Source organism: Pelagimonas sp. (genome assembly GCF_058892305.1).
In genome coordinates, this window is sequence record NZ_JBZXVN010000006.1 from 55,474 (window position 1) to 113,011 (window position 57,538).

52 protein-coding genes (2 of these 52 running past the window's edge) are annotated in these 57,538 nt (G+C 55.1%); 17 read left to right on the plus strand and 35 right to left on the minus strand.

The window, feature by feature from the left end; translation table 11 throughout:
* Nucleotides 1–189, plus strand: the 3' end of a protein-coding gene (locus AC5EFR_RS02785; protein WP_493574438.1) for a chemotaxis protein CheD. It extends 345 nt beyond the left edge of the window; the window shows 189 of its 534 coding nt (coding positions 346–534); its start codon lies beyond the left edge, outside the window; its stop codon occupies nt 187–189.
* A gap of 142 nt (nt 190–331) precedes the next feature.
* Entirely contained in the window at nt 332–1,390 is a 1,059-nt protein-coding gene (gene mnmH, locus AC5EFR_RS02790) for a tRNA 2-selenouridine(34) synthase MnmH (RefSeq protein WP_493574439.1), read from the plus strand.
* Here mnmH and selD read toward each other — a convergent pair.
* From selD to AC5EFR_RS02820, 6 genes are all read right to left on the minus strand, one after another.
* Nucleotides 1,372–3,531, minus strand: coding sequence for a selenide, water dikinase SelD (gene selD / locus AC5EFR_RS02795; protein ID WP_493574440.1), 2,160 nt, complete (start codon nt 3,529–3,531; stop codon nt 1,372–1,374). The genes mnmH and selD overlap by 19 nt on opposite strands.
* A 209-nt stretch (nt 3,532–3,740) precedes the next feature.
* Complete coding sequence (locus AC5EFR_RS02800) at nt 3,741–5,207, minus strand: aldehyde dehydrogenase (protein ID WP_493574441.1); 1,467 nt, start codon at nt 5,205–5,207, stop codon at nt 3,741–3,743.
* 9 nt (nt 5,208–5,216) lie between these two features.
* Nucleotides 5,217–6,254: an LLM class flavin-dependent oxidoreductase gene (locus tag AC5EFR_RS02805; RefSeq protein ID WP_493574442.1), complete on the minus strand. Its 1,038-nt coding sequence runs from the start codon at nt 6,252–6,254 to the stop codon at nt 5,217–5,219.
* Between the two features lie 10 nt (nt 6,255–6,264).
* Nucleotides 6,265–7,173 (minus strand): flavin reductase, encoded by a 909-nt coding sequence (locus AC5EFR_RS02810; RefSeq protein ID WP_493574443.1) that lies wholly within the window; start codon nt 7,171–7,173, stop codon nt 6,265–6,267.
* Nucleotides 7,170–7,982, minus strand: coding sequence for an alpha/beta fold hydrolase (locus AC5EFR_RS02815; RefSeq protein WP_493574444.1), 813 nt, complete (start codon nt 7,980–7,982; stop codon nt 7,170–7,172). Before AC5EFR_RS02815 ends, AC5EFR_RS02810 begins: the two co-directional genes overlap by 4 nt.
* Nucleotides 7,954–8,556: an amino acid synthesis family protein gene (locus AC5EFR_RS02820; protein ID WP_493574445.1), complete on the minus strand. Its 603-nt coding sequence runs from the start codon at nt 8,554–8,556 to the stop codon at nt 7,954–7,956. The genes AC5EFR_RS02815 and AC5EFR_RS02820 overlap by 29 nt, the downstream gene beginning before the upstream one ends.
* A 104-nt stretch (nt 8,557–8,660) precedes the next feature.
* On the opposite strand from AC5EFR_RS02820, the gene AC5EFR_RS02825 reads away from it, so the two are divergent.
* Nucleotides 8,661–9,350 (plus strand): GntR family transcriptional regulator, encoded by a 690-nt coding sequence (locus AC5EFR_RS02825; protein ID WP_493574446.1) that lies wholly within the window; start codon nt 8,661–8,663, stop codon nt 9,348–9,350.
* A gap of 2 nt (nt 9,351–9,352) precedes the next feature.
* Nucleotides 9,353–9,661 (plus strand): DUF1330 domain-containing protein, encoded by a 309-nt coding sequence (locus tag AC5EFR_RS02830; protein WP_493574447.1) that lies wholly within the window; start codon nt 9,353–9,355, stop codon nt 9,659–9,661.
* Nucleotides 9,662–9,883: 222 nt separating this feature from the next.
* Here AC5EFR_RS02830 and AC5EFR_RS02835 read toward each other — a convergent pair whose 3' ends face one another.
* The 4 genes from AC5EFR_RS02835 to AC5EFR_RS02850 form a co-directional block, all read right to left on the minus strand.
* Nucleotides 9,884–10,513, minus strand: coding sequence for a nucleoside/nucleotide kinase family protein (locus tag AC5EFR_RS02835; RefSeq protein WP_493574448.1), 630 nt, complete (start codon nt 10,511–10,513; stop codon nt 9,884–9,886).
* A complete protein-coding gene (locus tag AC5EFR_RS02840; protein ID WP_493574449.1) occupies nt 10,510–11,310 on the minus strand; it encodes an ATP-binding cassette domain-containing protein in 801 nt (266 codons plus the stop codon). Before AC5EFR_RS02840 ends, AC5EFR_RS02835 begins: the two co-directional genes overlap by 4 nt.
* Entirely contained in the window at nt 11,286–12,368 is a 1,083-nt protein-coding gene (locus AC5EFR_RS02845; RefSeq protein ID WP_493574450.1) for an ABC transporter permease, read from the minus strand. Before AC5EFR_RS02845 ends, AC5EFR_RS02840 begins: the two co-directional genes overlap by 25 nt.
* 114 nt (nt 12,369–12,482) lie before the next feature.
* On the minus strand, nt 12,483–13,493 hold the full coding sequence (locus AC5EFR_RS02850) for a sugar ABC transporter substrate-binding protein (RefSeq protein WP_493574451.1): 1,011 nt from the start codon (nt 13,491–13,493) through the stop codon (nt 12,483–12,485).
* Between the two features lie 195 nt (nt 13,494–13,688).
* Between AC5EFR_RS02850 and AC5EFR_RS02855 the strand changes: the two genes are divergently transcribed.
* The 3 genes from AC5EFR_RS02855 to bfr all read left to right on the plus strand — a co-directional run bounded on the left by AC5EFR_RS02855 (nt 13,689) and on the right by bfr (nt 16,264).
* Entirely contained in the window at nt 13,689–14,888 is a 1,200-nt protein-coding gene (locus tag AC5EFR_RS02855) for an ROK family transcriptional regulator (RefSeq protein WP_493574496.1), read from the plus strand.
* 291 nt (nt 14,889–15,179) lie between these two features.
* A complete protein-coding gene (locus tag AC5EFR_RS02860; RefSeq protein WP_493574452.1) occupies nt 15,180–15,344 on the plus strand; it encodes a hypothetical protein in 165 nt (54 codons plus the stop codon).
* A 434-nt stretch (nt 15,345–15,778) separates the two neighbouring features.
* The gene (bfr, locus tag AC5EFR_RS02865) at nt 15,779–16,264 is read left to right on the plus strand and encodes a bacterioferritin (protein WP_493574453.1); all 486 of its coding nucleotides are present in this window, start codon (nt 15,779–15,781) and stop codon (nt 16,262–16,264) included.
* Nucleotides 16,265–16,367: 103 nt separating this feature from the next.
* Here the strand turns inward: bfr and AC5EFR_RS02870 are convergent, their stop codons facing one another.
* From AC5EFR_RS02870 to AC5EFR_RS02885, 4 genes are all read right to left on the minus strand, one after another.
* Entirely contained in the window at nt 16,368–18,401 is a 2,034-nt protein-coding gene (locus tag AC5EFR_RS02870; protein WP_493574454.1) for a TonB-dependent receptor, read from the minus strand.
* Nucleotides 18,402–18,645: 244 nt separating this feature from the next.
* Nucleotides 18,646–18,900: a (2Fe-2S)-binding protein gene (locus tag AC5EFR_RS02875; RefSeq protein ID WP_493574455.1), complete on the minus strand. Its 255-nt coding sequence runs from the start codon at nt 18,898–18,900 to the stop codon at nt 18,646–18,648.
* Nucleotides 18,901–18,904: 4 nt separating this feature from the next.
* A complete protein-coding gene (gene hemP / locus AC5EFR_RS02880; protein ID WP_493574497.1) occupies nt 18,905–19,039 on the minus strand; it encodes a hemin uptake protein HemP in 135 nt (44 codons plus the stop codon).
* A gap of 417 nt (nt 19,040–19,456) precedes the next feature.
* A complete protein-coding gene (locus AC5EFR_RS02885) occupies nt 19,457–21,367 on the minus strand; it encodes a hypothetical protein (RefSeq protein ID WP_493574456.1) in 1,911 nt (636 codons plus the stop codon).
* Nucleotides 21,368–21,632: 265 nt separating this feature from the next.
* Between AC5EFR_RS02885 and AC5EFR_RS02890 the strand changes: the two genes are divergently transcribed.
* The 3 genes from AC5EFR_RS02890 to AC5EFR_RS02900 all read left to right on the plus strand — a co-directional run bounded on the left by AC5EFR_RS02890 (nt 21,633) and on the right by AC5EFR_RS02900 (nt 23,923).
* Nucleotides 21,633–22,025: a hypothetical protein gene (locus tag AC5EFR_RS02890; protein WP_493574457.1), complete on the plus strand. Its 393-nt coding sequence runs from the start codon at nt 21,633–21,635 to the stop codon at nt 22,023–22,025.
* Between the two features lie 37 nt (nt 22,026–22,062).
* Nucleotides 22,063–22,980, plus strand: a complete 918-nt coding sequence (locus AC5EFR_RS02895) for a hypothetical protein (protein ID WP_493574458.1) — start codon at nt 22,063–22,065, stop codon at nt 22,978–22,980.
* Between the two features lie 64 nt (nt 22,981–23,044).
* A complete protein-coding gene (locus tag AC5EFR_RS02900; protein ID WP_493574459.1) occupies nt 23,045–23,923 on the plus strand; it encodes a hypothetical protein in 879 nt (292 codons plus the stop codon).
* A 6-nt stretch (nt 23,924–23,929) separates the two neighbouring features.
* Here AC5EFR_RS02900 and AC5EFR_RS02905 read toward each other — a convergent pair whose 3' ends face one another.
* Complete coding sequence (locus AC5EFR_RS02905; RefSeq protein WP_493574460.1) at nt 23,930–25,828, minus strand: MFS domain-containing histidine kinase; 1,899 nt, start codon at nt 25,826–25,828, stop codon at nt 23,930–23,932.
* A gap of 112 nt (nt 25,829–25,940) precedes the next feature.
* Between AC5EFR_RS02905 and AC5EFR_RS02910 the strand changes: the two genes are divergently transcribed.
* The 3 genes from AC5EFR_RS02910 to AC5EFR_RS02920 all read left to right on the plus strand — a co-directional run bounded on the left by AC5EFR_RS02910 (nt 25,941) and on the right by AC5EFR_RS02920 (nt 27,458).
* Nucleotides 25,941–26,597: a response regulator transcription factor gene (locus AC5EFR_RS02910; protein WP_299928692.1), complete on the plus strand. Its 657-nt coding sequence runs from the start codon at nt 25,941–25,943 to the stop codon at nt 26,595–26,597.
* A 91-nt stretch (nt 26,598–26,688) separates the two neighbouring features.
* Nucleotides 26,689–27,138, plus strand: coding sequence for a hypothetical protein (locus AC5EFR_RS02915; RefSeq protein WP_493574461.1), 450 nt, complete (start codon nt 26,689–26,691; stop codon nt 27,136–27,138).
* Between the two features lie 11 nt (nt 27,139–27,149).
* Nucleotides 27,150–27,458: an EF-hand domain-containing protein gene (locus tag AC5EFR_RS02920; RefSeq protein ID WP_493574462.1), complete on the plus strand. Its 309-nt coding sequence runs from the start codon at nt 27,150–27,152 to the stop codon at nt 27,456–27,458.
* 29 nt (nt 27,459–27,487) lie between these two features.
* On the opposite strand, the gene AC5EFR_RS02925 is transcribed toward AC5EFR_RS02920, so the two are convergent.
* The 9 genes from AC5EFR_RS02925 to AC5EFR_RS02965 form a co-directional block, all read right to left on the minus strand.
* Nucleotides 27,488–29,086: a zinc-binding metallopeptidase family protein gene (locus AC5EFR_RS02925; RefSeq protein WP_493574463.1), complete on the minus strand. Its 1,599-nt coding sequence runs from the start codon at nt 29,084–29,086 to the stop codon at nt 27,488–27,490.
* A gap of 292 nt (nt 29,087–29,378) precedes the next feature.
* On the minus strand, nt 29,379–30,809 hold the full coding sequence (locus AC5EFR_RS02930) for an NAD-dependent succinate-semialdehyde dehydrogenase (protein WP_493574464.1): 1,431 nt from the start codon (nt 30,807–30,809) through the stop codon (nt 29,379–29,381).
* Nucleotides 30,810–30,811: 2 nt separating this feature from the next.
* Nucleotides 30,812–31,858 carry a tartrate dehydrogenase gene (locus tag AC5EFR_RS02935; RefSeq protein ID WP_493574465.1) on the minus strand — a complete coding sequence of 349 codons (1,047 nt, stop codon included), beginning with the start codon at nt 31,856–31,858 and terminating at the stop codon, nt 30,812–30,814.
* 21 nt (nt 31,859–31,879) lie between these two features.
* Nucleotides 31,880–33,343, minus strand: coding sequence for an aldehyde dehydrogenase family protein (locus AC5EFR_RS02940; protein ID WP_493574466.1), 1,464 nt, complete (start codon nt 33,341–33,343; stop codon nt 31,880–31,882).
* 92 nt (nt 33,344–33,435) lie between these two features.
* Complete coding sequence (locus AC5EFR_RS02945) at nt 33,436–34,809, minus strand: FAD/NAD(P)-dependent oxidoreductase (protein ID WP_493574467.1); 1,374 nt, start codon at nt 34,807–34,809, stop codon at nt 33,436–33,438.
* Nucleotides 34,806–35,105: a (2Fe-2S)-binding protein gene (locus AC5EFR_RS02950; protein WP_493574468.1), complete on the minus strand. Its 300-nt coding sequence runs from the start codon at nt 35,103–35,105 to the stop codon at nt 34,806–34,808. Before AC5EFR_RS02950 ends, AC5EFR_RS02945 begins: the two co-directional genes overlap by 4 nt.
* The gene (locus AC5EFR_RS02955) at nt 35,102–37,105 is read right to left on the minus strand and encodes a hydantoinase B/oxoprolinase family protein (protein WP_493574469.1); all 2,004 of its coding nucleotides are present in this window, start codon (nt 37,103–37,105) and stop codon (nt 35,102–35,104) included. The genes AC5EFR_RS02950 and AC5EFR_RS02955 overlap by 4 nt, the downstream gene beginning before the upstream one ends.
* Nucleotides 37,098–39,164: a hydantoinase/oxoprolinase family protein gene (locus AC5EFR_RS02960; protein WP_493574470.1), complete on the minus strand. Its 2,067-nt coding sequence runs from the start codon at nt 39,162–39,164 to the stop codon at nt 37,098–37,100. The genes AC5EFR_RS02955 and AC5EFR_RS02960 overlap by 8 nt, the downstream gene beginning before the upstream one ends.
* A 92-nt stretch (nt 39,165–39,256) precedes the next feature.
* Complete coding sequence (locus AC5EFR_RS02965) at nt 39,257–40,153, minus strand: LysR family transcriptional regulator (RefSeq protein WP_493574471.1); 897 nt, start codon at nt 40,151–40,153, stop codon at nt 39,257–39,259.
* Nucleotides 40,154–40,254: 101 nt separating this feature from the next.
* Between AC5EFR_RS02965 and AC5EFR_RS02970 the strand changes: the two genes are divergently transcribed.
* Complete coding sequence (locus AC5EFR_RS02970) at nt 40,255–41,352, plus strand: NAD(P)/FAD-dependent oxidoreductase (protein WP_493574498.1); 1,098 nt, start codon at nt 40,255–40,257, stop codon at nt 41,350–41,352.
* A gap of 2 nt (nt 41,353–41,354) precedes the next feature.
* On the opposite strand, the gene AC5EFR_RS02975 is transcribed toward AC5EFR_RS02970, so the two are convergent.
* A complete protein-coding gene (locus AC5EFR_RS02975; RefSeq protein WP_493574472.1) occupies nt 41,355–42,680 on the minus strand; it encodes an NAD(P)/FAD-dependent oxidoreductase in 1,326 nt (441 codons plus the stop codon).
* Between the two features lie 171 nt (nt 42,681–42,851).
* Between AC5EFR_RS02975 and AC5EFR_RS02980 the strand changes: the two genes are divergently transcribed.
* On the plus strand, nt 42,852–43,358 hold the full coding sequence (locus tag AC5EFR_RS02980) for an Lrp/AsnC family transcriptional regulator (RefSeq protein WP_493574473.1): 507 nt from the start codon (nt 42,852–42,854) through the stop codon (nt 43,356–43,358).
* Here AC5EFR_RS02980 and AC5EFR_RS02985 read toward each other — a convergent pair.
* The 8 genes from AC5EFR_RS02985 to argE all read right to left on the minus strand — a co-directional run bounded on the left by AC5EFR_RS02985 (nt 43,355) and on the right by argE (nt 53,193).
* Entirely contained in the window at nt 43,355–45,016 is a 1,662-nt protein-coding gene (locus AC5EFR_RS02985; protein ID WP_493574474.1) for an ABC transporter ATP-binding protein, read from the minus strand. The two genes, AC5EFR_RS02980 and AC5EFR_RS02985, sit on opposite strands and share 4 nt — an antisense overlap.
* On the minus strand, nt 45,016–45,876 hold the full coding sequence (locus AC5EFR_RS02990) for an ABC transporter permease (protein WP_493574475.1): 861 nt from the start codon (nt 45,874–45,876) through the stop codon (nt 45,016–45,018). Before AC5EFR_RS02990 ends, AC5EFR_RS02985 begins: the two co-directional genes overlap by 1 nt.
* Nucleotides 45,873–46,886 carry an ABC transporter permease gene (locus tag AC5EFR_RS02995; RefSeq protein WP_493574476.1) on the minus strand — a complete coding sequence of 338 codons (1,014 nt, stop codon included), beginning with the start codon at nt 46,884–46,886 and terminating at the stop codon, nt 45,873–45,875. The genes AC5EFR_RS02990 and AC5EFR_RS02995 overlap by 4 nt, the downstream gene beginning before the upstream one ends.
* 32 nt (nt 46,887–46,918) lie before the next feature.
* Nucleotides 46,919–48,529 (minus strand): ABC transporter substrate-binding protein, encoded by a 1,611-nt coding sequence (locus tag AC5EFR_RS03000; RefSeq protein WP_493574477.1) that lies wholly within the window; start codon nt 48,527–48,529, stop codon nt 46,919–46,921.
* 302 nt (nt 48,530–48,831) lie between these two features.
* Complete coding sequence (locus AC5EFR_RS03005) at nt 48,832–49,743, minus strand: 2-hydroxyacid dehydrogenase (RefSeq protein WP_493574478.1); 912 nt, start codon at nt 49,741–49,743, stop codon at nt 48,832–48,834.
* On the minus strand, nt 49,740–51,128 hold the full coding sequence (locus tag AC5EFR_RS03010) for an aspartate aminotransferase family protein (RefSeq protein ID WP_493574479.1): 1,389 nt from the start codon (nt 51,126–51,128) through the stop codon (nt 49,740–49,742). The genes AC5EFR_RS03005 and AC5EFR_RS03010 overlap by 4 nt, the downstream gene beginning before the upstream one ends.
* Before the next feature lie 3 nt (nt 51,129–51,131).
* On the minus strand, nt 51,132–51,950 hold the full coding sequence (locus tag AC5EFR_RS03015) for a GNAT family N-acetyltransferase (protein WP_493574480.1): 819 nt from the start codon (nt 51,948–51,950) through the stop codon (nt 51,132–51,134).
* Between the two features lie 127 nt (nt 51,951–52,077).
* Nucleotides 52,078–53,193 (minus strand): acetylornithine deacetylase, encoded by a 1,116-nt coding sequence (argE, locus tag AC5EFR_RS03020; RefSeq protein WP_493574481.1) that lies wholly within the window; start codon nt 53,191–53,193, stop codon nt 52,078–52,080.
* 208 nt (nt 53,194–53,401) lie between these two features.
* Between argE and AC5EFR_RS03025 the strand changes: the two genes are divergently transcribed.
* Together AC5EFR_RS03025 and AC5EFR_RS03030 are read left to right on the plus strand one after the other, a co-directional pair.
* The gene (locus AC5EFR_RS03025) at nt 53,402–54,067 is read left to right on the plus strand and encodes a haloacid dehalogenase type II (protein WP_493574482.1); all 666 of its coding nucleotides are present in this window, start codon (nt 53,402–53,404) and stop codon (nt 54,065–54,067) included.
* Nucleotides 54,067–55,356, plus strand: coding sequence for an NAD(P)/FAD-dependent oxidoreductase (locus AC5EFR_RS03030; RefSeq protein ID WP_493574483.1), 1,290 nt, complete (start codon nt 54,067–54,069; stop codon nt 55,354–55,356). Before AC5EFR_RS03025 ends, AC5EFR_RS03030 begins: the two co-directional genes overlap by 1 nt.
* A 12-nt stretch (nt 55,357–55,368) precedes the next feature.
* Here AC5EFR_RS03030 and AC5EFR_RS03035 read toward each other — a convergent pair whose 3' ends face one another.
* Nucleotides 55,369–56,316: an N-acetyltransferase gene (locus tag AC5EFR_RS03035; protein WP_493574484.1), complete on the minus strand. Its 948-nt coding sequence runs from the start codon at nt 56,314–56,316 to the stop codon at nt 55,369–55,371.
* Nucleotides 56,317–56,697: 381 nt separating this feature from the next.
* Nucleotides 56,698–57,538 carry the 3' portion of an FGGY-family carbohydrate kinase gene (locus AC5EFR_RS03040; RefSeq protein ID WP_493574485.1) on the minus strand. 530 nt of this gene lie beyond the right edge of the window, so the window shows 841 of its 1,371 coding nt (coding positions 531–1,371); its start codon lies off the right edge, out of view — the gene reads right to left on this strand; its stop codon occupies nt 56,698–56,700.

Sequence of the window (57,538 nt, forward strand, 5' to 3'; positions counted from 1 at the left end):
TTCCTACTAGACGAAGGTATCCCATGTTTGGCGGAAAGCACTGGCGGCACACAAGCTCGGCGTATCCGGTTTTGGCCGACGACAGGCCGGGTAAAGCAACTACTTGTCAGTAGTGATGCAGCCCCTGCCGAGGTACCAAAACCTGTTCCTGTGCCCAAATCAGCCATGGACGACATAACACTGTTTTAAGTTTCCCCATCCCAAAATTTGGGACAAAAAGATTGGTCAGCGCGTTGGTTGCTGGCTGTCAGACACAAGAATTTTAACCTTCTGCATTCTAAGGTGTTCATTTGTACTGTTGATGAATTCATTTGTTCTGTAGAGGACTCCTATGGCTTTTGAACTATCGTCTTTTCAAGCAATTCAAGAACACGGTTTTGATACCGTCATTGATGTACGAAGTCCTGCAGAGTTCGCAGAGGACCATATACCCGGCGCTATTAACTTGCCGGTACTGGACAACGAAGAGCGTGCAGTGGTTGGCACAATTTACAAGCAAGAGAGTCCGTTTAAGGCGCGAAAAATTGGAGCCGCTTTGGTTTTCCGCAATTCGGCTGATCACATTGAGAACAGGCTCTGCCACCACGACGGCGCTTGGAAACCATTGGTTTATTGCTGGCGAGGTGGGAAAAGGTCGGGGTCATTTTCATGGATGCTGCGTGAGATTGGATGGCGCGCGGAACCAGTTGAAGGTGGATATCGCAGCTATAGGCGTCAGGTTACCAAGATGCTCTACGACACGCCCCTTGACTTGAGGTTTGTTCAGTTGGGCGGATACACTGGGTCCGCCAAAACGGAAATTTTGCACCGGCTGGGCGACATTGGGGTGCAGGTTCTTGACCTGGAAGCCACCGCAGAACATCGCGGATCGTTGCTTGGGGCACTGCCTCATGGTCAGCCAGCCCAAAAGCGCTTTGAAAGCAAACTAGTCCAGACTTTGAGTAACTTCGATCCCAATCGTGCCGTCGTCGTCGAAGCCGAGAGCAGCAAAATCGGCAATTTGAACCTACCACCGTCACTCTGGGAAGCTATGAAGAAGGCTCCTTGGTTTGTGGTTCATGCTCCCGTTCACGCGCGGGCCAAATATTTGTCTAAGACCTATCAAGAGGTTCTCGACAATCGCGAAGAATTGAAAGAACGCTTGCAGGCTTTGCGACATTTTCGAGGCCATGCTGTCGTGGATCGTTGGATGCAATTGATTGACAGCGGCGACAACCTAAAGCTGTGCCAAGCCTTGTCGCAAGATCACTATGACCCAGCCTATGACAAATCTATGCGTTCCGTTGCGCCCAAAACTTTGCGACGCTTTGACGTCACGGATCTGTCTGCTGATGCCGTTGATGGCGTGGCACATCAGGTTGCAACTGCACTTCAGAGAATGGCAATTTGACCGGTCTTTTCGGTTGTTCGACCAATAAGTGCTGATCTATAACCCGCTTTTTTCAACGACGCCATAACGGGTTCAGTGTCCCCTTCGACGGCAGCCAAAAGGCCACCGGCGGTCTGTGGATCAAACAAAAGGTCACTTTTAGGTGTCGACGGGATATTCGGCAAAACCCGTTTGTTTTCTGCAAAAAGGGATGAGCGAATTTTCAGTGACGCCAGTTCAATGGCCCCTGGAAACGTCGGAACCGCAGCCAAATTTAACTCTGCCCCAACGTGTGAGGCCTGACAGATATTCATTACATGCCCCGCTAACCCGAAGCCGGTAACGTCGGTGAGGGCTGTCGCGGTCGCTAAAATCTGTGCGGCTTGCGCCTGAGATTGGCACATTTGCTCAAGTGCAAAAGCTACCCAGTCACCCTTAGACAGCCCGGACATTTCTGCAGCCATCAAAACTCCGGATCCGATAGGTTTTGTCAAAATCAATGCTTGGCCAGGCGAGGCACCGGAGATTGTTATTGGTGGGGCCTCACAAAGTCCGGTCACGGTGAAACCAATTGTTAGCTCGCTGCCCTGTGAACTGTGCCCCCCTGCGATGACTGCTCCGGCTTGAGAAAAGACCTGATCCGCGGTGATCATAATCTCATGCAACGACCGAGCCGCCAAATTTGACGACATCCATGGCAAAATTATTGTGGCCGTGGCAACTTGCGGCGTTGCCCCCATCGACCAAATATCACCCAATGCATGATTTGCTGCAATTTTCGTCATTGTAATTGGGTCATGAACAAATGCCCTGAGGTGGTCTGTGCTGATGACCTGATGTTGACCATCTTTGCAAATGACCGCGGCGTCATCTCCCGGAAGGACACAAATGTCTGGCCTGTCTGGTATGGCGCGTTGGCTTAGGGCATGTTTCAAAGCCGATTGGCCAATTTTGGACGCGCAGCCACCACATAATTGGGTATCTCCAAGGTCCGTCTTTAGGCCTGCTGCATGCTCAACAGGGAGCTCGAGTTTGCGAGGAAACGGCAAATTCTGAAACTTGGACATGAATTTTTGGTCAATGTGGTTCTTCCATTTCCAAACAGCTGGCCCCTGAAAAGCCACACCGAACCTGTCGCCGAGCGCCGACTTGTTCCCCAAAGAAATCAATTTCAAATAGTCTTTTTGAGGTCGATAGCGTACCATTTCCCCTGTTTCGGCAAGCGCGGCCCGCAAATTTGTAAACAAAGCATCGGCTTGTCGGACAGCATAAACGCCGGCCTTGGGACGCGGTGTCTCCGACATATGCGCACAATCTCCAACCGCGAAAACCGCCGTGTGTGAGCTTTGCAAAGTTGGTGAAACCTCTATGAAGCCGTCCTTCAATTTAAGGCCGGTGCCGAGTAACCAAGGATGAGGCGTGGCCCCCGCAGCGCCGCACACAAAATCGGCGGGGATGAGCCTTTTATCTTTTAAAACAATCCCCTGCCCCGAAACTTCAGACACTTTTGCGTGTTCTACGAGGTCGATGTTGTACGAAGTCAACTTAGAAATCAGTTTTGCTCGGGCTGTTTGCCGCAAAGAGCCAACGACCGTGTCACTATCTATCAAAGTGACTTTGTAGTCGCGCTGGCGGACGGACATGGCATGAGCAAAGGACAGGGCGATTTCTACGCCAGCGATCCCGCCACCGATAACGGCGATCTTGGCAAAACCTGATTTCTGACAATAATTGTCCCATGCGCTTGCAAAAGCGTCGAGAGGCTTGGCAGGGGTCGCATGTTGCGTAAAACCTTGAAGCGCCGGCATTTCACTTGTTATCCCGACATCAATAGACGCGATGTCAAAGTGAATTTTCAATCCATTCTCAAGTGACACGAACCGTTCCACTTGATCGAGTCCTGACGCCCTTCCTAGGATAACTCTGGCCCCGGCAAATCGGGCCAATTGGATCAAATCAATGTCCAAATCTGATCGCCGGTAGTGACCGGCGAGAAACCCGGGGAGCATTCCCGAGTAAGCCGCCGTAGGGCCCGGGTTTACTAAAGTCACTCTAACGCCCGGTAGCGGATTCATCCCCCATTTTCGCAAGACCAAAGCATGACTATGCCCACCTCCAACCAAAACAAGATCACGGGTGACTGGGAAATCGTTTTTCTGCATTCCGGACTCCTACACAGAGCCAGTTACCATGTCTCAAAAGTTTGGCCTATCACAATCGGATAACAGCTAGGTGTTGGCGCGAAGAACGACGTAGAACCCGTGTTACCTCATGTTGAAAACTGAATACTCGCCCTCTTCGAGACACCCGCGCTTTTCGATTGTGACACCGTCATCGGGTGACCGGTTCACACAGTCATCCAACCTATCATCTATCGCATAACGAATGGGTCCGGAATCGGATCATCGCTTGTACGCAACCATACTGTTTTCACCTTGGTATAATCCAACGCAGCTTGCATCCCGCCCTCACGTCCATGACCGGAAAGACCGTGACCACCAAATGGAGCGATTGGGCTCACGGCGCGATAGGTGTTAACCCAAACGATACCGGCCCGAATCCCACGGATCATGCGGTGTGTGCGGGTCAAATCCTTGGTAAAGACACCAGACGCGAGCCCAAAGGCGGTATCGTTGGCAAGCTGAAGAGCCTCTGCTTCGGTATCGAACCCGAGCACTGACAAGATCGGTCCGAAAAATTCCGACGTGAGGCATGGCGCATCTGGCGCGTCAGAACAATCAATGATTGTTGGCGGAAAATATAGACCATCACGATCAACGGGTGCCCCCCCTGAAAGGAGCGTTGCGCCAGTCGCTTGTGATGCAGCAATAAGATCGACCGCGGTTTTCATTTGGCCCTGGGTACAAAGTGGACCAACCTCTGTTGCCATGTCATCCGGTGGCCCGATGACGACGGCCTCGGCTTTTTCTTTGAGCCGTGCAAGGAAGACGTCTTTGATTTCATTTGAGACAATCAGCCGAGATCCAGCCACACAGCTTTGTCCCGAAGCTGCGAAAACGCCAGAAACCTGAGCGTTGACCGCACTTTCGATATCCGCGTCTTCAAAAACGATGAAGGGTGATTTGCCGCCAAGCTCCAGAGATGTTGACGCAAGGTTTTCCGCCGAATTTCGGACGATATGGCGCGCTGTGTCTGGTCCCCCCGTAAAGGCCACATGGTCAACCTTTGGGTGCGCCGTCAACACAGAACCGCATTCTGCTCCAAACCCTGTGATGACATTCAAAACACCGGGAGGAAAACCGGCCTTGTCGAAAATCCGCGCAAACTCCAACATCGGTGCTGGCGCGTCTTCTGAGGCTTTCAACACCACGGTACAGCCAGCCGCCAGTGCCGGCCCAATCTTGACCGCAGATAGAAAAAGCTGCGAATTCCAGGGGACAATAGCTGCCACAACACCAATCGGTTCACGCCGCAACCATACATCCATATCCGGTTTGTCGATGGGAAGATGCGCGCCCTCAATTTTGTCGGCAAGCCCTGCATAGTAGCGATAGTACTCTGCGACATAGGCAATCTGAGCCGAGGTTTCTCGGATGATTTTGCCGGTATCCCGCGTTTCTATTTCGGCCAAGGCCTGCGCATTCTCTGCAATCAAGTCGGCCAATCCATACAGCAGTTTCCCGCGTGCAGAGGCCGTCATATTGGCCCATGCCGGGTTAAAAAAAGCAGTCTGGGCGGCGGCGACGGCGGCTTCTACGTCATCGACACGCGCCTCCGGCATCAGTGCCCAAACAGCGCCCGTCGCAGGGTCACGACTTTCGAATTGGGCACTGCCATCCGAAAAGCCACCACCGATATATTGCTGAAACTGCTGCATGATCTTTCCTTAGTCGAAGGCTGGCATTACGTCGCTTATGAACCGTTCGAGTGAGGCTTGCTTGCGCTCAAAACTCATACCGCTGTCGATCCAAAATGAATATTCATCATATCCAAGTTCTTCATAGCGCTTAATCCGCGCAATTGCGTCTCTGGGCGTTGCGATAACATTGTCACGTAACATTGCCTCGGGTGTGTAAAAGGGATGCGCGGCAATCTCGTCATCTGAAAGCGGTGCAATAAGGCCCTGAGAAACAGAACGTTCGTTCTTGAACCATGCGCCGAAGTAACAATAGAAGCGATTGATTTCCTCGGCTGCGCGCTGCGCATCCTCTGCATTTTCCGCAATGTAGGTATGGTTTAAAAGCATAATTTCGGGGCGAGGCGTATCGGGGTACTTAGCACAGGCCGCGTTAAATGTTTCCATCAATTTGGTGATTTCTGCGTCCCCCTGCCAAAGCGGCGTAACCTGGACGTGACATCCGTGAGAGATGGCAAATTCATGGCTGTTTGGGTCACGCGCTGCCACCCAGATGGGTGGCCCATTTTCCTGAACCGGCTTGGGCGAAGAGGTGGTCTTTGGGAAGGAATGATAGGTGCCTTCTTGCGCGTAGTCCCCTGTCCACAACCCCTGAACAGCCGGAACCAATTCACGCATTCGCTGACCGGCATCCCAAGCATCCATGCCCGGCACCATGCGCTCGTATTCATAACTATACGCACCGCGCGCGATACCCAACTCAAGGCGGCCATCGGTCATCATGTCGGTCATGGCGGCTTCGCCAGCCAATCTAATAGGATGCCAGAATGGAGCGATGACCGTGCCCGTGCCAAGACGGACGTTTTTGGTTTTCCGCGCCAAATCAACAAGGTTCAAAAACGGGTTCGGCGCAATAGTGAAATCCATACCGTGATGTTCACCCGTCCAAACCGCATGCATTCCGCCGTCATCCGCAATTTTTGCGAGGGCTACAAACTCATCGTACAACCTGCGCTGATCTTGATCAGCCGATGTCCGTTCCATATGGACAAAAAGTGAAAATCGCATTGTGGTTTCCCTATGCTAGCGGGCGGACTTGGCCGCTGTTTTGATTTCCGTAGTAGACGCCAAAGTCGCCAATGGCCGCTTCGCGCCCCAATCGCTCAAGCATGGTGAGAATGGCCGGATCGGACACATCATCTAAAGCGGTCGTGGTGAGTGGCACAAACGCGCCTTGTTTTGGATCGCCCAGCGAGGCTGAACACAAAAACACGATATGTTGACGTTTGCGGGCGACATCTTCGAAAATCGAATAGATGAACCCAGGTTGGGCCGTCAGGCCCGTCGCATCAATTAGGCTTTGTACTGCGGCCGTTGTGCCTTGGCTGTTTACAATCGTTTCTGGTAAACACAAACCGCCGTTTGTGTCATCGACCAACAAAACGGTGCCGTCACGTTCAATCACCGTTGAAACGATAAGATTGCCGTTTTGAGCCAAGGCTTCTGCTGTCATGGCCGGTGTCACATAGGCACCACGAGCATACCCCAATCCTGGGATCGGGGTATCTTCAAAGGCCATGACCGCTCCGATCAGGATAACATGGTCCCCTGCATCAATGATTTTATGCATTGCACAATCAAACCATGCGGAAACACCATCAATGACGGGGGATCCAAACGGGCCGTTTTGCCAATTTACCGTTGCAAAGCGATCCGCAACAGGGCGTGCAAAGGTATTGGAAACGTCGACCTGCGTTTCCGCTAGGATGTTGACCCCAAATCCATCAGCCGATGTTAAGGCCTCGTAATTCTTTGAGGTTTTGGCCAAACAGACCAACAGCATCGGCGGTTCAAGCGACACAGAGGTAAACGAATTTGCGGTAAAACCAATTGGATCGCCATCTTTACCATAGGCCGTCACAACGGTCACACCTGTCATGAAACTGCCAAAGGCATTTCTCAACGCACGAGGGTCAAGCTGTGTCACGTCTTTTTCTCCAACTTGTTGGGCATCTTCAACCAGTCCGCCAGATGTGCGTTAGAAACCTCTGGCGCGGTTAAGCTCACCATGTGACGGTGACCTTCGATGACAATTGCGTGGCCGTCGGCGGCACCTGCAACCATCGCCCGAGACATCGCAGGGGTTGAGTTGGGATCATCGCCCCCAGTCAATGCCACGAACGGGCATGTAATCTTGGAATACTGTCCGGCATAGGTCGCATCCCCCTGCGCAAAGGCGGTATAGGCCGTCGAATATCCGTCCGGTTGCACGGCTCTTAACCACCCAGCTACGTGATTTCTCGCGGCGAGATCAGTGGCACTTTCACCAAACCAGCGGGTCAACGGTGTTTCCCGGTCAATCTTACCCTCTTTGATCTGGTCAGCACGGGCAATCACAGCCGCCCGTGATGTTTCATCTCGACGAAAGACGGCGTTCAACAAACAGACCCGCGTCGTCAACTCCGGGTGATCCACTGCAAATCCCCCCGCAATCAACGCACCCATCGAATGGCCAGCAACGCTAACCGGTCCCACCTGCAAGGTCTGAACAACGTCATGAAACCATGCAACAAAGTCCCGTAAATCGCTACCTGGCGCAATCGGGCTACTCCCCCCATGCCCAGGCATATCAACTGCGATCACCCGATGGGTCTTGCCCAGCTCGGTGATTTGCGGCCCCCAGGCCGCCGATTGCATTCCCACACCGTGGATAAGAAGCAAGGGTGCGCCGCTCCCTTGATCGCGAAGAGCGACGCGCAGACCGGACTTAGACAGACGCAGGGTTGTCAAGGTCATGCCCAAGTTCCTTTAGGTCTTGATACCGATCCCCAATCCGATGATGCGGACGCCCTCCGACTGAGGCCCCCAATGCAATCAGAATTTCGTCGCAAGCGGGCGCGTCTGCTACGGATGTCTGAATCGTCAGGTAGTGCGACCTCCGCCCCCCATCGTCCTTATCCATCAACGGGATCATCAAAGGCGCATTGGCCGGACCGCGTGTGTTGCAGAATGACAAATAGGACTTGGCATTGACCGCATTCCGGTAATGGTTGCCGAAACGAAGGGTGTGTATCAGCGCCGAGGCGTGTTCGATCTCACCATTGAGGCCAACAATCCCAGCTTTGCCGTATCCTTCTACTTTGTCGCCACCTCCGGCCGCATCCAGTACCATTTCGGTCAGCATCGCGCCAAGACCGGAGGCGCAATCGCGGATTTCCGGAGAGAGATCTTCAACGAACCCCCGTCCCGCCCATGGATTGCGGATGACCGCAATTGCCGCGATCAATTTCAACGGCGTCTCAGCGGCCTTTCCACCTTCGATAAGAGTATTTTCAAGATGCAAAAGTGTCTTGCGAATGACTGCAGGCATGGAGTGTCTTCCTTCGGAATCAGTATGTGTCGTATTATGGTATACCATAAGACAATATGTCAATCATACTATTCATTCCCGCATCGTGCTGCTATACTGCCTCCATGGAACAGTCTGAAATGACGCTGAAAAAAATAGATCAAGCACCGCAAACTCTGCGTGATATCGTCCAAAGCCGCCTGCGAGAGGCCATTCTAAACGGGGGGTTCGCGCCCGGGTCGCGATTGGTCGAGCGCCCCTTGTGCGAGCAGCTGGGAGTCAGCAGGACAGTTGTGCGCGAAACGATTCGTTATCTGGAGGCCGAAGGTCTGGTCGAGATAATCCCAAATCGCGGCCCCATCGTTGCGACGCTCACTTGGGATCAAGCCAAACAGGTTTATGACATTCGAAGACAGCTCGAAGGATCAGCCGCGGCCGCCTGCGCACAGTTACAAACCCCGGAGTTTGCCCCCAAATTTTCGGCAGCATTGGCCGCACTTCAAATCAAAGTGCATGACACCGAATGGGCGGACTTTCTGCAAGCAACCACGCATTTCTACCACCTGATTTTTCAAGAAGCGGGCCATAGTATTGCTTGGGAAATCGTGCAGCGTTTGAATGGACGGATCAGCCGGTTGCGCACGGTCACCATCACCGATCAAAGCCGTGAGCGCTCAGGAATGAGCCACATGGTGGCGATCCATGACGGGATTATAAGTGGTGATGCCCAACGCGCGAAACAGGCTGTCGAAGACCACATCCGGGACGCAGAAATGGTTGCCAACCGTTTTCTGAACGCCAAAGTCGGAGACTGAGAATGGCAAAAGGATATTGGATCGCCTTTGTTACAGTGACAGATGCAGATCGCTATGCAGGCTATCAGGAACACGCACCTAACGCGTTTAGAAAATACAACGCGCGCTTTCTTGTACGAGGCGGTGACGCAGAGACGCTCGAAGGGAATGATTTTCAGCGCCATGTCGTCATAGAGTTTGACACCAAAGATCAAGCGCTGGCTTGCTACAATTCCCCCGAATACCAAACGGCACGCGCGCATCGTCATGCGGCTTGTGTCGCCAATATCGTTATCGTCGAAGGCATGCCCGACATCGACAAACCGTCATAAGGGCACCATCATTAGCGTCATGACCATTTCCGAGTATTTCGGATCACATCCAATAGGAATGGGCTGAAACGCACTTTGATGATGTCAAACGCCTGCTTGGTTTCACGCCCTCAAAAACCGAGAATGGGCAAACATTTGTGCCGGGTTCATTGTGCTATGTTTTCGTCGCACAATTGTTTCAAAGCCCGCTCGCCCACATCAGTGCTTTTCTTGTAGATCTACTCAAACCTTGAGAGTCATATCGGCCAACATCGAATGGGTCGCAACGACTTCGGCATTGCGCAGGTCATTTGCTTCGGCGCGGATGATCGCCTGATCAGGCGTTAACCCATGCGCCAACCACCGATCGACCAAACGCGCCCGAAGAATGTGGGTCGGGACATCAAGCAAAATAGAAAAATCCCATAGATCCGTCAGCTCACGCCAACTAGGTGACTCTAACAAGAGGTAGTTGCCTTCGACAATCACACAATCGCAGGTCTCAGAAATCACACCCGCTCCAGCAATCGCAAGGTCGCGCTCCCGGTCGAAGGTTGGAAAGAACACGGTCTCTGACAGAGACAGCGCCGTCACAAGTCTTTGCAAGCCATCCACATCGAACGTCTCTGGGGCCCCTTTGCGATCAAGCAGACCGCGCGCGGCCAAGATTTGATTGTCGAGGTGAAAACCATCCATTGGGACAACCGATGTGCAAGACCCCGCCTTTGTCATCGCCTCTGCAAGGACGTGGGACAGGGTGGACTTGCCAGACGCCGGAGAACCGACTAGCGCAATAAGCTTGCGCCGCCCCGCGCGAGGCGCCGCCAGAACACGATCCAGCAGAGCCTCGGCAGTTTTTTCTAGGTCGCTCACACCTTGTCCTGTTCCGGGGGTTCTTTGGCCCCGGTCATAAAGGCAACCGCGTCAGACATGGTATAGTCTTTGGGGTCGATCGTGCAGAGCCGCTTCCCCAGACGGTGAATGTGGATCCGGTCGGCGACCTCAAACACATGCGGCATGTTGTGGCTGATCAGGATGATCGGGATACCACGGGCCCGCACGTCCTGGATCAACTCCAAAACTTTACGGCTTTCCTTGACCCCGAGCGCAGCGGTTGGTTCGTCCATGATGATAAACTTGGTCGCAAAGGCCGCAGCACGCGCAACGGCAACACCTTGGCGTTGGCCACCCGAAAGGGTCTCGACCGGCTGCTTGATGGACTGGACCGTCATCAACCCAAGTTCTGTCAGCTTTTCACGCGCAAAATTCTCCATCGCCGGCTTGTCCAGCATACGCAGGATTGTTCCCATCCATCCTTTCTTGCGGATTTCGCGGCCGGTGAACATATTGTCGGCAATCGACAGCGCCGGAGAGAGAGCGAGGTTCTGATAGACAATCTCGATCCCCATTTCACGCGCCTCGATTGGCGAGTTGAATTTGACTGGGGTGCCTTCGATCAGGATTTCACCTTCGTCAGGTATAGTGGCACCGCAGATCGCCTTGACGATCGACGATTTTCCGGCACCGTTGTCCCCAATGACAGCAAGGACTTCACCGGGCCGAAGTTCAAAATCGGAGTGATCAATCGCAGTCACGTGGCCGTAGCGCTTCACGATCCCGCGGGCTTGCACAACAGGAGTGGTCATTATGCTGAAACCCTTCTGATCCATTGGTCGATAGCGACCGCGATGATGATAAGCCAACCGATGGCAAAGACTTGCCACAGGACGTCTACCCCCGACATCCGTAGGCCAGATCGAAACACGCCGACAATCAGGGCACCAAAGAGTGCGCCGAGAATTGAGCCGCGCCCACCAAAGAGTGAGATCCCGCCAATAACCACAGCTGTGATCGAGTCGAGATTGCCTTCATAGAAGGACTGCGGAGAGATAGACCCAACGCGACCAATCGAAGCCCAACCAGCGAGAGCGCAGACAAACCCCGAAAGACCATAGACGGATAGCAAGGTACGGTCGGTCCGGATTCCTGATAGGTCGGCCGCTTCTTTGTCATCGCCAATGGCGTAGACATGGCGGCCCCAAGCGGTCTTGTTCAGCAAGAACCAAAGCGCCACAAACACCACGATCATCAACAAGGCACTTAGCGTAATCCGCGCTCCACCAATGTTAAATGCGGCCCCAAAGAATTTCAAAAACGGGGCTTCGGCATCAATGTCTTGCCCCCGGATGGACTGCGCCCCCGAAAGCCATAGCAGCAGCGCATAAAAGATCGACCATGTTCCCAACGTGGTGATAAACGGAGGCAGCTTGATTCGGGTGATAAACCAACCGTTCATCACACCGGCCCCCACCCCGCCGACCAGCCCGGCGAAAATGGCGAGCACCGAGGGCACGCCGGCAAAGACCGCAAGGTTGCCCATCACAACCGACATCAGCACCATAATTGCGGCAACCGAAAGGTCGATCCCTGCGGTCAGAATGATGAGCGATTGGGCCGCGGCCAAAATCCCAATGATCGACACCTGTTGCAGGATCAGACTAAGATTGAAGGCCGAGAAGAATTTTCCACCCGCAATCACCCCGAATGCAACAAGGCTTAGGACCAAGACAATCACCGGGACAAGCGTCGGGTTGTTATGAAGCACATGCTGAATACGTTTCAGCACCGTGTGATGTTTGACTTCGAATGAGGCGACCTTGGTATCACTTTGATTCAAGGTCTGTTCGAACTCTTGGCCTTTTTTGGCCGGTATTGTCGATTCAGACATGACTCTCTCCCTTGCCGCAAGCGTATCTGCGGCGTCAGATTCCGTCAAAAAATTGATTGGTTGAAGCGGGATGGCAGGGCACCGAAGCGCCCTGCCATAAAGATCAATTGAGAATTAACCCCAGCACTTCTTCAGACCTTCGGCCGAAGAGATGGAAGGAACACCATCCACCGGCTCATCGGTGATCAACTCAACGCCGGTGTTGAAGAAATCCAACCCTTCGCTGTTTTGTGGTTTTTCGCCGGTGTCAGCAAAGACCTTGATCGCTTCAATACCTTTGGAGGCCATCAGCAAAGGGAATTGCATTGAGGTCGCGCCGATCACACCGCCAGCAATGTCGTTCACGCCAGGGCAGCCACCGTCAACAGACACGATCAGGACACCGTCCTCTTTGCCGAAAGATTTCAGCGCCTCATAGGCACCAGCAGCGGCAGGTTCGTTAATGGTGTAAACAAGATTGATGTCGGGGTCGATTTGCAGCAGGTTTTCCATCGCGGTACGCCCGCCATCAGGTGAACCATTGGTCACATCGTTGCCAACGATACGCGGATCATCTTCGTCACCAATGTCGGTCGGATCTTTGATGTCGATTCCAAAGCCTTGCAAGAAGCCATTGTCACGCTGATAGTCCACCGAGATTTCCGAAGCGTTCAAATCCAGCAAGGCAATCTTGGCATTGGCGGCATCATCGCCCATCTTCGCCTTGGCCCACTCGCCGATCAAAACACCCGCTTTAAAGTTATCGGTCGCGAAAGTCGCATCAGCGGCGTCAATGGGTTCAAATGCAGTATCGAGGGCAATCACCAATGCGCCTGCCTCACGGGCCTGTGTGATCACCGGAACCAGCGCGCGACTATCTGTTGGGGTGATCAGGATACCCTTTGCGCCAGATGCAATACAGGTTTCCACAGCGGCCACTTGGGTTTCGACGTCGCCGTCATACTTGCCTGCAAAAGTCGACAGATTGATTCCGTTGGCTTCGGCAGCGGCAGACGCGCCTTCCTTCATCTTGACGAAGAAGGGGTTGGTGTCAGTCTTGGTGATTAGGCAAGCATTGGTTTCTGCATAAGCAGCACCCGCAAAAACGGTCATTGCCAAGGCCGAAGTGGTCATTAGGGTTTTCATGTTTTCCTCCCACAAGAAACTTTTCATGTTCTGAACAGAGCTCCTCCCCTGTCCAGGCCTGCAACGGTCAAATTAGCAGGTCTGCTCCTAAAAGGCCTGATTCCTATGCGCCTGTCAATAAGTAAGTTAACTTTACTAACTAATGTTTTTGAGTTTATCTTTTAATTCATTCGGGAGGCAACTATGGTCCGCACTATGGACGGAGACATCATCAGAGGGCAAAGCGCCGGCGTGAACCAACGTGGTATTCGCGACCACAACGAGCGCTTGATCCTATCCATTCTTCAACGCCATCGTGCCGTCCCTGCTGCCGACTTGGCGCGGCGTACCGGACTATCCAAACCCACAGTGTCAACCATCCTGCGAATCCTAGAAGAAGATGGCCTGATACGGCGTGGGGCCCCTGTTCGTGGCAAAGTAGGAAAGCCCTCGATTCCGATTGAACTGGAACCGGACGGTGTTCTTTCGGTCGGATTAAAAATCGGGCGACGAAGTGCGGATTTGTTGCTCCTCGACTTCTCAGGCCGTGTGCGCAGCCAGATTCACCGAACCTATGATTATCCGATGCCCGACGCTGTTTTTGGCTTCCTAAAAGAGGGGCTGACAACGCTTCTCGGAGGCATTCCCGCTCACCTGCGCAACCGCGTGTGTGGGATCGGAATTGGCACGCCCTTTGAGCTTTGGAAATGGCATGACCTTGTCGGGCTCTCTGCTGATAAGTTCCGGTCCTGGAAGGATGTCGATTTCGCCGCCGAAGTTGCGGCGTTCAGCGACCTTCCTGTTTTTGTGGTCAATGATGCGACGGCTGCGTGCCATGCCGAACATCTGTATGGTCTAGGACATGAGTACCGTGACTACGCCTATTTTTTCATTGGCTCCTTTGTCGGCGGCGGCGTGGTCCTGAATGGAACGGTGTTTGAAGGCAACCAAGGAAACGCAGGCGCTTTGGGATCGATGCGGAGCACCGGACCGCTTGGGGAGGCACAGCAATTGATTGATGTCGCGTCCATCCATCTGTTGGAAGCGCGTCTGACCGAAAGCGGCATTGATCCTGCTATTCTCTGGCAACAGCCTCAGGATTGGAGCGGTTTGTCCCGACATGTTGAGCCATGGATCGGCCAAACAGCGCAGGAATTGGCCAAGGCATCACTGTCGATTTGCTCGGTGATTGACTTCGAAGCCGTTCTGATCGACGGAGCTTTCCCCCCCGATGTGCGCACCGAACTCGTCGAGAGAACCCAACGCTATTTAGTCAATCAAGACAAAAGAGGCTTGATTGAACCTCGGATTGAGGCCGGGAATGTCGGCCGCAATGCCCGAGGCATCGGCGCAGCCAGCAGTCCAATATTCTCCCAGTTTCTCCTGAACACAAATGCGGGTCTATCTGCGATTTAGGGTCAGATGTGATCCATTTGAGAGGTATGATTTGCGATCCTCCGTCCATGGTCCGCCATGACGGGGTGGCTACCCTTTCAGGTGGACGAAACCACGTCGCGGTTTGGTACCGGTCTTGTAGCGTTGCTAGGTCCTGTTGACATTGAACGACACCCTTTGAGTGTACAGCCAAGGTTTACGAAGCTCTGATAGTTTCGCGTCAAGGTGTCGTTCCGGGGCGTGATTCTTCGGAAGTGTTTGATACCCACCACAGCGTTGCGGTCTTTGTAAGGCTCTGGATCGCCCCAATGTTTGAGCGTCAGCGCCCCCTTTTTGCGCGCCGGCATTGTACTGGTCTGCCCGGACAATCGCGCTGTCGACGGGGAGGTGTTCGACGTCGGCTTCTTCCGTTATCGCATTGAAAACGCGCCGAAATACCAAGTGACGGCACCAGTGGGTGACGCGGATGTAGGCTGAGTTCCATTTGTCGAAATGGTCCGGCCAGGCTCGCCATTGCGACCGGTCCGCGCGCGCCAGAGGATAGCTTCCATGACTTAGCGATTGTCGCGACCAGTGCGGCCTGGATCTGTCGATTTGCCGGGCAAATGCGGTTCCAGCTTCGCTGAGATGCGATCAGTCAGCTGCTCATGCTGTCCCTCCAGCCAGCGATCAGCTTGGATCACAAACAAAACAATCTATGAACCCTGAATGGCAAAATGATCTAGCGCTCTGGGCCGTTTGGTACTCATGCAATCTATCCCGCACCCAATCATCCGACTTGCCCCTTCATTCCTGACCGTTTCCCTGTGTTGAACCGCGGTCAGAAACCGTGCAGGTTGCGTGCAGCCAGTGTTATTCACAAGCCAACTTCCTAAAAATTGTAGCCCCCTGCCCCCAGAAAGGACATGCCGATGAAAGGCGATCCCAAGGTAATCGAAGCGCTTAACGATGCACTCCGCCACGAGCTCACAGCAGTCAGCCAGTATTGGCTGCACTATCGTCTTCAGGACGATTGGGGCGTTGGCAAAATGGCCAAGAAAAGCCGCGAAGAAAGCATCGAAGAGATGGAGCACGCAGATAAATTGATCGAGCGGATCATTTTCCTAGGCGGCCATCCAAACCTCCAAAAGCTTGACCCGCTTCGTATCGGCCAAAACGTTCTTGAAACGCTCGAAGCGGACCTAGCGGGCGAACAAAGCGCTGCTGCGCTATACCGTTCGGCGCGCGACACCTGCTTTGAGGCCAAGGACTATGTGTCCATGAAGCTCTTCGAAGAGCTACTCGCCGATGAAGAGGGGCACATTGATTTCCTCGAAACACAGCTTGAGTTGTATCACAAACTTGGTGAAGCCAACTATATGCAGCTCAACGCAACGCCCTATGACGAAGCCGAGTGAAACAACTCCTTTTATCGTCTGAAGCGCCTGCCCAATTTGGGCAGGTGTTTTTTTGTTAGCCCCCACGACAGGTAACGCCCGGGATCGGCTTAGGGTCCCACCCCTAGAAATTTGCGCTGAGCATCACGGCAATGTTTCTCTCGGACCCCTGATATTGTTTGATCGGCTGATAGTTTTCATTCAGCAAATTATTCGCAACAACAGACAGAGAAAACTGGTCAGTGATGTCTGCGGTCAGTCCAAAGTTGACCGTATGATAGGCATCCGCCTTGTCCGAAACGGCCCCATCAGATCCCCGTTGTTTGGCCTGGCCTTCACCCGCGATATTCAAATCCCATTCGCCGATAACACCGCCCAAGGACCAATCCCGACGCAGCCCTATCTTGCCCGCGAACTCTGGCGTTCCACTGTCTGTAGTCTTGTAGCCATTGGCAAAAGTGAACTCGCGTTGCAGGTATTCCGCCTCAAGGTAGGGGCGCAGGTTCCAAAGGGGTGAACGGTACTCCGCACTGATTTCGACACCCCAGGTTTTGGCCTGATTAATGTTCACATAGGTGCTATTGCCCGACGTTCCTATGGCTTCGGTGGTGATGTAATCCTGCGCGTCGGAATAGAACACCGTGCCATCAAAGGTCAGGGCCTCGTGATCTATTCGAGCGCCAATTTCATAGGTTGTCGATGATTCCGGATCGAGATCAGGATTGCCAAGCGTGACACCGCTGCCGCCGGCAGTGGTTTCAAGGTATAGCTGTGCCAGGGTTGGATATTTGTAGCCCTGACTGACATTTGCCCGCAGCGCGACGTCCTCGGACGGTTTGTAGACAAGCCCCAACGCCCCAAGCCAACGGCTGTCGCTATTGCTATCTTTGCCCCGCGCGGTCCCGTTGACAACATCGCTATGCAGGTCACTCTCAACACGATAATAACGAGCGCCGATCGTCGCCGTCAAAGCGTCGTTCAACACCGCTTCGTGCTGACCATAAAGGGAAAGTGTTCGAATGCTTGCATCTGATTTCCGCGTTGTCACCGACGGAAATGGCGCAAAAGGCGAGGTTGTTCTGGTATATTTGTCCGAGACGAGCCCATCATCCTCATAGCTAAACCCCAACACCATCCGGTGCCCCGCAAAAAGTTGAAGTTCGGCCTGACCGTTTAACCCCCATGTTTCCTGCAAATCGTCCGATGTCGATAAGATATTCATCGTCATGCCCGGCCCCATGGCGACATCCAAATCGTTGATAAATGCGCGGTCGATCTCTTGTTTATAGGCGTCTATTTTCAGTGACCGAAGCCAGGGAGTGAGATCCACACCTTCGTAAAAGGCGCTGTATTTGCGCAAATCCCGTTTGGGCAGGTCGATAAAGAAATCCGGGTCGCCGCTCCAAACGCCGGCAGCAAGATCGTGGTCCTGCGCGCGAACACCGAAATAGTGGTTGTCCTGTCGAAATCCCAAGAAAGCGGCGATATCTTGTGTGTTCGTATATGAGTTTTCCAGCGGTCCGTCCGGCGTTTCCACGTCACCATGTTCGGCTTTGTCCCACGACAAGCGGTAGTCGACTTTCCCCGATGATCCCCCAAAGGAAAGCGCGCCTTGCTTGCCATCGGTTGCGGAGAAATACCCAAGGTCAACGGTTCCCTGAAACGGTTTTTCGCCGCCCCGTTTGGTGATGATGTTGACCACACCGCCAATGGCATTGTTGCCCGAGATCACCGAGGATGATCCGCGCACCACCTCGATCCGTTCAATATTCGAAGGAGACACGAGGATCGGTGTCCCATATCCGGTGTGATCGGTGAGCGGTTGCCCATCAATCATGATCGCCACCCGTTGCGAGCTTTCGCCACGAATGGTGATCCGCTCAATGCCGCTTTGGGTCACCCGAACACCGGGAACTTGATCGAGAATGCGCGCGACAGAACTACGCGGAACACGTTTTATGTCCACCTGGTCAATGGCCGTTACCGACGCGGGGTTGTCCCGAATCTCTGTCGGAAGCCCTGTCCCGACCACAACAATTGTCCCCAAATCCAAGGGGGTGTCTTGGTCTTGGGCTTTGACTGGAGCTGACAGGACCGCCATCGCAGCGATCAGGGCTAAGACAGATGTGGCTCGGTTCAGTGTTAGGGAGTGTGGCATGAGCTTTCCTAGATGCAGAGTGAGGAGCACCTGGCGGAACGCTGGGGTCATTGATGGCAATAATACCAACATCCTTGCCGCAGGAACATGCGGAAAAGCACTTCCTTACAAAAACAGTAAGATATGTGACATTTCCCCTACAGCTATAGGAAATACCCCTCTATTCAGATCAGTGTTCCGGCAACATTTTCGGTGTCACCTCAAAGCCGATGCGTTGCACCTATTTAGAACGGCAAAGATGCGGTCACGCGGTTTGCTTGGCGAGGGCCCGTAATCCACAAAGCTCTGCCGGGACGTCGGAACTTGCGATTTTCAAGTTCGGATTGGCGCGCATCGTATCGAGAAAAAGAGGCACGCAACCGCCGCAATCCGCCTTTTTCCCAAGCGCATGATAGACCTTGCCCGGCGTTATCAAAGTCACTGAATCCGAGGCGCGCATCCAATCAATTGCGGCGTGAATGTCTCGACAGCTGATGTTTTGGCAGGAACAAATAATCATGGCGTCACTTGGTTAGAATGAGCTTGCCGGATTTGGTGATCCGCAGCGTGTAGTGTTTGTCATCCAAGGCAATTGTCGCCTGATTGCCACCTTCGGTCAGATGCAGCGCATCATATAGCGGGTTTTGCGCAACCGGCATGTAGCCTGATCTGGGTGCTTGGTCTTCATCTTTGGGATCATCAGACATATTCGACAGGTTATCCAAAATCCATTCAATCGGGTCCGCATCGCAGCAACTCACGCTTTGCAGCAAGTCAAAATCACGACGCAAATCATAGCAACAAAGCGGTGTGTTGGTCTTTTCCATGACGCACCTTTGACAAAGTCACTTAAGAGCGCCGCCTTTCTGACTGATTCAGTCGGATAAATCAAGTCTGACTTTTTTAGTCTGAATTATGCAAGCGCAGATGCTGACCATCTCCCGGTTTGCTTGCCAAATAACGTCTTCGAAACCGGTCGGAAAAGACGTCGCAAAACCATTGTCGCCGTAGTCCTCTCCACACTGTAAAAGGCCCCAAAGGGGCCTTCTTTAGGTCAATTCGTACTCTGAAACGCTTTACATATCGGCGAAAACTGCCCGTAGGGATGCTTCAAACCCACGAAGCTCTGCCTTGAGCCTATCGCGTTCATCAAAGCTCTTGGCGATTTCGGTTTCGGTTTTATCCAGCGCCTCAAGATAGCGATTGCGCAACGCATCCTGTTTCACACTTTCAAGGTTCTCTAACAGGCGCTTTTGCTCCTCGCCCAACTCCTTGTAGCGCGTATTGGCGGCGGAATGCGCCTCGCGCACCTCTTCGAACTTCACCTTCAAGTCGCTGGCCTGTTCAAACGCTGCCTTGTGGGCCGCGCTCAAATCGACCTGACCGCTTTCAATATCGGCAAGTACGGTTGCGAAATCACTGGCCCCTATGCGGACCCGTTTTTGGTAGGTTTTGCGTTCAACCAGTGAAATTTCACCTACGCTATCCTTGACCGGGGCGGTGATGCGATACACGCCATTGATCTGTTCCGATGACCCGTTTGTGCTGTCCAACTTGCCAAAGCCAACCGGGTGCTCAACGGTGAATACATCCGCCATCTCGGGCAATGTTCCCGAATAGGTGGTTGTGCGGGTGTCTTCAAAATCCAGTGTCAAACGACCGTCTTGATAGACCACCGTTGTCAAACGAATGCCGCGATCCTCTAGTGTGCGAATGTCGCTCCCGGTGACGGCGGCAAAGGGCAGCAGGGTCGATTGCCCGGCCTGCATTCCCAAAAACGGCGCATCCCCGACAAATCCGTTTTCATCCTGAACCGAGACAAGCCCCGAGGCCAATGCCTGATCCGAGGTGATGGACGCCGCCATCAAAATAGTGCCGCGCCGTTCCGCCGGACGATAAAGACCTCGGATTTTTGGTTCGATCGCCAGATCAAGATACATCAGGTTGGCGGTGCGCCCGTCCTTGAGGTCTACCGCATCGGGTAAAGCATAGCGCAGGATGCCGCTGCTATCCAATGCATCACCGGCTGAGGCTCTCCCTGATGCCGGGGCCGGTCGCGGGGCGCTTGGCGACGCTGATCTAGCTGAGTTCATTGACAAAAGCCCCATCCCAGCCGGGCTGGCTTTGACTCGGATCGCCTCGGGTTTGGCGGTGTCATCTTTGCTGCGGCTGACGAAATGCGGGTCAATTAGGTCACGCTGAAAGGCCACGGGGGATCCGGTGGTTAAGGTCAGATCGACCTTGTCCCAATCCGCACCAGATACGTTTTCGAAAGTCGCCCAGCCCTGCAAACGCCCCTCATCCAACAATAAGCGCCAAGAGTTTTTCCAGGCGGCGGCTTCGGTCACATAGGACAAGTTAATGGCGCGTTGGCTGTCGGCCTCAAGAGTGAGGTCAAATTGGCGGGTGGCTTGGCTCACCTGTCCGGCATCCAGCGCCTTGGCCAGACGCGCGGCAATCTTTTCGGAAAAGCCAACAGTGACACCGGGCGTAAGGATGAATTCGCTCACACCCGTGCCCGACAAAAGGATCACGGCGGCACGATCAACAAGTTCGCCACCCTCAACGGCGGTAAAATGGCGAAGGCCCATGACCTGACCGGTGAGTTTGGACGTCGCGCTAGAGAGTGAAACGGTTTCACCTTTGAGCGCAAACAACAGCTGCTCTGTGTCATGTGGAATGCCGCGAGCAAAGGCTGTTTCGCGCAAGGCCGCCGCCGCAGACCCCGGTGTGTCGGTTTGCAAATCAACCACGCCCCCGGCCGGATCGCGCACCACAAGTGACGCCAACACATCGCTTGAGGCGGCTTCGGGCACTGTGAAGCTGATGAGGTTGCCGTTTGCCTCTGCGCTCATGGTGTAGCGCGCAATCCCGGCCTGACCCAACTCAATCTGGGTGATTTCGGGGGCGGTTTGCGCGGAGGCAAACCCCGATAGGCAGGTGGTGATCATCAAAAGGGCGGAAAAGCTTGTTTGGAAACGGCGCATGGCGCTCTCCTTTTTAATAAGGCGGGTTGTAATTTGGCCGCCCCGATAGGGCGCGGTTCTGTCTTCACTAAGCCTGAAGAGCCCACGCATGGCACTGGGGGATTTCCCCCAGTTTTCCCCGGCACAATTGGGGTGTTTCCCCGATCCCGCAACCCGTCCGCGTTCGGCATGATGAGGATGTCGAGAGGCAAAACACAGCGCTCCCCGACAGACAGAAACCTCAAGCGCCGGGCGTTCCGGCATCATCTACAAAGGGATTAAGACCATGTTTGTTAAGACAGCTTTCGCCACCGCCATCATCGCTCTTGCCGGAGCCGTTGCCACCCCAAGCCACGCCCGGGGCAACTGTAAAGACGTCTATGTCATCGCCCACAACGAGACCGGCGGGCTGATCAAAGTGATCGACATGAACTTTATGATTTCGGGATACGGCAAGAAATCGGAACCGATCCGCAACGTCGACATTCCCAACGGTCAATCGTTCTCCGACACCCGCAATTTTGAACACGCCAACGAGCGTCAGACCCAGGTGACGATCCTGTATCGCACCCGCACCAACAACAAGCATTTCAACAAATGGAGCGGCATCAAACGCGCCTCGTCGACCTTTCAAGAATGCAAACGCAACCGCACCTTTAGCGTTGATTTGACGGACTAAACCCAACGACCACCCCCATTTCGCAAAGGACAAACCGATGAAACCTGTAATCAAACGCGTCTTGATGGTGCTGGCCCTTGGTTTGGCCTCTGCGACCATGACCCCTCCAACGCAAGCCATCGCCAAAAGCTGCGGTGGCAAAGGTCAAAGCGCCTGTGCATGGCACAAACCCGGCCCGGAATGCCGCAGGTGGCTCCGAGAGATCGGCGGCATTTGCAAACCCTGCGGGGCACAAGGGCAAAAGGCCTGCAAGATCATCTCCAAGGGCAAGGCCTGCAAACCGGGCTTGTCCATCAAAAAGGGCAAATGCGTGCCAACAAGCAGCACGGTGATCGGCGGCATCGGCGATACGGTGAGCGGCGTGTTCTCGGGCAAGAAAAAGGAGAAAGTTCGCGCCGCCAGTAAAAAACACGGGGCCGAAATTGCCACAATTGCCCGCCAAATCTCGGCCGCTTTGCCAAGCGGTCGTGAGGCCAAGGCCCTTGTCAAAGCCATCAAGGATCAGGACGGCAACACCTTGCGGCGCCTATTGCGCAACAACCAAGAGTTGCGATCCAGTTTCGAGGCTTTGGAGCGCATGGGGTTCAAAACCATGACCGTCGGGATCGAAAGCAGCGGCGCGTTTTTCGCCGGTGGGGCCCATGAGACCGGGTTTTCCATGGATCTCGATTTTGACAAAACGCCCCGGCTTTATACGACGACGTCGCTCTCTGGTGGCTATCACTTTGGTGGCGGCAATGATCTGGTGTTCTCATTCTTTCGCGCCAGTAACAACCGAATTGACGGCCACGCCTTTGGGTCGATTGCCGAATTTGATGCCGGATCAGGGGTTGGGATAAACATGTGGTTTACCGCAAAACCCTTTGATTTCGCGGGGTTCACCCTTGGGATTGGCATTGGCAGTGTTGGCGGCGGCGGAGCGCTCACCTACGCTTTGACAAAAATCTGGAACTAATGGCGCGTCCCCCTCTAGGCTGAGGGGGCGCATTTTCTATTCTTCAATTTGACGGAGCCTTTGCATGAAACTCTCCCCATTGTCCCTCATCGCCTTTGTCGGCCTGTTGCCAAATTTGGCCCATAGCGCCGACACCGACACGTTGATGTCTTTGCGCGATGCCATCGCCCCCCAAGAATGTTCCTTATCGGAGGACATCGAAAGTCAGCCTTTTGGGTCAGGAACGCTGTACCAAGTCCCCTGCCGGACCACTATTGCCGATATGCTTTATGTGATGATTTTGGAAACCGAGACCGGATTGACACCGCTTTTCTTTCCTTTGTTTGGCACATCACTTGAGGCCGACCCAGACACCGGCGGGGCCCCTTATCAGATGCAAACCGGGCGTATTGGCGTGACACCGATCATTTCGTCGCCTGACATCCGGTCTGATGTTCGCACGATTTCAACCCGCGAACGCATCGCACCGGGTGTCGCGGACGGGCACTTTTCCACCAGCTACCAAGTTAACGGTTCCGGTCCTGAATTGCTCGACGCCTATGTCGACATCCAAGGTCAGGACAGGTTGTGGATTTGGCCGATCATAATGCCGCCCAAGGACCTTCACCAAGAGATTGGGTTATCACATGATTTAGGTGTGTTTCGCCCATTGGAGACGCCGCAGATCACGTTGGAAGACCCCAAAACAATCGCCACACATCTGGATCTGGATTTTCCGAGCGTCGAAGAAGGGCATCCCTATATCGACATCAAAATAGAGCAGGAGGGAGGCAGCCTTGCCGCCAATGTCATTTCGGCGGGATGGGCCGATGATTCCGTTGCAGGAGAGGTTTTTCGGGTTCTGATGGAAAAACAAGGTGATCTTTGGAGGGTCACGGGGTTGGGTGTTTTGACAATCTGCGGTCGCGGCGACAAACGCCTGACGGATGGGCGATGCCCCTAGGATCCGTTACCCGGTTTTTGGCAGGGCAAGGGAAAAACAAGTGCCTTTGCCCGGCGTGGATGTGACGGTTAGGGTCATGTCATTTTCTTCGGCAAGGGCAAAGCACACCGACAGGCCCAAACCATGACCTTGGGATGTGTCGCCCTTGGCATAGGCTTGGCGAAACTTTGCGATGTCCTCGTTGTTCATACCCGGACCGCTATCTACGACCAAAATCCGCAGCGGATCACCTCGCCGGACACCAACCAAAACAGCCCCCTGATCGGTGTATTTCAACGCGTTGGACACCAAGTTCGTGACAATCCGCATCAAGGCAATGGGCGCGGCGTTGGTTTGCGCCGTGCTCGGGATCACCCGCAGGCCTAGGCCCTTGGCGCGCGCTTCGCCTTCAAACATTTGTTCAACTGTGCCAAGCGGTACGGAAAGCGCATAGGTTTCGGGTTTTGCATCCTCGAATGTCTCGTCGTCTGGCGCGTCCTCGACGCTCTCATCGACATAGCCGGTGGCCAGTGAGTTGAGATAATCAAAGGCCTCGTTCAACCTAGATTTGATCTCGGGTTTCATATCCGAGGCGAGGCCATCAAAGGTCATACGCAGCGACATCAATGGTTGGCGCAAGTCATGAGATGCGGTTGCAAGTTGGCGTTGCCTAAGCGCCGCTAATTCGCGGGCGCGGGTGTAATTCCGCTCCGTTTCAAGGAGGTTCCGGCTTGTTTCGGCTTCGGCTTTGAGGGCCTCCACACGCGCCTCGACCGCTTGCAAATGTCGTTTTCGCAAGGCCATTACATTGGCGGTCAAGACCGTCATCGTGGCCAAAAGCAACGCCGAGAACACCAAACGCATGGCCATGGGCGCATCCAACCAACGGCCGCCAAAACCGCCCACAACCAATGCGATCACGGCAACGGCCCCGAGAACAGCCAGTCCAGAGAGCCAAACCACGCCAACCGGCGGCGCGATCTCGTCTTGGGCAAAGACCTTGGCCGACATTACGTTGGCCACCAACATCACCCCGATCAAACCATAGGACAAGATCGCCGACATCGGTCCGGGGACAACAATCGCAAGGGCAAACCCCGCCAGTGACAACAAAGACAGGCCTGCCACCACCCGTCCCGTTCGCGGGGCTTTGCGGGCCATGCCGACCCCGGCGACGATGAACCCAGCGCCAGACAAAGCAAACAACAAACCAAACCCAATGCTTGGGCCATATTCTGGATTTTGAGGATAAAGCACGCGAAACAACAACCCATCCACAAACCCAATCACCGCCAAAAATACCAAGAACAATACGGAGTTCCACACGCCCAAGGCGTTCCGCATGGCGGCCTGAAATCCGAAAAAGAACACCAGACAGCTCAAGGCAAAGGCGTAGAAACCGGTCAGCGACACGCCCCAGCGAAACGAGGCCTCGGCCAGATGATCGGGGCTATGGATTTGCATGCCAAAGTCGGGGAAAGGCCCGGTTTGCACATGCGCCAAAAGAGTGACCTGTTCTCCAGAGGAAAGGGCGAATTCGGGTGAGCGCAACCGGTTGACCGCATGTTCAACCGGATCAAATGCCTCAAAAATCGAATAGGTGGTCAGGTTTTCGGTGACCCCGTCCGCACGCACCAAGAACAGCCGCACCCCGCTTGCCAAAGGCGCATCCAAGGTCACGACGAAGCGGTCATCCGGACGGCCATCATCCGGGGCGTCGTTGACGATCTCGACCGCGGCCCAGGTTTCGGGCGAATAATGGGCGCTATAGGATGTGGTTTGAAACCCTGACCTGAAGTGCCCCTCGCGAAAGGCGGTGATTGCGGTGCTGACCTTTGGCGCCAGCGAGGCCCAATAGCTAAGATCCGGTTCGAGATCGGCGACGTCGTGGCCCGGTTGCAGGGCGACCAACTGTGCCTGCGCCACCCCGCACCATAGAAAAATCGCAAGCCATGCGGCCAAAACTCTGGGTATCAACCTTTGGGCATGGCACATTTCGAAAAGACCTTTGAGGGAATGCCAGCATGAAAGGGCGTGAATGAAAGAGCGTGGGAAATACTATGCCGTCGTCGCGGACGATCATGCAATAGTGCGCAGCGGATTGCGCGGTGCGCTTGAAACGCCGGGGCAAATCGAAGCCACCGGGGTTGAGGTGGTTGGTGAGGCCGAGAACGGTTTGGAAGCCATCGCAATGGCCCGTCAACACAAACCCGACCTGTTGCTTTTGGATGTGCAAATGCCATTGGCCGGCGGTGTCGAAGTGGTGGTTGAGGTGCGTCGTTGGAGCCCGGACACCAAGATTGTCGTGCTCACCGGGGTCACGGCTTTGGGGATGATCAAGGCGTTGGTCGATAGTGGCATTGACGGGCTGTTTTCCAAGGGCGACGACAATCAAGAACTCTATACCCGTTTGCCCGGAATTCTGCGTGGGCAGCGCCATATTGCCAATCGGTTTGTCGAAGCTCTCAGAGATGAACCAGAGGCGGTGCAATTGACCGCCCGCGAACGGCAAATGCTCAACATGATTTTGGCGGGGCATGCCAACAAGGAGATCGCCGAGATTTTGGGGATCAGCGCCAAGACCGTCGACAAGCATCGCACCAGCATGATGCAAAAGCTAAAGGTGCATTCCGTGCCGCAGTTGATGGCCTATGCCCTGCGCGAAGGGTTGGTTGATCCCGCGTCCGAGCTTTAATTGGGGGATCGGCCCCATAGGCCGGGGCGTTTAGGACCGCTACCTTGGTGGGAGACGACATCCCAAGTTGTTGCCCATCAAGGAGACATCCATGCCCGCGCCCAAACTTCACGTCGCAATAGCGCTGCTTTGTGCCCTCGTCTCCCCCGGATTAGGCAAGGCCCAAGACAGCGATATGCTGTCCTTTCATAGCGCCGCTGGGGATCAGGTTGATTTGAGTGTCGGCATTGACCGCGGCGTTGGGGCCACCCGTGATGGCGTGCGATTGTGCTTGGAAAATCCGGCGCAAAACCATAGCGCCAAAGCGCTGAGCAATCGCCCCGACACGCCACCGGAATTTGTTGTTCCCATCGGCCAGTCCGATTGCCTCACCCTTGCGCCTTTGCGTCAATCTCTGGTGTTCTGGTCGCAGTCGTCCGATGGTGCGTTTGCCATCTCCATGCTGGCCCCGTTGGATTTACGTGGTATGGTTGGATATGTCTATTTCCTGCGCTGGTCCCAAGATGGCGCGCAAACTCCAACCGATTTCCCCACGAAGTGATGGGTTCGAAAATGATCAAAACAACGCTTGTCACACTTATCTGCCTGGCCCCTGCGGCCTCTCACGCACAGGTGTTTTCGGCAACAAATCAAGAGATTGATGCCTATGTGATCGCGGATCGAAATCAAGATGGGTATCTGTCTCTGACGGAGTTCCGGACCTTTGTGCAAGCCATGGCCAAGGCCGGGCAACCCACCGCAAAAACCATCCGAACCTTTGGGGCCTATCGCTTTGCTTTTGGCATCGTTGACGTCAACAAAGACAACCGCGCCTCTCCCGAAGAATTGCGCGCCGCCGATGATGACTATCGCAGCAATTAGATCGCCAAAATTGACCGAAGGACCTGACCCTAAGCATCGGGCATAGACGCCGGAATTGTCCAATCCCGCCCGCGCGGGGTTTGCACATACTCGGGCCAACGGAAATGAATTGGCGGCTCGTAGTCACACAAAGGTGCCAGCCAATCCGCCCCCCCGACCCCACCGCCGGTGCGTTGGTCAAATTCTTCTTGCGCGGCTTTCAACGCCTCAGGATCCTCCAAAAGGCGCAGTGCCGACATGGCCAATGTTTGCGCCGCTGTCTTGATCATCGGATCAATCGTGGCCGGAATACCACCCATCGCATTCATGACCCATGCCGGATAGGCTTTGCCCTCCGGGGCCTTAAGCGCCGGACGGGCCACGTAAAATCGTGCGGTTGGACACTGCCATGTCATATCGGTGTAGTCATCCGAAGTTGAATTCAGCTGGCTTGGCGGAAGGTCACGCCGCAAAATCGCCTCGGCCTCTTGCGGGGCGATCATCTCGCTTAGCGCATCAATAAACGGGGCATCCATCGGCTCCATACCAAGGTTGCGCTGGATTTCTTGTGCGACGGCCACGGCGTCCGCGCCCCATTGCGGCGCGCCGACCTGTTGCATCGCATCCCACACCACTTGCGCCATTGTGTGATTGGCCAATCCGGGGCGCGATTTGCACACCCAGTGACGTTCAACCCGACATCCTGTCAGAGCCGCAGCCGCCTCTGCATTGCGGTCAAGAACGGCAGTCACCTGTTCGGCCATCTCGATCGTTGGCACGCGCATCATGTATTGGATTTCCGCCAAACCCGCCGGTAAATTATCGGCGGTGGCTTGCCCTGCAGTCAGGATCGCTTCGGAAATCGACCAGCCGCCCTGATGCGGCAACATCGCTTCGCGGAACACTTTGGATGATTGAAACATCGTCATCAACGCCTCGCTTGCGCCGGGCGCGCGCACTGCCGAATGTGATTGCGGGATCGGGGCCCCATCCGAGAGCCCCCAGTTTTCAGGCGCGTCACAGATAAAGCGGTAGACCATCGAATAGGCCGCGCCACAATGCGTGTCCCAACGGACGGTATTGCACATCGGCAGCATGTAGAACGGGTGGAACGATAGCATCGCGGCCAAACCGTCATAATACCCTTTGGCAGCATGAATGGGTTTGGAACCGCGCACCTTTTCCGCAGGCTCGCCGGTATATCGCAGCCCGCCTTTGAGTCCGTGCTTTTCCATAGCGGCCTTGGTCGCCAAAAGCCCGCCAAGAGTGCTGATGCCCAAACCTGAATGCGGGTCCGTGTGCCCGCCCGCCTGAAACCCCAATCCATCGCGAGGTCGGCGGCGGGTATCAGCGGCCTGACAGTTGCCCGGAACCGCGTCATATTCCGCATACATGCCAATGATCGGGCCAATGATCGGGCCATCCCCATTCGACCACTCGGCACAAAAGGCCGTCGGCATACCGGCCGAACCTTCTTCGACGGTGAACCCCTCTTGGCGCAGACGATCAACGTACCATTGTGCCGACCGGTATTCCCGCCACGCCGTTTCACCAAATTCAAAAAGTGTCGCGCACCAAGACGACAATTCAGTCATTCGTACTTCGATTGTGTCTAGTGCCGTAGCCTGAGCGGGCGATGGTTGGGTCATGTTTCAATTCGCTTTTTGTGAGAAAAATAAGCGAGGTCTGACCTTATCCAGACAAAGACACAGCCAAACAGCATCGTCACCTTAAGATTAAAAACCATGTCAATCCAAGCAAATACGGTTCGAACCAAATCTGACATCACCTGAGCGTGGCTAACGCCAAGGCCTGATCGTCTTAGGGCTCCTTGGAGAGGTCAACGAGACGGTCGTTTTGGCCCAGCCCGCGTGATTTAACCTAGGGAGAAAACCCATCAATTCCATGCCACTGGGGCAGAGAAATTGATGGGTCCAGGCCCTAAATCCCTCCAAAGTGGAACGCTTTGGTTTCCAAATACTCCTCGATGCCGTCCTGAGCCCCTTCACGCCCTAAGCCCGAAGATTTCACCCCACCAAAGGGAGCTTCGGCATTGCTCACGGCCCCCGTGTTCAACCCGACAAGACCAAATTCAAGCGCCTCTCCAAACCGAAAAGCCCGAGCCATGTCTTGGGTGTAAAAATAGGCGGCCAGACCAAAAGGCGTCCCATTCGCAAGGTCAAGCGCCTCTGCCTCGGTCTCAAAGCGAAAAACCGGTGCGACAGGGCCAAAGGTTTCTTCTGATGCCAAGAGCATCTCGGGCGTTGCATCCCTAAGCACAACAGGATCCGCAAATTGCCGGTCCAACTGACGAAGTTGTGTTGTGCGGGTCGCGCCCTTTGACACCGCATCTTGGACATGTGTCGTGATCTTAGACAAGGCCGCCGCGTTTATCATCGGGCCGATATCCACATCCGATTGATCGCCCGGACCAACGGCTAGAGCATCCACCCGTGCCGACAGTTTTTCGACAAAGCTCTCGTAAATACCGGATTGCACCAAGATCCGGTTGGCACAGACGCAGGTTTGCCCGCCGTTGCGGAATTTAGACAGCATGGCACCGTCGATGGCCGCGTCAATATCCGCATCATCAAAGACCACAAACGGTGCGTTGCCGCCCAGTTCTAAACTCAATTTCTTCAATGTCGGCGCGCATTGTTCTGCCAGCAAAGCCCCAACTCGGGTTGATCCCGTAAAGGAGAGTTTGCGCACAATCGGGCTTGATGTCAGGGTCCTACCAATTTCGGTGGGCAAGCCCGTTACGATATTGATGACCCCGGCCGGAATGCCAGCCCGCTCAGCAAGAGCTCCGAGGGCGAGGGCAGAATACGGTGTTAAGTCCGAAGGTTTGATCACCACCGTGCAGCCCGCCGCCAATGCAGGCGCAACCTTGCGGGTGATCATGGCATTGGGAAAGTTCCACGGCGTGATGATGGCCGCAACACCAACAGGTTCCTTCAGAGCAAACAGCTTCTTCCCTGCGACCGGGATCACCTTGCCATTGATGCGGCGCGCTTCTTCGGCAAACCAACGAACAAAGCTGGCCCCATATGCGATCTCTCCCTCCGCCTCGGCCAATGGCTTTCCCTGCTCAGCGCTTAGAATGCGTCCCAAATCTTGTTTGTGGGCCAACATGAGATCGTGCCAAGCCATCAGCAAATCCGCCCGTTCTGCATGGGGACGCGCGCGCCATGCCACCATAGCGGTTTCAGCTGCGACGATTGCGGTCTGGGTTTCTGCCGCGGAGCAATCGGGAACATGGCCGATGATCGCATCAGTTGCCGGATTGGCCACCGGCATATCGGAACGCTCCAACCAGTCTCCGTTGACAAAGGCCGCATGGCGCAAAAGGCCGGGGTCTTTCAATTGCATAGTCATTCCCCTAGTTCGGTGATGATCGCAGCAGTGATCTGCGCAGTGGTGTGTTTTCCCGGGTAGGTCCCGATGCCCTTTGCCGTGGCCGTCTCAAGTGCTGTCATCACTGCCCCAGCGGCTTCGACTTCCCCCAAGTGCTCTAACATCATCGCGGCCGACCAAATGGCGGCAATGGGATTTGCGATGTCCAACCCAGCGATGTCGGGGGCCGACCCGTGCACGGGCTCAAACATCGACGGTCCAGAGCGATCCGGGCAGATATTGGCAGAGGCGGCAAAGCCAAGCCCGCCCTGAATTGCCGCCCCAAGATCGGTCAGGATGTCACCAAACAGGTTCGACGCCACGATCACATCAAGATCCTGTGGTGCCATCACCATTTTGGCCACCATGGCATCAATGTGCATATGACAAACAGTGACGTCCGGATACTCTTTCGACAGTTCGCGAGTGACGTCATCCCAGAACACCATCGAATACTTTTGCGCATTGGATTTTGTGACCGAGGTCAAATGCCCGCGTCTGGCACGGGCTTGGTCAAACCCGAACCGCAAAATGCGCTCAACACCGGTGCGCGTGAAGACCGACGTTTCGACCGCCACTTCGTCGTTGGTGCCCTGATGTACACGTCCCCCGGCACCTGAATATTCACCTTCGGTGTTTTCGCGAATGCATAGAATATCAAAGGCATCCGCCACCAGAGGCCCCTTGACGCCGGGCAACAATCGGTGCGGGCGAATATTGGCGTATTGTGTAAAGGCCTTGCGGATCGGCAAAAGCAATCCATGCAGTGAAACGGAATCCGGCACAGTATCAGGCCAGCCAACAGCCCCCAAAAAAATCGCGTCAAAGGCACGAAGCCTTTCAATACCGTCCTCTGGCATCATGCTTGCGTGTTCCAGATACCATGCGCAGGACCAGGGGAATTGGGTGTTGTTCAAAACAAACCCAAATTTTTGAGCCACAACATCCAGAACCTGAACTGTGGCCTCAGTGACATCCACGCCAATACCATCACCGGGAATTAAAGCGATTTCGTAAGACTTCATGGTTAAAGCTTTCTTTTGGGGTCACAGATCAATCAGCACAGATTTGCTGCGGCGGTTGGCCAAAAAGGCATCGCGCCCTAGGTCTTTTCCCACACCGCTCGACTTCCAACCACCGGTTGGCAGAATGTGGTCTTGCGAGCGGCCATAACGATTGACCCAGACGGTGCCAGTTTCAAGGGCATCGGTGACACGCACCGCGCGCGACAGATCACGTGTGTAGACCCCCGCGCACAACCCGTATGTCGCATGATTGGCCAAATCCAGCGCCTCTTCGTCACCGTCAAACGTTTGGAAGGTAACAACCGGGCCAAAGATTTCTTCGGTCACGGCGGGATTGTCACCTGTGACGCCTGCGATGATGGTTGGTTGATAGAAACTCCCTGCACGATCAAAGGCGGTGCCGCCGCACAAAACCTCTGCACCTCCGGATTTGGCGGCCTGAACAATACCATCAATGCGCTGCAATTGCTGGGATGAGATGATGGGGGAAAACCCGGCAGGGTCGTCCCAAGTCGCGGCTGGCTTTTCTTGTTCAAAAGCCCGGATCAGCCGTTGCAATAGATCATCCGCCACATCGCGATGCACAATCAGGCGCGTCCCAGCCACACAGGTTTGTCCAGCATTGGGTAGGATGCCACGGGCCAGACAATCGGCCACCACGTCAAGGTTCGCATCGGCAAAAACAATCTGGGGGGATTTGCCGCCCAGTTCCAGAGTCATCGGTTTGATACCAGTTTTGGCAATGTTCTCCATGATCGCAGCGCCCGCGCGGGTGGAACCGGTAAAACTGATCTTGCCGATATCGGGATGACCAGTGATGGCATTGCCCGTTGTTTGCCCATCCCCCAAAACGATATTGATCAACCCTTTGGGAATGCCGGCCCTTACCGCCAACTCAGCCAAGTACAATGTCGAAAACGGCGTCATTTCCGAGGGTTTCAGAACAACAGCGTTTCCGGCCGCCAAAGCAGGCGCCAGTTTCCAACCGGCCATCGAAATGGGATAGTTCCAAGGTGTGATAGCCCCCACAACCCCATAGGGTTCATGCGAAACAAAGCCCAATTGACCCGCCGAAGTCGGTGCAAGGTCACCGCATTCCTTATCGGCGAATTCAGCAAAGAACCTAATCTGTGTTGCAGTGATTATAACGTCGCCGACGGCGACTTGACCGACCGGGCGAGTGGAACACACAGCCTCAAGCTTGGCGAGAGTATCGGCCTCAGCCTCGATCAAATCCGCCCAAGCATGTAGCGCGCGCAGACGATCACGCGGAGCGCTATTTGCCCATCCCGAGGCCCGCAGCGCCTGTTTTGCAGTCTCAACAGCTTGGTCGACGATCTCCGCATCTGCTTTGGCGATCTCGCCCAAGACACGACCATCAGAGGGGGCCACAACCGCCAGTGCATTGGGGCCCTGAACATAAGAATTGCCGATAAAGTGGCCAGAGGGAAGAGCCAGAGTGCTGGGATCAAAGGAACGTTTCATGGGGACCGATCTTGATTGAATTCCGGACCAACCTACGCCTTGGGCTTCGGCAAAAAGGGCCGAAATCCAGCCAAATGCAGCACAAAATTTTCTTACTGCTGCTCTTGCGCGCTTTCACTTTTAAGCGCTGCCGAAATCGGGATCGGGCGGATTGGAGGTTGCGCCCGCAGACGACCAACTTCGCTTGCGGGTGTTTGACCAATATCCGCAAGAATTTGACAGGCCGCAAACTGACAATACCGTCCCTGACAACGCCCCATCCCGACGCGGCACTGGGACTTAACGCGATTGAGTTCGGTGCCAACGCGCTGTGCCGCCGTGGTGATGTTCTCAACAGTCACACCTTCGCAGCGGCACACCACCGTATCACCAGGAAGCTGTTTCATCAGGCCTTGGGGCAATTGAAAGGCAGTCGCCAAACCTGCAGCGAACCGGCGCATTCGAGCATAACGGTTCAGCTCCCTTTGCTTGGGGCCGGATGCGATGGACATGTCCGCCAAACACGCGCTTGCCGCGATCTGTCCGGCACATTCTGCGGCGTCTGCCCCCAAAATGCGCGCCCCGTCCCCCGCAAGATAGACGCCCTCTGCTGCGCGCCCTGCGGCGTCAGTTTCCGGCAACCACTGTTGCCACTCAGGCGACCAAACAAAGCGCGCGCCCGCGAGATCTGCGAGCTGCGTGTCGGCCACAAGGTGCCAGCCCAAACCCACGGCGTCACAGGGCGTTTCATGCTTTCGGCCTTGGTGATCGTGCCAATGCAAGTGTGTTGGTCCGCCGTCATTGGTCGTGATGCTCATATGACGGACCCCCGCGCTATAGCGTCGGCCCAGAACAAATCGTAAATATCCCCCCCGCAGCGTCACAATCGGGCGCGCCAAGATCATAGACCACAGGCCGTTTAACTGCTGGCGAAACGGCGCGGTATCCAACACGGCCGCAACATCCGCCCCCGCCTTGATCAATTGCACCGCCACCAAAGTCAGCAGCGGACCCGTTCCAGCTAGAACCAACTTGCGGCCCATTGCGGCGTCTTGAGTCTTGAGTGCAATTTGCATCGCGCCGAGCGAAAACACCCCCGCCGATTCCCACCCCGGTATCGCCAACAGCCGATCGCCTGCCCCAGTGGCCAAAATGAGCCTGTCAAACTGGACAAGCTTGATACCATCATCGGTCAGGATTTGCGCTGTGTTTTCTCCTAGGGACGTGACTGAACTTTGTGAAAAATGGGTCAATTGACCCTTTGCGACCATCTGGTCAAAACAGCTGTGCAACGCGACAGCCTTGGCCGCCTCAGTCCCATACCGGTCTTTGGCACCCAAGGCGGTTTCGATACTGGGCCGCCGGTAGATTTGTCCTCCCGCCTGTTTTGCGTCATCAACAACCATCGGGTGAACCCCCGCATTGACACAAGCCTCAGCGGCGCGAATGCCCGCCGGTCCCGCGCCAACAATAAGAACGCGCGTCATGCCAACCATCCATCACGCGCATCGGAGCGCAACCGCATATCAGCCCGGATTTCAGTGGAACATGCCCGCAATCGAGGCCCGTGTTCTTGCCAAACCCAACAGTCCTGGCAGGCTCCCATCAGGCAAAATCCGGCGCGGTATCCTGCGCCGAACTCGGCCCGGCGCAGCGCGCTTCTTTGCGACAATACGGCCATCAATATCGTATCCCCTTGCAGGCCGGATATCGGCTTCCCATCAAAGAAAAAGTCAACCGATGGCCGCGGGCTGACCGTCAGACGGTGCAAACGGCCGCTCATGTCTCACACTTTTGGCTATTTGAAGTGAGCAATGCCGCCAGTTCCGGGAACCTTGCACAGGTTTCCTTTAATGCCGTCTCAACACCCGCCGCACCCTCTCGGCCGTCCATCCGGGCAAAGACTTCGGTTTTTGTGAAGAACCGCCAATGGACCGGAACTTGCGTCAAAGCTTTGGTCAAAGCGTCATAGGCTGCATCGGTCCATTGGGTTTCATAGGCGTCCCGTTCCTGTCCGAAATGGAACATTGTATCGCGCAAGGGGCGGGTTTGACGCAAACTCCGTGTGGCGTCTTGATCGACACCGCCGTTGCGCATCACAACGCCATAGTCGGTTTCCGCCGCCTCGGTCGAGACATACCCACAAGCGACATCGCGGGCGACACGATTCGGATCACGCAGGTAAGGATCGCCGCGCCCGCCCCCACCGGCCGAACGGATCGTCAGCACATCACCGGGCTGTAGAACAGCCGTATCCCGGTTTCCAATATCCGTTTCACCCTCTGTATTTGGATTCAAAACCATATGCGCCAACCCGGCCGCCCCGCCACCCAAGGTGCCCCAGGGGCGAAATTTGGATCGGTCCCGGTTGCGGGCTGTAACCCGGGTGTCAGGCGAAGAAATCCGAAATGAAAGTTCGGTCGCAAGACCACCGCGCCAGTGTCCGGGCCCGCCGGAATCTGTTGCAAGACCGTATTTCAGGACCTCTACCGGCACTTCGGTTTCCGTGATCTCGATCGGTGTATTTTTCAGATAGGCCGCGTCTGCGCCGGACCCATTGGTGCCATCCCGATGGGGCATCCCGCCGCCCCCACCCACAACGGGGTTAATGGCTGCAATCACTGTTTTTTGCCTTTCCTCATCGCGGGTCATCACATTTACAATGCAATTGTTGCCTGCTGGCGCTGCCGGCATTTTTTCTGGAATGGCTTGCGCAAAAGCGCCAAAGATCACCGACCGCAAGCGCGCGCATGTCAAAGACCGCATCCCAACCGCCGCTGGCGCAACTGGGTTGAGCACGGACCCTTGCGGTGTGATGCAGGTAAAGGCGCGCGTCAGGCCGGTGTTCAGCAAAATCTGGGGGTTAAGCGTATACAAAACATAATAGACCCCAACCAAAAGCATCGTATGACGCGGATCACCACCCGACGGGACATTGAGCGAAGACCCCAGCTGAGGATCGGACCCCGAAAAATCCAGAACGGCCAGATCGTCATGAATGGTGAGCTTTAGATGCAAACGGCAAGGATTGCCCGCATCACTGTCTTCGTCTGCGTAGTCTGCAAAACTGTACTCCCCGTCAGGAATGGCACGCAAAATGGCCCGAGCTTCGGCTTCGGCCTGATCCATCAGCATCGCAACTCCGTTAACAAATCCCGTTTTCCCAAATCGCTGGATCATGGCCTGTACTTTGCGTTCACCGGTGTTCAGCGCCCCAACAAGTGCCTTTATGTCCCCGATATTAAGTTCAGGCTTGCGCACATTGGTTTCCATGATCCGTATCAGCGTTTCATCAAACACACCTTCACGCACCAGCTTCATAGGCGGAAAGCGCAAACCTTCTTGATGCACCTCTGTCAACGACCGGCTCAGCGACGCCGGGACCGCCCCCCCCATGTCAGTGTTGTGAATATGGCCACCTGTCCAGGCAACGATCTCATCATCGAAAAACACCGGCTTCCACAAGTGGGTGTCAGGCGCATGGGTCGCGACATGTCCTGAGTAGGGATCGTTGGTAAAAGCAATATCACCTGGACGATAATCCGCCACCATGTCGATGGCCCGCCCATAGGTCAGCCCCGGATACCACGTCGCACCAAGCTCCATCGGCACAGCAAAGGTCGCGCCCCGCCGATCCATTAGCATGACTGTGAAATCCTGAGTTTCTTTCACAAAGGCAGAATGCGCCGTACGGTGCAATGTATGTGCCATGTTCTCGGCAGCGGCGCGCGCGTGGTTCGCCAAAACACGCAGTGTCATTTTATCAGCCATGTTATCAGTCATGGGCGCCCCCTTCAAAATGCACTACAATGTTTAAAGCTTGGTCAACCTCTGCCGCGCACCCCTTTGGGAGGATCAACGTCGTGTCTTCTTGGAACACAATTGCAGGCCCTTTTAGCTGCGCCCCCGGCGACAAGCTCTCTCGTGCATACAGGGGTACATCGCATATCATATCATTGAAAACTGGAACAATTTTTTGCGGCTCAACTTTGACGGGGCCAGTGGCGGACACCATAATGTCAGGGTTTGGACCCGCACCAACGATCGCCAGCCGCAGGTTTACAACTTCGATATCCCCCTCTGAATCCGAAAAATCATACAGGCGCATGTGGGTAAGATGAAACGCTTTGGCAATGTCCTGAGCCGCATCCAACCACTCTGGTTTGAGCGCGACTTCAATCTCATAACTCTGCCCTGAATACCGCATATCAGCCGTCAGTTGCACCTCAGCTGACCCTTTGTGGCCCTGCTTTTCCAGCCACACGCGTCCCTCTTCGACCAGATCGACAAATAAATCTTTCAGATTTGCCGCGAGGTGATCCTCTAACGGTGCAAAGACGGTGCGGATAAAGTCGCCGCGCAGGTCCGCGACCAATCCCCCCAAGGCCGAAACCACACCGGGGCGACGGGGCGCAATCTTGCGCGTCATGCCAAGGTCCTTGGCAAGAAAAGCCCCCAGCATCGGGCCACCGCCTCCAAAGGGCAATAGGGTGAACTCCCTGAGGTCGACACCTTCGCGCGATGCCAATTTTTCAACCTCAACAAACATTTCCGACAGCGCGATATTCAAAATTGCCTGCGCGGTTTCCTCAACGCTACGCCCCAGATTGTCGGCCAAGCCACCAACCGCTTTTCGCGCGAGGTCTTGATCCATCTGGAGCTGGCCATAGGCCAGATCACTGTGCCCAAGCCAACCACACACGGCCATTGCATCAGTGACCGTGGCATCATCCCCTCCGCGCCCATAACAGGCCGGACCCGGTGTCGAACCGGCCGATGTCGGCCCGACTCGTAACACACCGTGATCATCAACCGATGCAATCGATCCCCCCCCAATGGCGATTGAGCTCACTGAAACCGACGGAATATAAAGCGGAAAGTCCCCAATCATCTCACCTGTTCCGAATTGGGCCGCGCCATCAACAATAAGGGCGATGTCGGCCGAGGTCCCGCCGATATCCAAAGTCAGAATTCGGTTTTCACCCGCTTGTCGCGCCAACCACGCGGCCCCCGTCACACCCGATGCAGTACCAGATAATAGCATGGACACACAGTTTTCACGCCCGTCCCGCGCGCTCATTACACCGCCATTTGATTTGGTCAGCAAAGCCTTTGCCGGGATGTTCTTGCGAGCCAAACGCATTTCAAGCGCCTCAAGATAGCCTGCAACACGAGGATGCACATATCCGTTCAATATTGCAGTGCAACCGCGTTCGTATTCTCGGATCACCGGCCACACCTCTGAGGAGGTGAACGCAAAGATATTCGGTGCCATCTCCGCAATCATGCTCTTGACCAAACGCTCATGTGCATCGTTCCGCCAGCTGTGCAAAAACGACACGATGACGCCCTCTGCCCCCGACGCCTGCACCTGTTTGATGGCTTTTGCAACTGACTGCGCATCTGGAGCCAGGGTCTCATTGCCCTGCGCATTCAGACGGGCTTTGACGCCGAAAATCCGATCGCGTGAAATAAGCGGGTTGGCGCGGTGACAAAACAACGAATACATGTCTGGCATCCGCAAACGCGCCAATTCCAATACGTCCTCAAACCCCGCATTGGTGATCATGGCAAGCTTGGCACCTTTGCGCTGTAACACGGTATTGATGCCAACAGTGGTGCCATGCACAAATCGCGTCACCGTTTCGGGGATAAGCTGTTCTTGGTCTTCCAGAACCGACAACCCCGTTGTCAGTTCAGCACCGGGGTCATCCGGTGTGGTCAAGACTTTCAGCGTTGCCAAACGCCCGGAATTCACCTCAAGGGCACAGAAATCCATGAAGGTGCCACCAATGTCGACACCAATTTTCCAGTCTTCACCGGAGCGGGAGATCCCATCCATCGTTTCGCGTCCTTTGCGGTTTGTTGGCGCAAAGGGAACAGAAAGAGGTACACTCGTCCAAGACGCTTACCACGGGCATCCATAAGGAATGCTTATAGGCCTTTCATTCCGGCCGAACCACAAACCGCACGCAGCTCTTCTGACATTATTTGATCTGCTTGTGACAACTGTCGATCCTTTAATGTCAAAAGAGATAAGGGTAATTTCGGGCTTTTTGCCAATGGCCGCACCTCCACACCCTGAAATTGTCGCCAAGGCAGCAAGGCATCCACCAGCGCAATTCCCAATCCGGCCTGAACAAATCCAACCGCTGAAATTGATGAATCAATTTCCAAATCAGGTTCAAATTGTAGGCCCTGTGTCTGGGCCGCCTGTTGTAATTCATCTCTGGGGCGGGTCTGGGTCCGATATGAAATTACCGTACGCTCCGTCAACATGTCAAAGGTCACTTCGGGGACTTTCACAAGGTCCGAACCTTTGGACATAAGACAGCAAAATGTTGTTGTATCAATGACCTCTGCGCCAATATCTGACGGCATCTGATCATCCAAAGCCAGGGCCAATGTCGCGTCCCCACTCCGTAACATTGCCACCAAAGTACTGATGGGGGCCACATGAGCGCGCAACTGAATGTTGGGGTGTTTTTGCCGTAACGCTTTTAATGCATTCGGTAAAACCGACATGGATGGCGGAGCCGAGGCCGCGATCCGCACCAGACCGGATCGCCCCTTGCGCAAGTCAGTCGACTTTCGGCGCAACCCTTCCAAACCCGCAAACAAGCGTTCAGCATCAGGATAAAGTTCCACGGCCTCAGGCGTTGGGTATAGCCGTCCTTTTTCCCGATTGAACAGCAAGAAACCCAGTTCATCCTCGGTGTGACGTAACACCTGACTTAGCGCCGGCTGCGAAATATTGAGCATACGTGCCGCACCAGTGACGGTGCCGATCCGCATGACTGCGGTAAAAACTTCCAACTGACGGGCGCGCATCGTGACTCCATAGGTTATCCTTATGGGTATCACAGAAAGCCGTCTTTGACGCAAGCTGCGGCGCGCTCTTTGATAGGGACAGGGGGAACAAGTCCGTGCATGTGATCATCTTAGGTGGCGGCCTAATGGGAACCGCCTCAGCATATTTTCTGACCCAAAGAGGGGTCCGCGTCACTTTGATTGACCGCGGCCGTGTTGGCGCGGGCGCCACCGTCGCCTCCTTTGGAAATATTCGACGATCCGGACGGTATCTGCCGCAAATGCCCCTCGCCAATCGTTCGCTGGCGCTTTGGTCAAAACTAGAAACCTGGCTGGGTCTCGACGTCGAATTTCGCCCAACGGGACACTTGCGGCTGATCTTTGAACAAGATGGCATTGAAATGATGCAGCAGTTTCGCACAAGCGCCGTCGACTGGGGCCTGTCGTTGGAGGTACTTGAGCCAAAAGACATTCGGCGACGGTTTCCGGGATTGGGGCCAGATGCGATCGCGGCCTCCTTCTCCCCGGAGGATGGCTCTGCCAATCCGCGCCTTGTCGCGCCTGCGTTTGCCGCCGCTGCCGCGCGCGCGGGGGCGCAGGTTCTTGAACAGACACTTGTTTCTGACATTCGCCACACAGCCAACGGTTTCAAAGTGGTGACCACATCCGGTACATTTTACGCCGATACGCTTTTGAATTGTGCAGGAGCATGGGGGCCTGACATTGCCCGTCACTTTGGCGAAGAGGTGCCAATCACTTTGGCCGGGCCGCAGATGGGCGTCACCGAGCCCCTGCCCCATCGGATAGGTCCTGTGGTGGGGGTCTGGTCGACACAGCACGGTGCGTATCTGCGCCAAGTCGAACGTGGAAATGTCGTTTTTGGCGGGGCCGTTGCCCGAACGGGTGTAGGGGAAGATGGGTTTGCCAAGGTCGCCCCCCACAGCTTGCCCACCCAATTGAAAGACCTGGTCAAGCTGGTGCCTGCGCTCCGGGATGCCACGGTCATTCGGCAATGGTCTGGGGTCGAAGGCTATGTCGACGACATGTTGCCGGTGATGGGCCCGTCACATACGACAGACCGGCTATTTCACGCCTTTGGGTTTTGCGGACACGGATTTCAGCTTGGGCCTGCTGTCGGAGACGCGATGGCCGAATTGATCACAGTCGGAAGCTGTAGCACCCCCCTTGCGCCCTTTGATATCGCAAGGTTCGGCGCATGACGTCAGAAATCGGAAACCTTGCCCCATTGGCGGCCCGAGAAACGAGACAGTTTATATTGCGAAGTCTCAGTGATCGGCGCGCGCCCCAACACCATATCCGCCATCAGGTGGCCAACACCGGGGCCAATTCCAAATCCGTGCCCGGACAATCCAGCGGCCAAGGCCAGGCCTGGAACACCAATGTCGCTGTCAATGACCGGAACCCCATCTGGGGTGCTGTCGATAAAACCGCCCCAGGACGCCTGCATGGGCACCTGCCGCAATGCCGGAAAAAGCTGACGCCCGCGTTCGAGAGTTTTGGCAATCGTGCGCGCATCCGGCTGCGGATCCAAAATGCGCATGTGTTCCATCGGTGTTGGTTGGTCCAGTTGCCATTTTCGCATCCTGTCAAAACCTGCGCGCCATGCCTGCGCCCCACCGGGGGCCAGCGATCTCCAGCGCCGCAGAAACATCGGCAGAAAATGCTGAGCACCACGCAGCATGCGCGGCGTTGGGTCAACCTTTGCCAACCCAGAAATGGCCAAAGTATATCCGCCATCACCGCGTCTGGTGATCGAAACGTCTTTGGTATGCACGGCGTCCGGCAGGCCAAGCGCACCGGGCGCCACCGACAATATAGAACTGCGTACCGAAGATTGCGGAAAGAACACCCCAATCTGATGCAAAAAGCTCCCCGCCCATGCCCCACCGGCAAGGATCACCTGTGGGGTTTTTATCAGGCCTTTTTCAGTTACAACCCCAGAGACCGCGCCAGCGCTTGTTTCCAATCCACGCGCCGCGCACATTTGCAAAACAACACCACCGTGCTTTTCGATGCCCTGCGCAACCTTTGGCGCAGCCGCCGACGGATCGGCTATCCCATCTGTCGGCGACCAAACACCGCCTTTCCAGGCCTGCCCGGTTGCCGCGCCGCGACCCGCCGCGTCTTTTGCGGTCAGCATGCGGGTATCAACACCTTCTCCTCGGGCAAACCGGCCCCAATTGGCCCAGCCTTCGATTTCGACCTCATCCTTGGAGAGGTAGAGCAGACCACAGCGACGAAACCCAATTTCATCGCCACAGTCCTGCATCATTTGCTCCCACAAAGACAGGCTGATACGCGACAAAGGCAATTCGCGGGCATCGCGGTTCTGTTGACGGCACCAGCCCCAGTTGCGGCTGGATTGCTCGGCCCCGATACGCCCTTTCTCCAACACCACCACCTTTTGCCCAGCCCGCGCCAGCCAGTACCCCGTACAGACCCCGACGATCCCACCGCCAATGACAACGGTATCCGCTTGTTGGGGACATTCGGATGCGTAATTGATATGCAAGAGCGGGGCAGTCATCGGATATTCCTAGATCTTTTCTTAGGACGTACATTGAAACAAACACTGCGAACTACTGGATTGTGGGAAAATTCAGCAGATTCTGTTAAAGAGCAACCGGGCGAATGGCTACTTTGCCAGTGGAGAATATGATCTTATGAAGAACGCACAGCCATTGCCGCGGAATTTTGCATGACCAATACCTACAAACTCGACCGTATTGATGTGAACATCTTGGCGGCCTTGCAACAAAATGGCCGCATCACCAATGTTGAGCTTTCTGAAATCGTGAATCTATCGCCATCACCCTGCCTGATGCGCGTCAAAAAGCTACAGAAAGCGGGGTATATTTCAGGTTACACCGCGCTTATTGATGTATCCAAACTCGGCGAGACGCTCACGGTTTTCACGGAATTCACCCTAAAAAACCATCGCCAAATCGACTTTTCCCGCTTTCAAGAAACCCTGGAAAAAATAGATAGCTGCGTTGAATGCCACTTGGTTTCAGGCGGCTACGACTATCTGGCCAAATTTGTGACGGCCGGTATTTCAGACTACCAAAACATTGTCGAAGCCCTCATCGACAAGGATATTGGCATTGATAAATACTTTAGCTTTGTTGTGATGAAGACGCCCTTTGTGAAAACCCATCTTCCACTTGGGCGCCTTTTTGGGGATCGGTTACGCGAACAAGGTTAACGGCCCAGCATTGCTTTGGCGAGTTCAGGATCATGTTCGAGGGTCGCCAGCCAATCCGGATCAAGCTTGGGCACTGATGAAATCAACAGACGCGAATAGGGGTGTTCGGCGCATTCGCTCATCCGAGCAGCTGGCAGAGCCTCGACAAGGTTTCCCTTCAGCATAACAAGAACATCGTCACAAATCGCTTCGACCGTCGACAAATCATGGCTAATAAACATGTAGCTCAACCCCAGATCTTTTTGCAGATCCTTCAACAAATCGAGCATCGCGGCCGCTACAACCGTGTCTAGCGCAGATGTGATTTCGTCGCATAGGATCAAATCCGGTTCCGCCGCCAACGCCCGCGCGAAATTAACACGCTGTTTTTGCCCTCCAGAAAGCTCTCCCGGAAGCCGGTGCCGCATGGCCGCCGGCAATTGCACCATATCCAACAGCTCAATCACACGTTTCTCACGCGCCGCCCCCGTCATCCCGTGATAAAATTTCAACGGTCGTGACAGGATCGAGTCAATCGGCTGCGAGGGGTTCAAGGCCGTGTCCGCCAATTGAAAGACAATCTGAAGCCGCCGCAATTGATCTTTGGACCGGGCGTTCAAATCGGGTGCAAGCGTCTCTCCTTGCGAAAACACATCGCCCCTGTAGCGCGGCAAAATGCCTGCAACAGCACGGGCCAGCGTGGATTTCCCTGATCCACTTTCGCCGATGACCCCAAGATTGGTGCCCTTTTCCATTTTAAAAGTGATGTTGTCGAGAACCTTAAACTCTGCTTCTCCTGATCGGATCGGCCCATAACCCGCCGAAAGATTTGTGACTTCAAGAATGGGGGCAACGGCCTTGGCCTCGGCAGATTTGACCGAGGCAAACGGCACGGGATCAAAAGCAGAAAGCAACTCTTTGGTATAGGCGTGTTGCGGATTTTCAAGAATATCCCGCGTCTGACCGATCTCTTGGACCTGACCGGCCTTCAACACGATAATGCGATCGGCAATTTGCGCGACTACGGCAAGGTCATGACTAACGTAAACCCCCGCCATGCCGCTTGCTTTCATAACGGACCGGAAGGCGCGTAGCACTTCAATCTGAGTTGTCACATCAAGTGCGGTGGTTGGCTCATCAAAGATCACCAATTGCGGATCACCAATCAAGGCCATGGCTGCCGACAGCCGTTGCAATTGCCCGCCAGAGACTTGGTGCGGATAGCGGTGCCCAATTGTGTCAGGGTCCGGTAACGCAAGCGCCCGGAATAGGTCCACCGCTTTCACTTCAGCCTCAGCGCGCGGCATCAGGTTATGAATATCTGTGATTTCGATCACCTGATCCATGATCCGTTGCGACGGATTGAAGGCCGCAGCCGCGGATTGCGGGATGTAGGAAACCTCGGTGCCGCGCAGCGTTGCCCGCTTCGGCTCGCTCATCTGAGTGACATCTTGGTCCCCCAAGCGAATGGTGCCACCGTTGATCGAACAGCCCGGTCGACAATGACCCATCAGCGACAGCGCAATGGTGGTTTTCCCGGACCCGCTTTCGCCAATGAGTGCAACGATCTCGCCCGGCTGAATGTCGAAATCAACCTTGCGAATAATATCGACCTTGCGACCGGAATCCGTCACCGCTCCGATCACGAGGTCCCGTACAGACACGAGGGGCTTGGTCATCAGTTGCTCCTGTCGCGGATTTTTTGAGGAAGGTTGTCGATGAACATATTCACCGAAATTGTCAGAGAGGCGATGGCGATGCAGGGAAAGATCACTGCAGGCGCGCCAAGGCTAAGGCCTTCGATGTTTTCGCGCACCAATCCGCCCCAATCTGCGTTCGGTGGCTGAACCCCGATGCCAAGGAAGGACAGACCGGACAACACCAAAACAATAAAAACAAAGCGCAGGCCTAGATCAGCCAGAACCGGCCCTAGAATATTCGGCAGGATTTCTGTGCGAATGAGATAGCCGGTCTTTTCCCCACGCGCCCGCGCCACGGTAACAAAGTCCATGGTGTTCACATTCACCGCCAGCGCCCGCGCGAAACGATAGCTTCCAGGCAGGTAAATCGCGGCCAGCGTCAAGATCAAAACCGGGATCGAGGAGCCGACGGCAGCAACGACAACCAGCCCAAACAATAGCGACGGAATGCCGTTAAACGCATCCAAAAGGCGTGAAAGGATCGTATCAAACCATCCGCCGATCACCGCAGCGACCATTCCAAAAACAATACCGCCCGTGCAGGCCAAGGTGACGCCTGCCAGCGATATGCCGACTGTATATCTAGCCCCCATCAAAACACGGCTAAAAATATCCCGACCAAGGTAATCCGTGCCCATCCAGTAGCTTTCGCTCATGGGGCCGAAATAATCCCAATCTACGATTTTCCCCGGAGGATAAGGGGTGATCAGAGGTGCAATCACGGCAATGACTGCCCAAAACAGGATCACGGTCAGGCCAATTTTCCCAGTCGTATTGAACGTATATCCGAGATTTACGACCGAGAACCTGCGCGGTGATCTATCAGTATCTTGTATCATTTGCGCAACCTCGGATTGGATATGGTGGCGATCACATCCGCCAAGGTGATCAAGGACAGATAGCTCACACAAAACACCATCGCACAGGATTGAATAAGCGGGAGGTCACGGGTTGCAACTGCATCCACCATCAGCTTGGCCACACCGGGGTAATTGAAAACCGTTTCGACGATGATCACACCTCCAACAAGGTAAGACAGCGATAGCGCGACCGCATTGGCGATAGGACCAAGCGCGTTTGGCAAGGCGTGGTGCAACACCATTCGTCGCCGGCTGGCACCTTTCAAAAGCGCCATTTCGACATAGGGGGTGTTGATCGTTTCAATCACCGCAGCGCGTGTCATGCGGATCATTTGCGCCGACACAACACAGGTCAAAGTGATGACTGGCATCGCATAGGCTTTCAACAATGCACCAAGGTCACTGGCATCCGCGCCATAACTCAGGGCTGGCAACCAATCGAGCCAAACCGCAAATATCAAAACCGCCAAGGTGGCGACCATGAACTCGGGAATGGAAATCACGGAAATCGTCAGGATTGACACCAGCCGGTCCAACACTGAGCCCTGCCACATGGCGGCGGCGATCCCACAGGTCAGAGCAAACGGAACACAAATCACGGTCACAACCGCAGCAAGGCGCAGCGAATTGGACAACCGGCGCCCCAGCAAATCCGCGACGTCGATGTCGTTCACATAAGACCGGCCCATATCCCCGGTCGCCAGTCCACCAAGCCAGGACATGAACCGTGATATTGCCGGTTCGTTCAGACCCATGGCCTCACGCAGTCCGGCCACAGCTTCGGGTGTAGCGGCTTGGCCCAACAAAATCTCGGCAACATCCCCTGGCAAAAGCTCGGTCGCGAAAAAGACCGCGAAAGACACAATAACCAATGTGATCAAGGCGATACCAAGTCGCTGGGCGACAAGAAACCAGGTTTGTAACGATCTATGCAACGCGGGGGGTCTCCGAGTATGGCTCTTGGAAGTGCGAACACCCTGCGCAGGCAAAACCCGCGCAGGGAGATGTCAGGCAAGGAAATTTAGGCGTCCAACCAAACGTATTCGGCAAAGGCATAGCCCATCTGACCGCCCAATGGGTTTGACCGCAAGCCTTTCACAGACTTAGACAGGGCATCCACATTCGCCAAATAGGCCGGAATGACGGTCCCCGCCTCATTTGCGATCATTTCCTGCATGTCCCAATAGATTTCTTTGCGGAGATCTTCGTTCAGGGCCCCACGCGCCTCGACCAGCATCTTATCAAACTTTTCAGATTTGAATTGGCTTTCATTCCACTTCGCATCAGACGTGTAAAGCAGCGAGAAAAGGATATCAGGCGTCGGGCGTGGGTTGATATTGCCAAAGTGGATTGGGGCCTTGAGCCAATATTTGGACCAATACCCATCAGATGGCACACGTTGCACGTCAAAATTCATCCCGATTTCAGAGCCAGCCTGCTGGACAACAGTTGCCATATCAACAGACGCCGTTGCTGCATCCGAGGCTACAATTGGAACGGTTTCGCCCAACAATCCCGATTTGGCGAACATCGCCTTTGCCATCTCTGGATCATAGGCTTTGGGGGCCAACTCAGAGTTGTGATAGCGGTTGGCCGCTGACACCGGTTGGTCGTTACCTATGGTCGCCATACCGCGCAACACCGACTTTTCAATCACCTCACGATTGATCAGATGCTTCAGACCCTCAATAAAGCCAGCTTTGGCACCAGGCTCCATGTCTAGGCGGATATTCAGGTTGGTATAGTTGCCAGAGCTGGTGACAGACGACCAAACATGGTCCTGACCTTCCAACATTCGACGCGAACGGCCTTTGATCGACGCCCCCATGTGAATATCACCCGACAGAACCGCGTTTACGCGGGCGTTATTGTCGGTGATGGCGAAATATTCAAAGCTGTCCAGATAGGGACCATCCTTGAAATAGTTCGGATTCTTAACCGCGATGGATTTCACGCCCGGCTCAAAGGTCTCCATCATAAAGGCCCCGGTGCCGTTGCCTTTTGCAAAGTCGGTTGTGCCGTCCGCGACAATCATAAAGTGGTGAAGCGACAGGATCGTTGGCAGATCGGCATTGGATTCTTCCAACACGATTTCAACTGTCAAATCATCAACCGCTTTGATCTCAGACATCTGCTTCGCAATGGAATTGACCTTGGAGCCAACTGCGGGATCAAGGTGACGGTTCATCGAGAACACAACATCCGCCGAAGTAAACGGTTTGCCATCGTGGAACGTCACGCCGGCCTTCAGCTTAATAGTCCAAGTTTTGGCATCTGCGGAGTCAATGCTATCAGCCAGCTCCATTTGCACTTGACCAAATTCATCCAAGAACGTCAGGCGGTTGTAGATGGCACAGCAGCGGACATAATCGGTGGACAAAGACGCCTTGGCCGGATCAAGCGTATCAGCAGTGGATGACGACCAGCCCGCCGCCTTCAGATGGCCACCAAAGACCGGTGTTTCTGCCACAGCCCGTGTTGCACTCATCAGAAGGGACGAGCCGGCACCGACGGCAACACCCGATGCCGCAAGCATTTTTAGTAAATCGCGCCGCGATGCACCGCGTCGAATTGCATTTTCGACCTTCGCATCGTCACGACCTGTCCAATTTGTTGGTTTTTTATTGGTCATCTTCAATCCCTGTTGGTTGTTGGGCCCGCGCAATTGCGCAGGCAAGAAGCTATTTTGGGCTGCTGTCCCTTGATCCGCTCAGCGGCGCGGCACGTTGCGATATGCTTAGCGCTTTGCCCCTACTTTCACCGGGCGCATGTCAAAGCCCGATGTCAAAGCCCGATGTCAAAGCCCTTCCTGCTTTCATCATCCGCCAGAAAACTGACGCATATTGTTTGATATCCGGGCCTCCTGCGGCAGAATCTTTCAAGTTGCCAAGATGCGCAGAACATCTGATTGCGCATGTTCCTTAGCCGCGTCATTCAGTATCCGCTGGATGGGTTCACCAAACCCGGCGGAACGTCGCCCCGCTGCAATGCGTGGACGATGCTCAAGGCATGGCGCGCGCCTTCATACGCATCGGTTTTCGCCGCAATATGGGGGGTTACGATTAGGTTCGGATGCGACCATGCCCAATGGCCTTTCGGAAGTGGCTCTGGATTGGTGACATCCAGCATGGCCGACCGCAGGTGTCCCAAATCCAAGGTTGCCTTTAGATCATCCATGTTCAGATGGGCACCACGCCCGGCGTGAACCAAATGCGCGCCTTTGGGCAGCGCGGCAAAGGTGTCGGCGTTCAAAATCCCCTTTGTTTCTTGGGTCAAGGGCAGAAGGCAAACCAAGATGTCTGACTTGGCCAATACGGTTGTCAGCCCTTGAGAACCGTGTACTTCGATCCCATCAACCGGGTCGCCAGACCGCGACCACCCAACAACTGGAAAGCCCAAACTGGTCAAGCTCTGTGCCGCAAGCCGACCAATCCGCCCCATCCCAAGGATACCAATCCGCCTCGAGGCATTGGTCGTGATGTTGAGGCTGTTCCAAGTGCCCGCTTCGGCCTGGTCCAAATAGGCAGGCATATCGCGGTGCACCATCAAACAGGCCATGGTCACCCAATCCCGCACCTGCCTTTCGATCCCCGGTGCCAAAGATCGACACAGCATAAGATGCTGAGACAGATCCGGCATGTGGTCGACCCCTGCCCCAACCGATAAAACCAGTTTCAGGTTTGGATAAACCGTCAAATCCTCGGGTGGCTGCCAACTGGCCAGAACTGTCACCTCTTTGGCATCGGTCACCAAAGATGGGTCTGTAAAAATTGGTTCGCCCGCTTGGGCGAAAACCTCGGACCAGATTTTTGCACGGGCAGGAAAGCTATTCAAAAGCAGTGTCATCCGCGTAACGCCGCTCTGATTTCTGGGTCGTCGAGTGTCAGGTCCAAAACCTTTTGGGTTCGTTCAACAATGGCATCGATTTCATCCGCTGTACAACATAGTGGTGGCGCAAAAGCAAAAATACCCTGCGGAAAAGATCGCATGATCAGCCCCTGGTCCCAGGCGCGATCAAACAGGCGGGTTGCTGCTTGGATCTCTGCTGGAACAGGCGTTTTCTTGTCTTTGTCCGTCACCAATTCAATCGCAGCTAACATGCCCCGCCCCCGCACATCCCCCACCAAGGGATGATCAGACAGGCCAGCCAGACCGGCTTGCAAACGGTCGCCCATCTTGCGCCCGTTTTCAAACAATCCGCCTTCGTAAAGCTTCAATACTTCTAGCGCGACGGCCGCGCTAACGGGGTGCGCGGAATAGGTAAATCCATGCCCGACCACCTTGGGGCCAGCCCCCTCGGCAATCGTTTGATAAACATGATCAGACAGGAAAACGGCCCCCATTGGCGCGTAGCCTGATGTCAGCCCCTTTGCAGAAGTCATCATGTCCGGAACGATGCCTTCGTCTTCGCAGGCAAACATCGGGCCCGTGCGGCCGAAACCCGTTATGACCTCATCTGCGATAAAGAGAACATCCAGCTCGGCGCAGGTCTCACGCATGGCTTTGATCCACCCTTTGGGTGGCACCAAAACACCGGATGAGCCTTGAATGGGTTCAACATAAAACGCAGCCACACGATCCGGGCCAATCGCCTCGACCTTGGCCTTTAGCGCCGCAACCGATGCGGCAATCACAGTCTCCGGATCCTGCCCCACTGGATTACGATATAGGTTATGCGAAGGGATCTTGTGCTGCCAGTTGAACGGGACGCCAAATCCTTCGTGAAACGCCGGCAAGGCCGTCAGACCGGCCCCCGCAGAGGTGGACCCATGATAGCCCAGCTCAACCGAGATAAACTGATCCTTATTGGGCTGCCCTTTGGAATGCCAATAGTACCGCACAAACCGAATGGTGCTGTCGACCGCATCCGAACCACCCAGAGTAAAGAACACATGGTCCAAATCCCCAGGTGCGCGGTCCGCCAATTCTGCTGCCAGCCTGATAGCGGCTTCTGATCCAAGGTCAAAGTACCCCGTTGCATAAGGCAACCGGCGCATTTGCTCCGCGGCGGCTTCGACAATACTCTCATGTCCGTAGCCTGCATTGACACACCAAAGCCCCGCGAAACCGTCCAAGAGCTCACGCCCTTCGGAGTCGGTGACCGTCGCCCCTTTTGCGCTTTTCAGGATACGCACACCTCGCGCCTCGTGCCCTTGCCAGGACGAGACCGGGTGGACGAAATGTTGGCGATCCAATTCATGAAGGGCGTTTGATTGCATGTGAGTGTTCATTGGTTACCCCAAAGCCTGAGAAACCAGACCGAAGGTCTGATAAGATGTTCCATACGTCGCATCACGCGGATCACGCACCATGCAGGTGCCGCCGCCGACGGGGTTCAACCCAAGCCCCTTTGCAAAGGTGCCCAGGTCTGGGATCGGCGTGTCAATCCGCAGGAACGATCCTGTCTGAGATTGCGCCGCTGCTGCTAGCAAGGCACAGGCCGTGTCCAGACTATCCGCGACAATCGGACCCAAAACTTTGCCGCGGCCAAATTCGCGCAGGACAGCAAAGCCGCACTCCGTGCTCAGAACCTGTCCCTGCTCTGCGATCCGCGACAACAGATCGCCGCGTTCCAGCCCCGAGGCCGCCCTATCCATTGCAACCATCCGATCCAGATCGTAGCCGTCTGTTTTCACGTCACCATCCGCCCCGATACCTTGCACAACGCCCTGAAATTGTTCGATGACACCGGTCGAAACAAACCCCAGTTTTTTGTACAAGGGCAGCCCGTCTTGCGTCGCGATCAACCGCTTCTCACGCGCACCTGCGCGCTCGATCACTGCATCCATCAAACGACGCCCAAGCCTGCGACCGCGCAGGCGCTCATCCACGATGATCATATTCAACGCGGCCACCTCGCCAAAGGTCGACGCGAGTGCAGTTCCGACGACCTCACCCTTGTGGATCGCCGCAACCCCAGTTGATTGAGTGAGCGTCAGCGCCCAGTCTTCTTTGCGATGCGGCCAAACAGATTGTTGGCTAAGGCGCACAGCACCAGGCAGATGATCGGCGGTGAAATCCACCAATTGGATCGTGTCCAAAGTTGTCGTCATAAATTCAGGTCCATGATTGCTTAAGCCAAGCCTAACGGCTTTGACCCAAGCGTTTCGCTGCGTTCCGGCTGGGTGAAACATCAATGAAACTGCAAACGGTTTGTTTACAGCAGAATATGCTACGGACTCAATTTGCGAGACTTTGACCCAAGGTCAGAATCATATTCCGTGCCGCGTCGAGTTCTGAGCGTGTCAGATATTCCTCGGGCTTGTGGGCGCGCGAAATGTCACCGGGGCCACAGATGATTGACGCAATGCCGGCTTGCTGAAACAACCCCGCTTCGGTGCCAAAGCTCACTGCGCCGATGGCATCAACCCCCGTGAGTCTTGTCATCAACTGTGCCAGATCGGAATGCGCGGGTAGCGCAAGCGCCGGATAAGTGGACATCAGCTCAGCCGCCACTGACGGACCCGCACTGGCCACAACCGGCTCCAGCAAGCTCTGGGGATCGACACCTGCAATGGCGCGCACTTCTATGAGGGCTTCTGCGTGGTCCGGGATAATGTTCACCGCCTGCCCGCCCTGCACAACGCCAATTTGCAAGGTTGAATAAGGCGGCGCAAACCGCTCATCCCGCGCTTGGGCTATGAGGGCCTCGGCCTGATGCGCGGCCCCATTCAACACGGGAAGCAGGGCGTGAATGGCATTGTCCCCCTTGTCCGGCCGCGAGCTATGGCCAGAGACACCTTGCGCCTGAAGTTTGAGCGCCGCTTTGCCCTTGTGCGCCAAAACCGGTTGCAACCCTGTTGGTTCCCCAACAATGCAGCCCAATGGGGGAGCGCACAGTTCGGGCAGTTCGGCGATCATATGCGGCACACCTTTGCACCCGATCTCTTCATCGTAGGACAATGCGATGTGTATCGGTGCCGAAAGAGCCATCGCCGCAAGGTCCGGAACCGCAGACAACATGGCCGCATCAAAACCTTTCATGTCACAGGTGCCACGCCCGATCAGACGGTCGCCATCACAGCGCATTTTGAATGGATCGTCTTGCCAGTCTGGCTCCCCCGCTGGCACCACATCCACATGCCCAGACAGAATGTACCCCGGCACCGCAGGATCACCAAGGGTGGCAAACAGGTTTGCCCGATCTCCCTCTGGCCCGATCATGACATGCACCTGCGCCCCATACCCCTCCAGATAATCCGCGATAAACTGCATCAATTCGAGGTTAGATGTGCCCACCACAGTTGGGTAACCTACCAACCTGTCTAACAATTCTTCGGCATTCAATCGTTGCATTTTCTGCGCCATCCTCTGGTGGTTCCCGGTCCCTCAACAGTCTGCACCGGTTTAACAAGGCACATCGTTCATGGCCGGAGGTCATGTGGCAGGCTCTGCTGTTGTTCAATTGCATTTCAGAATTTCCTGCCTTGGTTTTGGAAAACCCGGCACGCAACGATCAAGGGAAAGGGACAAACTGGTCTTAACAACGAACTGGAGACCCCGGATGACCTTCTGCCCCAAATACATCACCTTTGACTGCCACGGCACCATGATAAATTTTGACATGGCTGGTGCCGCAACTGACCATTTCAGCCACATCCTATCGCCCGACGCCATGAAGACTTTCATCCAAGATTTCTCGGCGTTTCGCGTGGATGAAGTTCTTTGGGATTGGAAACCCTATGCTGAGGTTGTTCACAACGCCCTGGAACGCACATGTAAACGCAACGGCTTGGCCTTTGATCCCGCCATCGCGGACGAGATTTACAATCGTGTTCCAACTTGGGGGCCGCACGCGGATGTCCCGGCTGGGCTTGCCAAAGTCGCCTCAGACATCCCATTGGTTGCGCTGACAAACTCGATGAACGCCCAAATTCCGCACAATATCGAAAAACTGGGGGCCCCAATCGCTCACGTATTTACCGCCGAAGACGCACAGGCCTATAAACCCAAGATGCGGGCATTCGAATACATGTTCGATCAACTCGGCTGCGGACCCGAGGATGTGCTGCATGTGTCCTCCTCTTTCCGCTACGATCTCATGACCGCGCATGACATGCGGATCACCAATAAGGTCTGGGTCAACCGCGGCCACGAACCGGCGAACCCATTCTATGGTTACACAGAAATTCCTGATATCTCAGGCTTGGCGAAAGTGGTTGGTTTGTGATGCAATTCGCCTCCTACTGGCACAAAACAGCAGCCCCGTTCGCGGGGGGCTGTCCTTCCCCGGTCAACGGGCATTTTGACGTCGCCATCATTGGAGCAGGTTTCACGGGTCTCAGCGCGGCGCGCAGCCTTGCAAAGGTCGGTGTTTCCGTCGCGGTGTTAGAGGCAGAGCAAGTTGGCGCTGGGGCCTCCGGCCGCAATGGTGGGCATCTAAACAACGGCTTGGCCCATGATTACGCCTTGGCCAAAACCCAGCTGGGTGAGACCCGCGCACAGGCCTTGTACAAAGCCTATGATCACTCGATCGACGTTATCGAAGATATTGTAAGAACAGAAGAAATTCAGTGTGACTTTCGACGTTCCGGGAAACTAAAGCTCGCCTCCAAGGCCTCTCATGTCGCTGGTATGCAGGCCCATTTTGAATTGCTAAACAAAGAGGTCGATCCCGAGACCCGCTGGCTTACTAAGTCTGACCTCGCCCACGACATCGGCAGCGACAGCTTTCACGGGGCTATCCTCTATGAAAAATCGGCCATGATGCATATGGGGCGCTATGTCTGTGGGTTGGCACAAGCCGCGCGGCGACATGGGGCGACGATTTGGGAAACTGCCCCGGTTACAGAGCGGAGCAAAAGCGCAAAAGGCTGGTGCCTGACAACTCCGCGCGGTGAACTGACCGCAGATCGTGTGATTGCCGCCACCGGGGCCTATTCCGGTCAGATTAAAACCGCCCCTTTGGGGTACTTCCGTAAACGGATCATTCCTGTCGGCTCCTTTATCATTGCCACGCGCCCCCTCTCTGATGCCGAAGCCGAGATGGTCATGCCAGGGAACCGCACCTGTGTAACATCGCTGAACATCGGCAATTATTTCCGACTATCCCCGGACAACCGGCTTATCTTTGGTGGGCGTGCACGGTTTTCTGCGGATAGCAATCAACAGTCTGACGCGAAATCGGGTGCTATTCTTCAGAAGTCTTTGGGGCAAATCTTTCCACTGCTCTGCGATATCGACATTGAATATTGCTGGGGGGGCCTTGTCGGCATGTCTCAAGATCGCTTTCCACGGGCTGGTACGGCGGATGGTATGATTTACGGCATGGGGTACTCAGGACATGGCGCGCAGTTTTCGACCTTGCTGGGACAAATGTTGGCCAACAAGGCCATGGGCGTTCAGGAAGAGACGCCGCTGGATGGCCTAAATTGGCCGATTATTCCAGCGCATACCGGGCGGCCATGGTTTCTGCCCCTTGTGGGGCTTTGGTTTGGCCTCAAGGATTGGCTTTCGTAACCGCAGCAGAGTTCATCCCAAAGAGTGCGCGGCCAAGCCGTATAACACGGCCCCCGAGGTCGCGCGCCTTTGTTCGCCCTTGTACATTTCCGTAACGGTATCGAACAAACCCAGACCGGCCGCCGACAAAAAGGCCGTGAGTTCGCCATCGACAACAGGCGTGTCCATGCGTAGGAACGCGCCCGTCCGCTTTTGAATAAGCGGAGCAATCAACTGCATCGCAAGGTCGTCGCAATCGGCCACCACGGGTCCGATCACCTGACCACGGCCAAAGTTGCGGATCATCGCGTAACCGACAATCCTCCCGTCTTTTTGCGCCACAACGCAGTCTGACTTGGCCCCAAGTGTCCTAATAACCGTTTGGCGGTCAACGCCATAGGCGGCTGAGTCCAGCTCAAGCAACTGCGGCCAATCAGCATCTTCGAAAGCCCGCACCTCCGTATCCGGATTGGCGGTCGGAAGATAGATTTCGCGCGCCATACCTTGATGTTGGCGGATCGTTGCAACGGGCCGAAAGCCTGCGGTTTCATAAAGCCGATAGCCCGCTCGGGTCGCACTCAGACGTAGATCGCGCGAGCCACACGCCTCCATGATTTGCTGCAAGAGCCAACGCCCGGTGCCCAGTGTTTGCAAACGGGGGGCCGTGATCATCATACCCAACATGGCAAAATCAGAGCCGCTTTCGAATTTCATGGCGGAACTCAAAGGGCGTCCAATTTCATCCAACGCCAGATAGCCCTGCCCCAATTGCACAAGCAGCTCAAGATCCCTGTCGCGGTGCGGCCAAAAGACACCAACCGTCAACTCTTGAAGCAAAGGCAAATCTTTGAGGGAAATGTCATGTGTCGCAGCTTCGAACACATCCACCTTTAGGTGATGCTCTGATCGTTTATGCTGTGGCATTGAAACTTCAATCGATTGAAGTTCCTCGCTTTTATCGCCAAGATCCTTTGACGTCATACTTACCTCTTTAAACTTCAGACCAAGAGCCATGCGCGTCGGTACAGTGAGCACCTTAACAGGATTTCAAAGCGGAATCTTTTGAAGTCACCAAGTTCACGACATTATATTCCATTGGCTAAGATATTTCGTTGTTAGGTATCTTGCAAATGGTGAGCCGGGCTTGTGTCTCAAAACACTGTGGCATGGCCCCAAGGGCCAATAGCGCAAAACTCTGCCTCAAACGGCCCGCTACCTTACGCCAACTGACAAACATTCCAAAAAGTGAGGACGCGATTGCCACAGATCGCAAACACCACGCAGTTTTCCAAACTTTGACGCCCAGCAGTGAACACAGCGTAGCGGGGGCGTTCACCGATGACATCAATGCGCTAGGAGCCCTCAGAGGCAGGCGCGCCAACTTTCGGCATAGCGTGCCAAAAGGGGGGCAAAATCTGGCATATCCTGCATGTGAACCCGAGGCATCTCGGACGGTGACACCAACATCGCGGCCCCAAGGCTGGTCCCGGTTTTTGAACTGGCGGCACCAACCCCATCGGGGCGCAACACCGCCAGCATATCAAGGAAATCTGCATTTCGGGCAAAGGGCCCTTCGACAAGGGTCGGCCCTCTGGCTCCGATCAGATCAAGGCATGTCTGCGTCATCAGAGCGAGATAGAGAGACAGCGCATAAATGCGTTGGCCGTCGGACTGCGGTGGGTTGTTCCAACTGAACACGCGACCAGAATACGGGCCGCTATTGGGCTCGACCGCGGGCAACAGCACAATTTCATTCTGCAAAACAGCCATTCGATCTTGGGCGGAAGGCTCGACCGATGAGGCGTCGCGGATAATTTCGTATTCGCGCCCCCCCATGAACCGCGCCGATGGGACGGGTGCCCCGACGGCGTTAACGTTCACCAAAGTGTCGCGCGCCGGGTCAAATTTCACATCCCCCCCGTTAAGCGCCATGGCAACCACCCAAGTCCCCGTTGAAACAACGGAAAACGTGTCCATGTCCCCCTGAAGGTAAGGAACCAAAGAGGCATTGCTATCATGGATGCCACAAACCACCGGTGTTGTGGCCCGCAAGCCAGTTTCAGCAGCGGTCTCGGCCGTGATAGCGCCCAAAACATGCGACGACGGGAGCGCCAGAGCGAGCTTGTCAGTCAGTCCCAATGCACCAACCAGCGTAGATGGCTGCCCAGACCAAGGGTTCCAAAGGTCAGTATGACAGCCCAAC

Bases quoted from the DNA above. Each gene is read 5' to 3' on its own strand.
- argE (WP_493574481.1), bottom strand. From the start codon at position 53,193: ATGCAACGATTGAATGCCGAAGAATTGTTAGACAGGTTGGTAGGTTAC.
- AC5EFR_RS03015 (WP_493574480.1), bottom strand. From the start codon at position 51,950: ATGACGACAACTTTGGACACGATCCAATTGGTGGATTTCACCGCCGAT.
- AC5EFR_RS03010 (WP_493574479.1), bottom strand. From the start codon at position 51,128: ATGAACACTCACATGCAATCAAACGCCCTTCATGAATTGGATCGCCAA.
- AC5EFR_RS02955 (WP_493574469.1), bottom strand. From the start codon at position 37,105: ATGACTGATAACATGGCTGATAAAATGACACTGCGTGTTTTGGCGAAC.
- AC5EFR_RS02990 (WP_493574475.1), bottom strand. From the start codon at position 45,876: ATGATACAAGATACTGATAGATCACCGCGCAGGTTCTCGGTCGTAAAT.
- AC5EFR_RS03000 (WP_493574477.1), bottom strand. From the start codon at position 48,529: ATGACCAATAAAAAACCAACAAATTGGACAGGTCGTGACGATGCGAAG.
- AC5EFR_RS02980 (WP_493574473.1), top strand. From the start codon at position 42,852: ATGACCAATACCTACAAACTCGACCGTATTGATGTGAACATCTTGGCG.
- hemP (WP_493574497.1), bottom strand. From the start codon at position 19,039: ATGCCGGTTGCGCAAAACCCGCTATATGATGCGCTGCATCTGACCGAA.
- AC5EFR_RS02910 (WP_299928692.1), top strand. From the start codon at position 25,941: ATGAAAGAGCGTGGGAAATACTATGCCGTCGTCGCGGACGATCATGCA.
- AC5EFR_RS02985 (WP_493574474.1), bottom strand. From the start codon at position 45,016: ATGACCAAGCCCCTCGTGTCTGTACGGGACCTCGTGATCGGAGCGGTG.
- selD (WP_493574440.1), bottom strand. From the start codon at position 3,531: ATGCAGAAAAACGATTTCCCAGTCACCCGTGATCTTGTTTTGGTTGGA.
- AC5EFR_RS03035 (WP_493574484.1), bottom strand. From the start codon at position 56,316: ATGACGTCAAAGGATCTTGGCGATAAAAGCGAGGAACTTCAATCGATT.
- AC5EFR_RS02885 (WP_493574456.1), bottom strand. From the start codon at position 21,367: ATGCGCCGTTTCCAAACAAGCTTTTCCGCCCTTTTGATGATCACCACC.
- AC5EFR_RS02800 (WP_493574441.1), bottom strand. From the start codon at position 5,207: ATGCAGCAGTTTCAGCAATATATCGGTGGTGGCTTTTCGGATGGCAGT.
- AC5EFR_RS02915 (WP_493574461.1), top strand. From the start codon at position 26,689: ATGCCCGCGCCCAAACTTCACGTCGCAATAGCGCTGCTTTGTGCCCTC.
- AC5EFR_RS02890 (WP_493574457.1), top strand. From the start codon at position 21,633: ATGTTTGTTAAGACAGCTTTCGCCACCGCCATCATCGCTCTTGCCGGA.
- AC5EFR_RS02850 (WP_493574451.1), bottom strand. From the start codon at position 13,493: ATGAAAACCCTAATGACCACTTCGGCCTTGGCAATGACCGTTTTTGCG.
- AC5EFR_RS02940 (WP_493574466.1), bottom strand. From the start codon at position 33,343: ATGAAACGTTCCTTTGATCCCAGCACTCTGGCTCTTCCCTCTGGCCAC.
- AC5EFR_RS02845 (WP_493574450.1), bottom strand. From the start codon at position 12,368: ATGTCTGAATCGACAATACCGGCCAAAAAAGGCCAAGAGTTCGAACAG.
- AC5EFR_RS03005 (WP_493574478.1), bottom strand. From the start codon at position 49,743: ATGACACTGCTTTTGAATAGCTTTCCTGCCCGTGCAAAAATCTGGTCC.
- AC5EFR_RS02875 (WP_493574455.1), bottom strand. From the start codon at position 18,900: ATGATTATTTGTTCCTGCCAAAACATCAGCTGTCGAGACATTCACGCC.
- mnmH (WP_493574439.1), top strand. From the start codon at position 332: ATGGCTTTTGAACTATCGTCTTTTCAAGCAATTCAAGAACACGGTTTT.
- AC5EFR_RS02825 (WP_493574446.1), top strand. From the start codon at position 8,661: ATGGAACAGTCTGAAATGACGCTGAAAAAAATAGATCAAGCACCGCAA.
- AC5EFR_RS02840 (WP_493574449.1), bottom strand. From the start codon at position 11,310: ATGGATCAGAAGGGTTTCAGCATAATGACCACTCCTGTTGTGCAAGCC.
- AC5EFR_RS02930 (WP_493574464.1), bottom strand. From the start codon at position 30,809: ATGCAATTGAAAGACCCCGGCCTTTTGCGCCATGCGGCCTTTGTCAAC.
- AC5EFR_RS02855 (WP_493574496.1), top strand. From the start codon at position 13,689: ATGGACGGAGACATCATCAGAGGGCAAAGCGCCGGCGTGAACCAACGT.
- AC5EFR_RS02925 (WP_493574463.1), bottom strand. From the start codon at position 29,086: ATGACCCAACCATCGCCCGCTCAGGCTACGGCACTAGACACAATCGAA.
- AC5EFR_RS02830 (WP_493574447.1), top strand. From the start codon at position 9,353: ATGGCAAAAGGATATTGGATCGCCTTTGTTACAGTGACAGATGCAGAT.
- AC5EFR_RS03030 (WP_493574483.1), top strand. From the start codon at position 54,067: ATGCAATTCGCCTCCTACTGGCACAAAACAGCAGCCCCGTTCGCGGGG.
- AC5EFR_RS02900 (WP_493574459.1), top strand. From the start codon at position 23,045: ATGAAACTCTCCCCATTGTCCCTCATCGCCTTTGTCGGCCTGTTGCCA.
- AC5EFR_RS02820 (WP_493574445.1), bottom strand. From the start codon at position 8,556: ATGCCTGCAGTCATTCGCAAGACACTTTTGCATCTTGAAAATACTCTT.
- AC5EFR_RS02870 (WP_493574454.1), bottom strand. From the start codon at position 18,401: ATGCCACACTCCCTAACACTGAACCGAGCCACATCTGTCTTAGCCCTG.
- bfr (WP_493574453.1), top strand. From the start codon at position 15,779: ATGAAAGGCGATCCCAAGGTAATCGAAGCGCTTAACGATGCACTCCGC.
- AC5EFR_RS02950 (WP_493574468.1), bottom strand. From the start codon at position 35,105: ATGAGCGGCCGTTTGCACCGTCTGACGGTCAGCCCGCGGCCATCGGTT.
- AC5EFR_RS02965 (WP_493574471.1), bottom strand. From the start codon at position 40,153: ATGCGCGCCCGTCAGTTGGAAGTTTTTACCGCAGTCATGCGGATCGGC.
- AC5EFR_RS02815 (WP_493574444.1), bottom strand. From the start codon at position 7,982: ATGACCTTGACAACCCTGCGTCTGTCTAAGTCCGGTCTGCGCGTCGCT.
- AC5EFR_RS02960 (WP_493574470.1), bottom strand. From the start codon at position 39,164: ATGGATGGGATCTCCCGCTCCGGTGAAGACTGGAAAATTGGTGTCGAC.
- AC5EFR_RS03025 (WP_493574482.1), top strand. From the start codon at position 53,402: ATGACCTTCTGCCCCAAATACATCACCTTTGACTGCCACGGCACCATG.
- AC5EFR_RS02945 (WP_493574467.1), bottom strand. From the start codon at position 34,809: ATGACGCGCGTTCTTATTGTTGGCGCGGGACCGGCGGGCATTCGCGCC.
- AC5EFR_RS02975 (WP_493574472.1), bottom strand. From the start codon at position 42,680: ATGACTGCCCCGCTCTTGCATATCAATTACGCATCCGAATGTCCCCAA.
- AC5EFR_RS02895 (WP_493574458.1), top strand. From the start codon at position 22,063: ATGAAACCTGTAATCAAACGCGTCTTGATGGTGCTGGCCCTTGGTTTG.
- AC5EFR_RS02805 (WP_493574442.1), bottom strand. From the start codon at position 6,254: ATGCGATTTTCACTTTTTGTCCATATGGAACGGACATCGGCTGATCAA.
- AC5EFR_RS02920 (WP_493574462.1), top strand. From the start codon at position 27,150: ATGATCAAAACAACGCTTGTCACACTTATCTGCCTGGCCCCTGCGGCC.
- AC5EFR_RS02935 (WP_493574465.1), bottom strand. From the start codon at position 31,858: ATGAAGTCTTACGAAATCGCTTTAATTCCCGGTGATGGTATTGGCGTG.